Source organism: Microbulbifer mixtoriginis (SeqCode) (assembly GCF_052466765.1).
In genome coordinates, this window is the sequence record NZ_CP174289.1 from 4,461,715 (window position 1) to 4,513,906 (window position 52,192).

Here is a 52,192-nt window from a genome sequence, read left to right on the forward strand (position 1 = left end):
CTTTAATTTTCAAATCGTGAAACCGAAAACGTTCCTTAATAACTCCCGCTTCCAGCGCGGCTCGCTGTTCTCTTAGCCAGGTAGCATTAAAGCCCATGCGGGTGAAAGGTCGCCCGGTGCGGCTGCGAATAATATGAGCTGTTTGGATTTGTGCTTCAACATTGCTCGCAAGTGCACGCTCAACCGCTTCCCTAAGTGCTGGGCTCCAAAGCTTTAACTGAGCTTTGCCGGTTTTGGCCTGTACAATCAGTAGGCCATCTTCTTTCATGTCCGTTCGGGTAAGGGCTAATACGTCCTGCTGTCTGGCTGCACACAAATAGCTAATCTCCATAGCGCACTGGTGTATAATGTGGCCACGCTCACCAAGCCATCCCCAAAAGGCTTCATACTCCCAGTCTTCCAAATAGCGACCGCCAGCTTTTTCCTTGAGTGCTTTAACTACCACTGTAGGATCTTCGATTTTTACAAACCCTCTGGCCTTACCCCATTTCATCACAATGCCTAGAAAGGTTTTCTCTCGGTTTGCTGCGGTAGGGTGTTCTGCCCCACGGGCATCCAAAAACATTTGTACCAGTGGTGAAGTGATAGAGTCTGGTGTCATTTCTCCAAACACTGCCAAGATGCGTTGGCTGTAGCGGTAGTAGTCTTTTTGAGTTTGTGGCTTTATGTGTTTGGTGTATTGAGGTGATGCAAAGTACAGCTCAACAAGGTCTTTAAAGGTAAATTCCTTCTCGACCAGGCCGGCAAGGTAACGCTCGTATGCGGTCCAAACTTCTGCTTTGCTGGCATCCTGCTTAGCTAGGTGCTTGGTTGGGTAGCCCCTTCGATTTACGCGAAAGCCATTCTTGTATCGCTCAACATTTGGCGGCATCCATGCGTTTTCGGGTTTTCTTCTTCTGCCCATCAGCTCGCTGCTCCAAGGTTAAAGCCCACAGGCAGGTTGATACCTGAGGGGCTGGGTTTCGAATTTCCCCGAGTCAGTGTAGCTTGATTGACCATCTCCCAAGTTAGAGCAGGGGAGCCGTCTTTGCGGCGTACATAGGGGATTCGGTTGGCTTCCAGGATTCGCTTTTGTTCTTCTATGTTCTCGGCTCCGGCACCAGTTAGGCGGCCTATTTCTGATTTTGATAGGAGCTTACTCATGGCTGTCCTTACCTTTCATCTCTGCACCAGGGCAAAACCCTGGCCGTTACGTGTGAGTGTGCCTGCCTGTTGCAGGGCATCGAAAACGGGTTTTACGGTTCTGTATCCGCCGGTGATGCTGTTGCTGATGGTGCGCAACACTGGGCGGTTGCCGAATTCACCGGCGCAGATGCGTTGGGCCAGTTGTTGCTGTTCTTTGCTCAGGTGGCTGGTGTGTTCTGGCTGTTGTTCAGCTGTTTCGGGCTGTTGAAACGGTTGTGAAACGCGTTTACCAACCGCTGCAGCGGCGTTAAACGCGAGTAACGCGACCAGTCCCACTATGTCGGTGATGATCGCCAGGGCCAGAAAGCCGATATGCTGAAGCCGCGCGGGATCTGTGTTTAAGGTGTTGGCGAGGCTGTTAAAGGCGCTGTGTGTGTTGGCGGTTTGGCCGATGGTGGATAACTTCTCTATCAGCTGGGTACGCTCAGTCACCAATGTGGATAACTGCGCTGCGGTATTAAGGGCGCGCTGGCGGTAGCCGTTGTTGGCATCGGTGTTGATCAGGCCGTTTAGGGTATTGATTTGCTGTTGCAGGCTGTTGAGCTGCTGTTGTAACGCTCGGTATTCCTGGCTGTTGCGGGCGCTGCGTTGTTGCTGCTCTTCGCTGTGGGTGGCGAGGAATCCAACGGTGGCGACAATGCTGATCACTACTAGCAGGGGCCAGAGGCAGAGCAGGGCATAGCCGCTCTTTTGCCCTTGGCTGCAAAACCACAGGCCTAACGGGGCGAAACTGAATTTGCACAGTTCCAGGGCTACTGCAGTGGCACCGGCAACCAGCTGCCCGCCCAAACCTGCGGGCATGGATACCCATAGCTGCACGGTAAAGGCCAGGCTGGTGCCGCAGAAGGTTAGGGCGGCGATGCCGGTGAGGGATTGCCAGAGCCTCATGCTGCTCTCCCTTTCTCCTGCTTACGATTCGGCAGAATCTCCGCCTGCCAGCCGTGGTCTTTGTAGTGGTTGGGGTTGGCTTGGTTTTGGATGTTGTCCAGCTCTGGGCGCACCAGTTCGGCCAAATCGTTTAGGCGGACTCCGCGCGATTCGAACTCGGTGGAGTCGGTATAAAATTCGCCCTCTGGTGTTTTGCACTCGACAAAAACTGTTGCCAGCCAATGGTGTTGCCAGTTGAGGATTTCGTGCTGCAGCTTGGCTCGGGCTATATCGCCAACGGCGCCGCCTTGGCGCCGATGGCTGATATCGAGAATGGGGTCGCCATCGGTATCCAGGCCAGTACTACTTCGAGCGGTGAGGACCAAGCCAGGCAGCCAGCGGTTAACCAGGCGGGCGTGTTGGGCCTGCTTGCTCATGGGTTTGCGGGGTTTATGCTTGGCCATTCTCTATTCCTCAATATCCTCTACCCACTTAGCCCGCACAGGGCGGGCTTGGGTCAGTATTTAATTTTCAGCAGGCCTGGGGCTGGGCGGTTTCGAATACCCCTGCTCGGCAGGTCTTATCTTTCCGTTCCTTTAGCTTTCTATCCACTACGCTGAAAATCTTTACGGTGTCTGTTTTCTTGTCGAATATCTGTATCCATCTAGTGAAAATATCGTTTTTGGCAATTTGTGTTGCCTCTTCAAAGGCTTCTTTTTCTGTGTGGTATGACTGCTTAAAATCTATTACGCCACCCATCTCAAGGTTGTAGGTGCCGTAAAATAAGGCGTATCGTTTCATTGGATCTTGGTCCTGTATTAGGGCCCAGTACCTGCGGCCCGGTTGGCTATTGTGGGCAGCCCTAAACTACGCGGCGAAATCGCCGATATAAGTTTTCATTTGGGATTGAACCAGCACTGAGCTGAGAGATTGTTGTAGTTCTCGGCCCATGGCTTCCTGTATAGCCTCTAGGCGTTTGATGCGGGCGGTAAGGCGTGGAGCGTCGCCACCAGTGAGGATGGAGAGACGCAGGTCAAAGCTGCGTGATTCAAGGCCGTTGTAAGGGGTGCACTCGAATTTGAACCCTGCCGGTAAACCCTCATCACTGCGGGCTTCGATATTCTCCAAGGCGCTTCGGCTAGATTTAAAGTCGTCAACGGCGTGATCCTCTTTGCGAGAGGATTCGATAGTGAGACGGCGCACGGCGGCAATGGCCTTGCTGGTGTTGATCGCCTCCCCATCGGCGGTATAGCAAACGATGTTTTCGGCGTAATCCTCCATAAATTCCGCCATGGCTTTTTGTGAGCATCTGTCGCCATTGAGTTGTAACAATGCCTTGAATTCAGCGGTTTTAATTAGGCGCAATTTTGCAGAGAAGTCGGCGTGGCCGGGTTCTTGGGTGGTTCCCAAGTTGAAAATGGTTTGGGCGGTCATGCTTTCGGGGTCAACAAAACACTTGGCACTCTCATTACCGAAGTCCATGCAATATTGTTCGAAATCTTCGAGAGATGTGGTTTCCATTTTCCCGCGATAGCGTGTGCGACCCAGCTGATATTTCTCCAGGTTGAGAATCTGGAAATCGTTTGGGGCTGCCATTGCTGGTGTGGAAAGCTTGGCCTGATCAATTACTTTCGCCAATTCAGCGGTGGTCTGTGATTCCTTGATTTCCTTTACTGCGCTTTGATCCATGGTCATTGGTAAATCCTTGTTTCTTTTTTAGGTTTGACTTGGGTTTGAAAGAAATGGGTTTTAAGGCTTAGCCGTTGCTTTTTAGTTTGGCGACGTTGCCGTTGCTCTCTTGGTCAAACAGTGGTGGCTGCTTCTCTGGGTAGAAACTCAGGGCGCCTTTTGTACCAACGTACATTGGGGTAGAGGTGGCGTCGTCTTGAATAATGGAGCCGCGCATGGTCGGCTTTTTGAATTTCAAGGTGTGCTCAATCTGAACCTGATCACTATTTTGTATTTTGGATAATTTTAGATTGATACTTACCTCACCCTTTTTCTCGTGATCGGTTACGGCGCCTGCCACATCGCTGAGGATGTGGGCTAGTTTTTCTATAAATACTCCGCCGTCCAAATCGGCAAATACCTGGGTTACGTTTGTACTCATGGGATGCTCCAAGTTTTTTTAAAATTGGGCTCCATACCGGCAGCCCTAACGGTTACAGCTGACTGATGCGCCTGGGCGCGGTTAAATTTTTTAGCTGGCTTTGGGTATGGGCTTGTCTTCAACAAGGTCGCGAATCCAGACCATACCTTTGGCTGTTACTTTGGTGGTGATGTACTGCACTTTTACCGGGCCACGGTAATATTCATCGGCTATGGCAATTAGCAGTTGCTGCGAAACGGCCTGTTTTGTTGGTGTGTTGCGCATGGGTTCACGGTTATGCAGCAAGCCGTTTTCCCGCATTAATTTCAGCAGGGTGTTTCTACCCAGTTTCACGGTTCTGGCGGCCTGGGTGATGGTGAAGGTTTTTTCCTTTTTCACGCTGCCTCCTGTTTGTTTGGTTTTATTTGTGGGGTTTGAGCTTGTTGAGCTGCGAGTATGCGCAGTTGATTTATTTGGATTTGTTGTAGCTGAACTGTGCGTGCTAGCTCTTCGTAAAGTTCTAAAATCCGGCTAAATTCACTCATGGCTAAACCCCGTTGTTTTTTTGAACTTCCTTTCTCTGCCGATGGCGGGCTCCCAGTATCGACAGGGTTGGCAGCTCCAGCCGCGTAATTGCAATTGCCCGTTAAATACTGGTTCTGCGGGTTTCCCGCATTGGCGGCAAGGCATTTGCGGGAGCGGCTGGGTTTGATTCACGCTGCTTCCTTCCTCTGTATTTCCAAGTGGTTCCATTCGCGGTAGAGGGCATTCAGTTTTTTATCGCCGTCTGCAATTACGCTTTGCGGTGCTCTGCCGTGGTAGCGCAGATTTATCACGTTGAGGGCGTGTTGGTAGTTGTCGCCATCTAGCAGGGAGAGGCTGGCAACGGGGACTGCGAAATCACTGCTGTTCCAGGCGGAAAGCAAAACCTGTGCAGCTATTTCACTTGCGCCGGAGTATCCGTTGGCGACGCGGAGCAGGGTTTCCACGCTCTGGGTTGGGCTGAAAGTATTCATGCGGCATCACCTCCAAATGGGGGCCAGTTATTGTTTTGTGTTGGCCGTGCAAAAGTGGGTTTTGGCTGCACTAAGCGAATGTTCGCTTTGTGGTCGGTGTTGGCGATATCGATGCGGCGTTTCAGCTGGTCGATATGGTTTTTGCTCATGGCCGTTGGATGTACAAACACGGTGGCGGTCATGCGATTCCCTCCCGGTTGTTGCGGATGCGTATGGTTCGAACTGTGGGGCGGCGCTGGAAGCGGGTGCGCAATTGGTCTTGTGCATCGGCACCGATGCCGCTGAGTACGCAGGCGAGCAGGGCGAATTGAATCAATCCGTGCTTTACCGCCTTGGCCACGGCGTCTGTGCTGTTTCGGGCGTGGAGTTTGTAAAAGCACTCCGCTAGCAGGTTGGTGACGTTCGTTACTGAGCACTGCATGGCCTGGGCGGTCTCGCGATTGGAGAGCCCGCGAGCGCGATGGGTAAGCGCTTCGGCTTGGCGAGGGGCCAGTGGTCTGAGGTGTTTGGCGGTGTCCATTTGAGTGCCCTGTCCTTGGTTAGCAATTAAAGTAGCCGAAAGTTAATAGATTGGTCAATAGCCATAAGTTAATTTTCCATAGTTAATACGCTTGGTATGCTCGAAGCGCACTTATCACGGAGGATAAGAATGAAAAAGCTAAGTTGTGTGGTGGTAGGAGTTCTGCTGGTATTTGGCCTTGAGGGCTGTGCTGTAAAGAATGATGCGCCAGTGATAATTAGCGAATATTTCGCTATAGAGCATTTCTCTAGCAAGCGGGAAGTATTGAGTAAGGCAAGGCAGGCCTTGTTGAGAGATGGATTTAAGATTTTATCTACTGATTTAGAGGCGGGTTATATCTCGACCTCCCTTAAAGATTGGAGGCTTTCGCCGGAGCAGGCCCATTGTGGTACGGCTAAAGGGATGGATTACTTGAATGACAATCACACCAAGACGGAGGTGGCTTTTAATGTGGTCGTTGATGATAAAGCCGTGATTGTTCGTTCAAACATCCAGGGAGAGTATATACCGGGAGAATTGGCTCAAAATCTTACTTTGAACTGTGTATCTCGCGGTGTTATAGAAGTTGAGATGGCTAAAAAAATACTGTTGTGATTCTTAGTATTAAAAAGCCCGTATTTGCGGGCTTTTTTTTATTCAGGGGTGTAAGAGCCAATAATAACGCCGCAAAAGGTTATGTCTTTGCCGGTCACATCCATCGGTGAGTAAGTTGGGTTGATCGGACGCAAGTAAATGTGGCCCATGTCTTCAGCATAAGTTTTGAAAGTTGCCTCTCCATTTATCTTGGCTATAACCCGGCATCCATTAGTAAGAGGTTTGTCGGGATCGACAAAAATGATTGTTCCCTCAGGGTAAGAACGCTGGCCTGGGTAAGGGCTAGTCATACTGTCGCCATTCACACGTAGTGCGTAGGCGCGGTCTGAGTGTGCAGCGGGGCAGGGCAGCCATGCTTCGGCTTCGCCGGATTCTAGCAGATCTACCGCTTCACAAAAAGCGCCTGCTTGTACCCAGCTGATCAGGGGGATTCTCCCTTGAATTCTTGGTCCTTGTGTAACATTGCTTCCCTCCGTGTTACCTAGCAGTCCTGGACCTTTACCGGCCCCAGTGAGCAACCAATCCACTGACACCCCGAGAGTTTCTGCAATCCTTGTGGCGGTACTCATGCGCGGTAATTTTTCACCGTTCCGGTAGCTCCAAATAGTCACGGTGCTGACATCAAACAGGCGAGCTAGGGCCTCCTGCGTGTCTTCTACGCCGGCATGTGTGACGGCCTGTTTAAACCGCTTTGCAAAGTCAGGATGTTTCATATCGACATGTTAGCTACAAGTTAATTAATTAGCGGCTATTGATTTCAGGTAGCCGAAAGTTAATACTTTGGCTACTGACAGCAGGGAGAAGCCGAGATGACCCAGGACGTGATCAATTCAGCAATCGATGATGCGGTGAGGGTGGTTGGTTCTCAGGCCAAGCTAGCGCGGGCAATTGGGGTTACGCCGGTCTTTGTGTCTCAGATGCGTCGAGGGCTGAGAGCAGTGCCTCCAAAGCTATGCACAAAAATTGAGTTGGCTACTCAGCGGAAGGTATCTCGCGCCTGTTTGCGCCCTGATGTGTTTGGTTCGTTGGAGGGGCAAATAGATCAGCAAAGCATTCCAGAGGTTCGGGAGGCAAGTTAAGCCCGTGCGGGTTTGTGGGTGAAACCAGAATAACGATCATTTTCAAATCCCCATTTTATTGTCCTGCCATTCTGCGGTGAATGAGGGTTGGGATTAATTCATTGCGGTATATGGGGATTTGTACAGGGTTATCTCAAACAACCACAGGAAGGGCCGGTGAGGGACGCCAACCCGGCCCGCTTTGACGACGGCGGGAAAGACCGCTGACAGCCGGGAAAGACCGGCATTCAATATCTAATCATTGATTTTTGCCAATTCAGGTGGATTCGCTGGAGGGTTAGTTGTGTCTGAAGAAAGGGCTTTTGAGGGGGTTTGGATTTCAGCCAGTTTATGGCTGGATAAATCCTTAACGATGCAAGAAAAGGTGATGTTGGTAGAGATCAAGAGTTTATCTGCTGACCCGGCGAGGGGCTGTTACAAATCTAACAAGGCGTTCGCTGAATTCTTTGGGGTTTCTACATCGAGAATTTCGCAAATCCTCACCTCGCTAGAGGAGAAGGGGTATATCTATCTTCGCCATAAGCGGGAGGGAAAACGGGTTGTTGAGCGGAACATTTTCCTGTCTGAAACGCACTCTAAAAACCAGCCAGACCTATTTAGAAAACCTAAAGGGGGGTATTTAGAAAACCTAAACGACCCCTTTAGGAATCCTAAAGAGGGGTATTTAGGTTTCCTAAAAGAGAGGAATACATTACTGAGTAATACAGTAGAGAATAATACTATTGGAACAAATCCGGATTTTTCGGAAGTTGATCCGATTGAATCTGAATTTGACCAGCTGTGGAAATCCTACCCAAAACGCGCTGGCGGTAATCCAAGGGGTGAGGCCCTGAAGGCGTATCGCAAGCAACGCAAACAGCACCAGCCTGAAGAATTTCAATCAGGGCTAGATCGCTATCGCACCTTCTGCGAGCAAACCGGAAAGATCGGAACTGAATACGTTATGCAGGCCAAGCGGTTCTTTGGCCGTGGAAAGCACTGGCAGGAGGAATTCAGGCCTCCAGTGAGTCACCAACAGGGAGTGGGCAATGAAAACCGTAACTCAGGCGCTGGCAACCGGCTCCAGCAGCAACAGCAGCAGATCAACACGGCCTTCGCTAGAGCCTCGGCACGAGAGGCTGCTGTTGGCGCTGTGGAAACGCATGGCGCAGCTGTACGGCCACAAGTGGACTTCCCAGCGCGCGTTGTATGACTCGGAGCAAGGGGAGCGCAATGGGGTTTACGGTGAGGATTTTATGCTGTGGGCGCGAAAGACGCATGGCTTGTCTGACAAGGATTGGGCGAGGGGGATGGAAAACATCGAGCACCGCAATATCGAAGCTGCACGGCGTGGGGAGTCTAGCTGGCCGCCAAACTATGCAGAATTTCTGGGGCTTTGCCAGCCGTCCCCAGGCAGTGCGGCGCACAACAGGTTTAAACCTCTGGCGCTGCCTGACGATGGCGCTCAGGAGCGGGCCCGACGCTGCGGGGAGAGCGAGCTGGCAAAAATGTGGGGGTTATTCCAGTGAGTTCAGAGGGCGCAGAGGAAGAGGTTTTGGAGGGGGAATATATCCCTTGCGAGGAGTCCACCAGCGGGCCAACTACCTGGACCGAGATGCTGGAAGATTTTAACTGGTAATTACAAATCATCATGGAGCGTGAAGTATGACCGTTGTAACTCTGACAGAAGCCCAAGAGCGAATTATGACTACCGTTGCGAGTAGACCCTTAGCGGTATTTCGCACGGATAACCCGCGCCAAGTGGATCTGGTGTTTGCTCATACGGTGGTGACTCAAAATAAAATCCGAGAGGTGCATGAGGATTACTTGGGGACCTTCCACCGGGATAATTTGCATGTGGCGAGGAAGGTTTTTAGGGAAAATGCCGAAAGTTTACGGGCGGCAGCGTGATAGGGATTGGTTGGTGAGTTAGTTGGTCGAGAAGAGGGTATTCGTAATGTCAGAATTAGGTATTCGTGAACTGCTGTGGGAATGGGCTAGGGCATACCCTGAGAGGGCGGGGGATTCTGTGTCTTGGCCTCGTATGGCGGCATTTCACAAGGGTATGGTTTGTGAGGGGCAAGGGATATCCGCATTAATTGATTGGAATAGGGCGGACAGAATGGATGCGGTGGTGCTGGCCTATTTGAATACAATCACTCGGCGCCGGGACAAGGAGAAGGCGGAATTGGAGGGGCTGGTTTTTTGGTTGAGATATTATTACCGGTGGGAAATGCCTGACGTGTGTAAAAAGCTCGATCAAAGCAAAAGCTGGGTAATAAACATGTGTCGAGTTATTGAAGGGACCGTTGAGGCATTTTATTTGGCGCGTGATGCTGCATAACTGGTTTTTAATTCAGTAGCTGGCTGTTGACAGTGTACACGTGTACACCCTAATATCTGCAACGCTGCCGAGTTTTGTGATTCGGCGAACAGAATACCTTCCTAAACCGGCCCCTTGAGCCGGTTTTTTTGTGCCCGAAATCCGGGAGCTAATACCTCATGTTTGAATTAACGCGATTCGCCTATGGGCCAGATGCCACATTGGGGCGACTGAGAGTGCGCGACTTTGTGTTTTATACGGTAGAGCGCCCGTGGCTGGGGAATCGTCCGTTCGAGAGCTGTATTCCTGAAGGAGTTTATTCCTGTAATCCCTATAACTCACCCAGGTTCCCCAATGTGTGGGAGCTACAGGAAGTCCCTGGTCGTTCAAAAATTTTGATCCATACGGCAAATTATTCTGCGGATGTGCAGGGCTGTATTGGTATTGGTTCTAACCTGGCTCCCGGTGGTTGGTGGGTGATGCAATCCCGTAAGGCAATGCAGCAGCTGCGAGAGCTGTTGCCGCCTGAGTTCGATCTGACAATTACGCACTATGTGCCGGAGTATCCGTGATGGGCATTTGGTCTGGAGTTAAGGGTTTATTTGCTGGCCCAGAGTCTGCGGGCAAAGTGCTGGATGCCACTGTAAATACTGTGGATGCGGTGTGGTTTACCAATGAGGAAAAATCCCGTTGGTATCTCAAATACCTGGAAGCCACGCAGCCGCAGAACCGGGCACGGCGATTAATTGCCTTTCTGGTGACATTGGTTTGGGCGTTGCTGGTTTTATTTATAGCGGCGGCCATGGCTTTCAAGGCCCCTTTTGTAGCAGACCTAAAGGGCCTGCTGGTTGATGTGGTTGTGCAGCCTTACAGCATCATCATCGGCTTCTATTTCGTGAAGTCGTGGGTGAGCGAGGTTAAGCGGTGAACACTGTAGCTCAAGAGGCAGCGAGGGAAGCCATGGTTCAAAAAATCGCCAGTGCAACCACTACGGTTGCTGCGGGTACAGCGGTAGTCGGTGGATATGCAGCACAAGAGTTATTGGCGGTGGGTGGTTTCCTGATTGCTTTGAGTGGGTTCATTGTGAATTGGTATTACAACCATAAGCGCTTGAAGCTGCAGGAAAGGCAGCAGGAGGAAACCTGATGCACGTTAGTGTGAAGCTGGATACTTCAAAGTTTGATCGAGCATCGGCTGAATTAAAAAAGCAGTTACCTTATGCCAGCTCGGTTGCCCTAAATAACGTGGCTTTTCGTATACGGGGAGAAGAGCGCTCAGCTATGGGGCGGGTATTTACAAACCCGGCAAAATTAACGCTGAACTCTGTATTGGTAAAGAAAGCCTCGAAGCGTTCAGGTATTGCCAAAGTTTTTATCCGTGATGAGGCAACCAAGGGGACGCCGCCCAGTAAATACTTAGCGCCAGCCATACTTGGTATTGACCGCAATGTGAAGAGGTTCGAGCGGGCGTTGCGCCATGCGGGCTTACTACCTGCAGGAATGTATGCAATGCATGGTGAAGGGGCGAGGTTGAATAAACACGGCAATATCTCGGGCGGCACTTATAGCAAGATCCTGTCACAAGTGCGGGCCGGCCGTGATCCAACGCAGAACGCAACTAACAGTAAGCGCAGTAAGGCCAAGCGGGGCATCACAAAAGGATACTTTGTAGGGAAGATTGAAGGCACCTTAGGAGTGTGGCAGAGAGTAGGGTACAAGCGTCGCCGATCCGTTAGGCCCATTCTTATCTTCGTGAAAAAGAAACCAGAATACCGCAAGCGTTTTCCTTTCTTTCGTATTGCCGAAGGTATAGCGCGGCGGCACCTTCCAATTGAACTAGATAAAGCAATGGATCGAGCAATTGCAACGGCCAAACAACGTTGAACGGGTCCTCCTGAGAAACCCGGCACACGGGTGATTCGGACCCCGCTTTTTTAACAGATATCTAAAATTTCCTAGGGGGTTATACCTTGGCTGGTGATATCTCTCTTGATGAACAAGCCACTCAATCGGGCTTTGCCCGTCTGGTTGGCGCCTCGCAGCCAGCGATTGCCAAGCACTACAAAGCTCAGCTTTTTACGGAAGGTGCCAGTTTTAGAGTTTGGCTACAGGAATATTGCGAGCGGCTGCGTACAGAAGCGGCAGGCCGCCAGGTTAGCGATGCCCGCAGCCGCCGCGATATGGCCCAAGCCATAGAGTCTGAGGTGAATGCTCAGATGAAAATGCGCGAGCTGTATAAGGACGATCAGTTAATCCTTGATATTGAATCTGTACGCAAGGCGATGGTGGAGTGGTCCACCATTGGCAAGAATGAATTTTTAGGAGCGGTGGAAAGCATCGTTATTGCTATCGAGAGCCAGCATGCCATTACCATCGATCGCGAACCCCTACAGCCAAACATTGACGCTGCCCTCAAAGCTATTGGCAGTTACGAGATTGAATCTGAAGAGGCTGGTGAAGGAGGTGCGCCAGGCCTGGATACCGCAGCCTAAAATCCCGCTGATCGAGTGGTTGCCGGACAATATCAAACTGCCCTCGGAGGATAGCGATAACGCCGGCTATTACCGCAACGACTATGTGCCCTATTTCTGGGGTGTGATGCACGCATTGGATAATCCAGTGTCGTGGATGGTGGTAATGCAAAAGGCCGCGCAGATCGGCTGGACGGTTTTGCTGGCCACTGATATCTGCAAGGTCGCTGTCACCGACCCGGCCCGCATCCTGATGTTGTTTCCCAAGGATGAAAAAGGCCGGCTGTTTATGGATGAAAAGCTGGTGCCGATTATCGAAGGCTCGCCAGCAGTGAATCGGGTGATCGATATCACCACCAGCCGCAAGGGCGGCAGTCGCTCGACGCGGAAGAAATTCCCCGGCGGTGAGGTGCGCACCATTGGCTCCAACTCTATCTCCAATGTGAAATCCACCACAGCCCGCCGGGGCTATGTGGAGGAGCCAGACGATACCAACAAAGACGTCGGCGATCAGAGCGACTCTATTCGCCACTTGCGCGAACGCCTCAAGCGCATGCGCAATAAGAAATTAATTATCGGTGGCACACCTGCGGTAGCGGATCTTTCCCAGGTAGAGCATTACACCAAGCTCGGCACCATGCGCGTGCTGCCGGTGACCTGCCATGACTGCGGAGAATCCCATGTACTGGATTGGGAAAACGTTCGCTGGCTGAAGAAAGAAGAGGGCATACCGCACCCGGTATTCGGTCTGCACCAGCCTGATACTGCTATCTATGGCTGCCCGGAATGTGGCAGCGAATGGGATGACTACCGCCGCCAGACCAATATCCTGCAGACCTGCAAAACCGCGCGGGAAAGTGGTGATGATTTTGCCGGCTGGGTCAAAACCCAATGCGGTGAAGATTTTGGGCCCGATGAAATCGAACCGATAGAAACCTTTATGGAGCTCTCCGAGCTCTATGTGTGTATCCCCGGAACCGGCCTCGCCGATGTGGTGCGGGATTTTCTCGAAGCGGAGCATGAAGCCAAAAGCGGTGATGAATCCGCACGTATCGTATTCCAGAACAACAAACTGGGCCGGCCCTACCAGTATGCCGCTAGCCGCCTCCTGGACCATGAAAAACTACAAGAGGCCGCCGAGGATTACCCGGAATTATCCTGCCCCGCCGGTGGCCTGCTGGTAACGGTGGGCATCGATGTACAGCACGACCGCCTCGCGATATCGATACGCGCTTTCGGACGCAATGAAGAAAGCTGGCAGATGTTCTGGGGTGAGATCGATGGCGATACCGCAGACAAGCGTGACGACTGCTGGGCGGCCCTAGACAAGTTGGTATTCCAGCCTTTCGAGCATGAGCGCTTTGGCGAGATCCGCGCAGCGGCGGTGAGTATCGACTCTGGTGATGGTGGTACCAGCAATGCGGTGTATCACTGGGTACGAACCCGCGATAAAAAACATCGCAGCGTGCTGGTGATGGCCATCAAGGGTGACAGTAAAGACTTGGGCACCAAGGAAATCTTCACGCAACCTAGGCAGGTGGATTACAACAATCCCAAGCGCCGCACCAAGGCAGACCGCCACGGGATTCGGGTTTATATGGTGGGTACCCATAAGGCCAAGGACCTGATCGCCAAGCGTCTGCTCGGCACCAGTGCCTACATGCACAGCTGCAAGCATGTGCGCCAGGACTACTGGGAGCAGGTGACTGCCGAAGTGAAAGCCCCAAGCAAAAAGCACAAGGGTAGGGAAACCTGGCAGCCGCGCCCCGGCAGGCCCAACGAGGGCACCGATACCGAGGTCTACGCCCTGCACGCAGCCCACGCCAAGGGCATGCATAAATACAACGAGAAAAAATGGTCCACCATCGAATCTCAGCTGGGCCAGCGCACCCTGTTTAGCGAACCGGATCAACCGCAGCCAGCCCCGAAAAAACCACACTGGCCAGCACAGCCGGTGGGCTCCCTACTGGATAGTTAAATGTCGAAAACCGCACAAGCCATGGTCGACCTCTATATCGAGGCCGAGATAGACGTGCTCGCCGGTAAAACCACGGTGATTAACGGCCGCCAATTTACGGCAGAGAACCTGCAGGAAATCCGTGCTGGCCGGCAGGAGTGGGAGCGCCGCGCACTGCAAGAACAACTAAAGGCTGCCGGCAAACGCCGCGGACCCGCCTACGCGAACTTTTACTAATGAACAAACTGGATTCTGTTATCGGGTTCTTTGCGCCCGAGGCCGCCCTGCGCCGCGTGCAAGCCCGCCGTGCCCTGGAGATTGCCGCCGCCTATGAAGCCGCGCGACCCAGTCGCCTTCGGAAAAATCCCGGTGATAACCGTAGTGGGGATTTAGTCATTGAAGGCAGTGTGGAAACCCTGCGCGGCCAGGCCCGGCACCTGGAGCAAAACCACGATTTTGCCTTTGGCATTCTCACCACCCTGACCAACAACATCGTTGGCCCACGCGGTATCGATGTGGAGTTCCAGCCCAAAACCTGGGATGGCGATATTCACGAAGGTCTCGCCAGCCAAATGAATGAAGCTCACAAGGAATGGGCGCGGCGCCCGGAATGCACCCGGCAATTCAGCTGGGGCAAATCCCAGCGCTTACTGTGCAATACCTGGCTGCGCGATGGCGAAACCCTGCTGCGGCACCTGCAGGGCACGGTACCCGGGTTAAAGCACCGCACCCTGGTGCCTTACACCATCGAATGCCTGGAACCGGATTTTCTGCCGGTGGATTACAACGATCCCAGCAAGCGCATAGTGCAGGGCATTGAGAAATCTGCCTGGGGGGAAGCCAAGGCGTTCTGGCTGCACGACGAACACCCGGGGGCCTCTCTGAACTGGCGTATGAAGCGCAGGCGCCACACTGCCGAAAATATCGAGCATCTGAAATTTGTGCGTAGGCTGCATCAGACCCGTGGGGTTTCCATCTTTGCCGCAGTGATGAATCGCCTCAACGATATTAAAGACTATGAAGAAAACGAGCGTGTTGCCGCCAAGATTGCCTCGGCCATGGTTGGCTTTATTCAGAAGGGTAGCCCTACTGAGTATGAGCATGATGATGCTTGGGATAGCGAAGGAAAGCGCATTCTCGATATCCGTGCCGGTGCCATCTATGACAATCTCCGCCCCGGGGAATCTGTCGGCACCATCCAAAGTAATCGCCCCAGCGGTCTGCTAACGCCATTTTTAGAAACCATGCACCGCATGGCCGCCGCCGGCACCATGGCCAGCTTTAGCAGCATCAGCAAAAACTACAACGGTACTTATAGTGCGCAGCGCCAGGAACTGGTGGAGCAGTGGACCAATTACGAAACCCTCAGCCTGGAGTTCTGCGAAGAGATCGTGGAACCGGTCACCCGGCGCTGGGTGCAAATGGGGTTACTGTCCGATGCCTTTCAAGTGCCCGCTGATGTGGACCCGGCAACCCTGATGCATGTCGATTTTATTACCCCGGTGATGCCCTGGATTAATCCAGCCCACGAAGCCAGCGCCGATGAAACCCTGCTGGAAAATGTATTGGTCAGCCCACAGCAAACCATTCGCCGCCGTGGCAAAAAGCCGGACGATGTCATTAAGCAAACCGCTGCCTGGCAGAGAAAACTGAAAGAAAACGACATCACCACCCCAAGCAAACGCGCTGCGGTCCCCGTGCAAGAAACTGAATCCGAGAAGGAGTGACTTATGTCTGATCAATCCTGGTACGACATGAAGGCTCAGGCCAATGGCGTAGCTGAAGTTTTTATTTATGACGAGATCGGAGCCTGGGGAATCCCTGCAAGTGTATTTGCTAGGGATCTACGCGCACTGGGCAACATTAGCAAGATTAATCTACGTTTCAATTCGCCCGGTGGTAGCGTGTACGACGGTACTGCTATGTATACCTTACTGAAGGAACATCCAGCCGAAATTGAATGCTGGATTGATGGGCTCTGTGCAAGCATGGCAACCATTCTGTTCCTCACAGCAAAGCCTGAAAAAAGGCACATTGCCGCAAACGGCTACTTCATGATCCATAACCCAGCCCGTAGTGCGTCGGGAGATTATCGGGCTATGGAAAAGGCTCGCGATTTACTGGCCAGAGTACGCGATGTGATGGCCCGTGAATATTCTGATGCAACCGGATTAGATACTGAACAGCTCTTACCATTAATGGATGAGGAGACTTGGTATATCGGCGAGGAAGCGGTAGCTGCAGGATTTGCCAGTGACACCACCGAAGCAATAGAGATGCAGGCCTGCGCCAGCAAATCCTTGGTATCGGCTTTCAAAAACACACCTGAAGCGATCCGCACTCAAAGCGCTGCGGAAGTAACCCACAGCATATTGGTAAATGGTTCAGGGGATTCCTCTGAACTTACCGCTGCTATCACAAAATATATTTCAGCTTCCAATAATTCATCTACTCAGTCTGCGGTTGCAGACAACTCACACCAGACCAAGGAGGCGCAAGCCATGACTACAACTACCTCCACCACGCCAGCTGCAACCGCTGCGACCGAGGTTACCCCAGAAATGAAAGCGCAGATTGCCGCCGATGCCAGAGCACAATTTGCAGTGGATGAGAAAAAACGCAAAGACACTATCAAAGCCGTTTTTAAAGGCTTTGAAGCGCACAGCACGGTAATGCAATCCTGCCTGGATGATATGGACTGCACCGCTGAAAAGGCCAAAGACCAGCTGCTCACAGCGCTCGGCAGTCAAACCCCAACCCCGGTGCAAAGCTATAGCGTGGTAGTGCAGGAAGGTGAGGGCATTAAACGCCTCAAGGCGGATGCTGAAAATGCCATTGCCGTGCGTGCCCTCGGTGAAAAGCGTACAGAGGGAAATGAACTCAGCGGCTACACCATGATGGAGATTGCCCGCATTCTGATGCAGGCCCACGGGCAGAGCTTATCCGGACTGGATCGGATGGGTGTGGTCGCGGCAGCGTTTACCCATAGCTCTGGCGACTTTGCGACTGTCCTTGGCAATATCGCCAATAAATCTATGCTCAAAGGCTATGAAGAAGCACAAGAGATCTTCCCGCGCTTTACCAGCGTCGGCAACCTCAGTGACTTTAAACTGACCACCCGCACGGACCTGGGCAGTTTCCCCTCACTCCGCCGAGTGGCACCGGGGGCAGAATTTAAATATGTGAGTATCGGAGAGCGCGCCGAAACTGCCGCTCTGGCTACTTACGGGGAACTCTTCTCCATTACCCGCCAGGCGATTATCAATGACGACCTGGGGACCTTCACCCGAATCCCACAAAAGATGGGTCTCGCTGCTATTCGCACCGTGGGGGATCTGGTGTTCAGTATCCTGATCAACAATCCCAAAATGGCCGATGGTAAGGCCTTATTCCATACTGACCATGGAAATCTAGCTGCTAAGGCAGGTATCAACACAGCCAGTATCGACGCCGCGCGGGTATTGATGGGCAAACAGAAGGACGGTACCGCTTTCCTAAATATCCGCCCTAAATTCCTGCTGTGTGATATTGCCGACGAGGGTGCCGCAAAGGTTGCGTTGGAGTCAGAGTTTGAAGTGGGTGCTTCCGAGAAATCCAACACTGTACCCAACAGCGTGCGCAATATTGCCAGCGTGATCTCCGATGGTCGCCTCAGCGGGCACAATGGTTGGTACCTCAATGCCGACCCGGTAGCGCATGACACCATCGAAGTGCTCTATCTGGATGGCCAGCAAGCCCCTGTACTGGAGCAGCAAAACGGCTGGAATATCGACGGGGTGGAATTCAAAGTCCGCCTCGACGCAGCTGCGAAAGCCTGGGACGCAAAAGGCATGGTGAAAACGCCCAAGACCTAATACCCAGCTCAAACCGAACCAAACCTTAAAGAATCCGAAAAGGGCCGCACATCGCGGCCTTTTTGCTTTTAGTAATTTACTCAATTGAGAGAAAGAGAATGGCTACTAATTTTGTACAAGATGGGCGCATGCTGGATTACACCAATAGCACCAGCTCAGTAATTACCTCTGGCCAGGTGCTAGCAGTAGGCGCAGTACTGGGTGTGGCGATGGATGATATCGCCGTGGGTGAGTCCGGTGTAATTGCTATTGATGGTGTATTCACCGTGCCCAAGGTCTCCGGCGCGGTGATAGCCCAGGGCGAGTCGCTCACCTGGGATGTATCCGCAGCGGCCTTTGACGATAGTGCTGCAACAGCCGCAACCGGCGATATCACCGGCCCCACTGCTTTTGTCGCAGAGGCTGCTGATGATGGCGTTATCAGCTTAGCGGTGAAGTTTACCGGCGTGCCGGGCACCGTGAAGGTCTAGGTGATTTATGGATCTGGACCAGCGAACCGCAGAGCGCGCGTTTCGCAAGTGGGGCAAGCCCGCTACCTATACAGACGGTAGCGGTGCTGAGCCAATTGATTGCCGTGTGATTAAAGAACAAGAGATCGACGAGTTCGAAGATGATGAGCGTGTGCGGGTGCCGCGTATCGAGTTGAGTCTGCTGGTCAGTGAGGTTGGGTCTTACAGCTCAGCAGCGGTGGTTACGCTTGGCGGTGTGGCGTATTCAGTGCGCAAGCGGCTGACGGATGATGGGGTTGTTTGGCGGGTGTTGGTAGCTGAGTTATGAGGTGCGTTTTGTGGCGACTTTATAATTAGAGGAGAAGCTGAGAGAATGGCAGAGCTGTACTGAAACCGATTCACATTCAATTTTCTTTCTGTCTATCAGAATGTATCGACCGTTTTTTTTAGTTTAGCTAAGGGGAAGGGGCGAGATATAAGGTTGATAGATTTGAAGAGGTTTCTTGGAGCATATCGTTATTTTCTTTTGAGTGTAAGTTATGAAATACGTATTATTTTTTATTCTTCTAATTTTTCATGCTCAGGCATCTGCCGCTTGGATATACAACACTAAAATTGTCGATGTTCGCTGGTATACAGATTATGGCTATATAACCGTTGAGAATGATGATGCATCTCAGTGTCCTGGAGCGCAGCCAACAAAGTACAAAAGGCTAGATGAGTCAAATCATGGGCATGAAAAAATAATTAGTATGGCATTGGCGGCAATGATGGCAAATAAGGAAATAGATTTAAATGTAAATGGTTGTTTTGAGGGTGAGTTCCCTGTAGTTACGGGAATAATTGTAAAGTCGTAATGCTGTAGGTCGCGACAGCTTAATGTATGTAGTTTTGTGCATTTTTTTTGGTAGTGTGAAAGAATATATCTTTCAAGAGTTTATGAGATGAGGCCCTCTGTTTATGCTAAATAAAATCTTATTTGTTGTTTCCGGTTTGGTAGCTCTTTCTACTTTCTCTATGCAATCGCATGCATATTTAGAGTGTGGATATATTGATGTTAAAGGCATCACTGTGCAAGCGAATCGTGATAATGGTAGTGCTTACGCGAACACAATGCGTATTCACGTAAATTACCAAGGAGATTGTGTTGGTGTTAAATATGCATATCTTAAAAATACAGAGTCATCTTACGCAAGTATTCTGTCTACTCTTCTAACTGCGCAGGCTTCAGGAAAGAAAGTAAGTGTAAATGTAAAAGAGTCTAGCGGTATCGCCTCCGATGCTCATGAAATTGAGTGGGTTAGTATTTGGGAGTAATGCTGTTAATTAAATTGTCACCCGTATCGCGCGGCGAACCTAGCAAGTAGACTTTATAGTGGTTGAATGTCTGTTTATTGTTGGTGTTCTAGGAGTGAGATATTTGAATGGCAGATTAAGGCTTAATGGCTTATATGTTGGTTATGGATTTATTTGTTGAGTGCTTATAGTGAGAAAAATACAAAGTCTGTTGTTTCCGTTTGTGCTTATTACCCTGTCTTTATCCGCAGTTAGTCTCCAGGCGGCAAGTTTTAAAGTGGTGAGCCATAATGTATGGTCTGGGTTTACTTCATTTTACGACTTAAATGTAGATGAGAAGCCGGAAAATCCCTTTAAGTTAAGTTGTGCGGATGATTACTATAAGTATAGAGGGAGGTTTGAAGCATATTTAAATTATTTGAGTGAAGAAGTGGTAAAGGATGAAGATTTTATTATTGCTTTTCAGGAAATGGACAACAAAACTAAGAGGGCATGCGGTGATAAATTTTCATTGACTCAGGAGATTGATGAGTATTTTTCACCGGGAGTCGAAAATCGTTTTTTAGGGTTGGTGCCAATGGATGGTGGGAAGGGTTATGATAACTCTCAATCTCACGGTGCAGCTGCAGGGGTTTATAATGGAAATGCAATTGTAACAAGCCCTAATGTTCTTGATACTAAGTATAAGGCGGTTAGAGAAGTGGAAAGAGTGGATGGGAGCAAATTTTTGCGAGGATACATCGCAACTCTATTGGAAATTGAGCCAGGAAAGCAGCTTTGGTTTGTAAATATTCATGCTACTCATCATGACGCCGATAAGAATCTGGCAGTTGACGATGCACGGAAAATGTTGACTGAAATGAAGGCTGTATATGAGGAGGCGCCTAGGCCAATAATATTTGCTGGAGATTTTAATATTAAATTTGGCACGGAATACTATGATCAATTGATAGATTTGTTTGAAAAGCACTTCGAAGGAACGATCGAGGCCACACAACCAATAAACAAGACATACCATTACAAGATAAAAGATTCCGTTGGTGGCGGAAATACTTTGAAGGATAGTCATAAGATAGACTATATTTTTTACTATTCGCCAGGTGGTCAAATCAAACAAAAAGTATTGCCTGCTGGAGCCTTAAATAAGCACCCGATTCCTGTTATGTCTGCAGGGGCGAAAGATGCTTTATGTTTTGATGGGGAATGTTTTCCGGATCATAAGTTAATATATGCTGAGTTTTACTGGCCCTAGCTTTTTATTGGTGGGTATAAATAGAAATACTAGAAGTAAGCTTTCGATCCAATGAGGCTAGAGTATATGGGGTCATATCATGTTGCTGGTTGTGGTTTCTTGTTGTCATAGTTGAATTGATTAGTTTTAGTATTGATAATTGTTGGATAGTTGAATGAGGTTGATATGAAGAAAGTTATATTTACAGTTGTGGCTTGCCTAGTTTCAATTGATGCTTTGTCACTTGGCAATGATAATTATTATAAAGTTGAGCATGTATATTCTTGGAAGAATGGTGAGGTTCATGTTTGGCTCGAAAAAAATGGTGGGGAGCATTTATGTCCAGATCAGACATATCCCACAAGATATTTGATGAGTCGAGAAAAGGCTATTGAGTTTGATCAAAAATTTTCATTGTTAGTTACTGCTAAGACTTCTGGGCAGGGAGTGAAAATGGAGTATACCTGTGATGAAACAAATAGACCCTGGATAGACTCAATCCGCTTTTAGATTTTGAAGAATCTGTTTGTAGTAATACAAATACCAAAACCCGCACCAGCGGGTTTTTTTATGCCCATAACTCCTGGAGCACTACCCAATGACCCAACGCATCACTATCCGCGATGCGGCACTGAACAAGCTGAAAACCCTATCCGGCTACAACTTCCCCTCAGCCGGAACTACCGAGGGCATCGAGCGGGAAAAACTGCCGGCAATCCTTGTGGGCTTTGCCACGGAACAAACAGAACAGGAACTCTCGGGTACTACTCGCCAGCTGGATCTTGTCGTTTCAGTGGTGGTGCACAGCCGGGGGGATATCTATGAACTGTTGGATCAGGCTGCCGAGGATGTAGAGGGCGTCCTGCAGGATCGAACCCTGGGTGGTGCCTGTGAGATTTTTGCGCTCTCGCAAACCGATTTCGCCCTGGATCAGGACCTCCCGCTGGGTGAAGTACGTTTGACCTATACCGCCCAATATTCCACTGAATGACGCACCTCTGCGTCGGACTTGTATTTCTACTAAAGCAACTGGAGAACCCCTATGTCTCAATTGGCTCAGGGCACCAATATCTATTTTATCGACCCGGCAGATGATTCTGTGAAGAAAGTGACCGGACTGAATTCTTTTAACCCCGGCAGCAACCCGGCGGATCAGCTCGACGATACCTCCTTGGAGGATTTGGATAAAAAATTCAAACGGGGCCTGCGTACACCGGGGCAGGCGTCGGTGGGTCTCAAAATTGATCCGAGAAATGCGGTCCACAAACGCCTGCATGAGCTGTCCCAGGATGACACGGTGGACAATATGAAATGGGCGGTGGGTTGGAGTGATGGCAACGAGGCGCCCACGGTGACAACCGGTGAGTGGACCCTACCGACTACGCGCACCTGGTTCACCTTTGAGGGCTATGTGGCCGACTTCCCTTTTGATTTCCAGCAGAACAGTTTGGTCACTGGTGAAATGTCGATCCAGCGCAGCGGCGGTTCCGCTTGGACCGTTAAGTCTTCAACTTAAGAGCTTAATCATGGAATTATCTATCGAATCCCTACAGCAGCAGGGGGCTTTTTCCGGTGCGCCAGTCGAGCGAACGATTACTTGGAAGCAAGGCGAACAGGAATTGTCGGCAACTGTTTATGTACGTCGTCTCTCTTATCACAGCGCGGTCAATGATGTGGCGGCGATGCGTGGAGAGGGGGATATGATCGCCGGGCGGATCGCGGCCTGCATTGTCGATGCCGAGGGCAAGCCGGTATTTACTGCCAAGGATATTACCGGTGAGGCAGATCCGGAGCGCGGCCCGCTCAATGCGGATTTAACAAGGGCGCTGCTTCAAGAAATCGGCGCGGTTAATAATCTGGGAAAGATACCCAGCTCAGTGAACTAGACGAACTCTGGCATGAGCTGGTGCTGAATGGCATCGGCGGCTGTACCATCGCCGAGGCCCAGCAGCGTCTCAGCTATGAAGAGGTCCAGCGCTGGGCGCTCTACCGTAAATAACGCGGCTCCCTGCATCTTGGGATGCGAATCGAAAGATCATCGGCGCTACTCGCCACCCTCTACGCCAATACCCATCGTGGTAAACGCAACCCTGTAAAAATCACCGACTTTATGCCCCATGAGGAAGAGCCAGAGCTATCGCTGCAAGAGGCGATGAAAAGCTGGTCCTAGGGGCCAGTGGATAGCTATGTCTAAAAAAAGCCTGGGTACATTAACGCTGGATTTAATCGCCAAGGTGGGCGGTTTCGAAAAGGGACTGGATAAGGCCGAACGTGGTACAGAAAAGTGGAAGCAGCAGGTCACGAAGAACATCAAGGCCGTTGGCAAGGCGTTTGGAGCAGTTACGGTTGCCGCCGCCGGCGCCCTAGCAGTAATGACCGCGCGCGTGGTGGAACAATCCGGCGAGATTGAAAACCTCTCTGCAGTGGCCAACACCAGCACCGAGGAATTTCAGCGCATGACCTACGCCGCGCAGCGCTACGGCGTTGAGCAAGATAAGGTCGCGGATATTCTCAAGGATACCTCGGATAAAGTTGGGGACTTCCTGCAAAACGGCGGCGGTCCACTGAAAGACTTCTTCGACAATATTGCCCCACAGGTGGGGGTAACGGCCGAGGAATTTCGCCACCTCTCCGGCCGCGATGCGCTGGGGCTCTATGTAAATAGCCTGGAAAAGGCCAATCTCAGTCAGAATGAGATGACCTTTTACATGGAGGCCATCGCCAGTGATGCCACTTTATTGCTGCCGCTACTGCGCAACAATGCCAGCGAGTTAAACCGACTCGGCGATGAGGCCCAGGATGTGGGCGCGGTGCTGTCGGATCTGGATCTGCAGCAGCTCGGGGAAGTGCGTGAAAATCTGGATGAATTAAAAGGTGTGCTCGACGGCTTTGAAAAAGAGGTAGTCACCAGCGCACTGCCAGCCATCAAAGACCTGACCGAACTGATTCAGGATGAGAAAACGCAAGCCGCTTTTTCCGCGCTCACCACGGCGTTGATCAATGTGGGTTCGGCTGTGGCATCTGCGGTGGTTGAACTGGTGGAATTTACCCAGGAGGTGGGTAAATCGGTCGCCCGCATGGTCCACGGCGAGCCGGAAATCTTAAAGCTGGATCGCTCGCTGGAACAGCTGAGTACAACTATCAATAGTGGCGTGATCGGTGATGGCAAACTCCTTACCGGGATTCGCCTGGCCACCGGTGAATATATTCACCAGGGCACTTCAGTTGATGACCTACGCGAAAAGCTGGCAGCCTTGCAAAAGCAGCGGGATGCATTCTTTGGTGCATCGACAAAGACTGACTTTGGCGATCTGTTCGGCGATGATTTCAGAGCGATGATAGCCGATCTGGAAAAAGAATTCACAGCAGTGGCAAAGGTCGTGGACGGTGAACTGTTGCCGCCCGTAGACCACTGGCTGACTTTTAATGAGGTGATCGAAGAACTCGGCACCGAATTTAAAATTGCCAAGGAAGAAGCCGAGGCCCTGCAGCGCAATCAGGAAGCCTATGCCGGCCTGCTGCGGGATCTGCGTACAGACGAAGAAGTGCTGACCGATCAGATGCGCGAGCGCTTGGCCATCGTCGATGCCATGGCCGGCCTCACCGACGAGCAACGCCAGGAAACCCTCGGCCGTATTGCCGACGCCGCTACCGAAGACGGCCCAACCTTGGGCGGCCTCGGCAGTGGCGAGGATATCGAATCCGCGCGCACCGAGCTGGAAGACTGGTATTCCACCAAGCTGCAAATGCTGGAGCAATTCCGCAGCGAGCGCGCCGACCTCAATGCCACCTGGGATGAGGAGGAATTATCCCTGCGGCAGCAGTATGAAGAGCGCCTTACCGAAATCACCCAAGCCAATGAAGATCTGCGTCGACAGCAACAGTTGGATGGCTACAGCACCTTGATGCAAGTGGCCTCGGATTATTACTCGGGCATGGAAGGCGAAGAGGCGGCCTATATGCGCGCGGCCCTTTCCATCGGCGGGGCCCTGCTGGATGAGAAAAAACGCAATGCCCTGCAGAGCGTAATCGCCAATACCCAGGATGCCGCCATGGGTGCTTATAACGCGATGGCCTCTATTCCCTATATCGGCCCGGTATTGGGTGCAGCGGCAGCCGGTGCGGTCTATGTCACCGGCGGCTTGGCTGCGGCAAAAATTACCGGTATGGCCCACGACGGACTCGATGCAGTGCCGGAAGACGGCACCTGGCTGCTGCAAAAGGGTGAGCGGGTAACCACCTCGGAAACCAGCGCAAAGCTGGACCGCACCCTGGCCATGATTCAGGCGGATATGCACAGCGGTGGCGGCGGTGGCGATTACGGCCGCTCGGTTTCCATGACACAGAATATTCGCGTCGATGGTACGGTGAATAACCGCACTGCCACACAGCTCGCCCGCGAGAGTGAACGCAAACAACGGATTAACCGCAGGAGGCTCGGCTCTTAATGTTTAACGAAAGTCGCCTGCTGGAAAAAGTGGCCTACGGCTCCGAATACGGCCACCGCTATAAAACCGAAATTAAAGTATTGCGCAGCGGGGTAGAGCGGCGCAACGCCGAATGGGAGCGCCCGCTGGGCCGTTATTCGGTGCTGTTTAAAAACCTGGATTATGCAGACCATCAAATTGTGGTCGCCGCCCATCATGCCTGCATGGGTGCCCTGATTGGTTTTCGCTTTAAAGACGCCAGCGATTTTGAAGCGGAGCGGGAAGTGATTGGTTTTGGCTCTGGTAATAGCGAGAGCTACCAGCTGGTAAAAAAATATATATTCGGTGCCTTTTCCTATCAGCGCAAAATTCTAAAACCGGTGATCGGCCGGGTAACCATTTTTGCCGATGGCAACCCGGTGGCCGCCAGTATCGACTACACCATGGGCCTTGTGCAGCTCAGTGCCGATAACGGTGCGGAAATTACCTGGAGCGGGGAATTCGATGTACCGGTGCGCTTTGAGGACGATGAGATCGGCTTCAGCATCGATAATCGCCACCAGCGAATGCCGGTACTGAATGGCAACGTGGAACTGCTGGAGATTCGCCTGTGAGATACGTCCCCCCAGCACTGCAAGCCCACTTAGACAGTGGCGTCACCACGCTGTGTCGTTTATTAAAAATTACCCTGGCCGATGGCCGCCAGTTTGGTGCTACGACCCTGGACCGCGATATCGAATTCGAAGGGCTGATGTATTACGCCCAGAACGGTTTCGATTCCAGCATTATCGCCAGCGATACCAGTTTTGATGTGGACAACGCCGAGGGCTATTCCCTGTATAGCACCGACGTGCCCGTTATCACCGTCGAGATGGCGGAACGTGGCGAATTGGACGGGGCGGAGTGGGCCATGGTTCTGGTGAATTACCGCGACCTGTCTATGGGTGCGCTGCTGCTCGATGGCGGTGATGTGGGCGAGGTGCGCACCGCGCGCAATACGGTATTTATGCCGGAATTACTCAGCTATGCCATGCGCCTGCGGCAAAGTATCGGCCATGTGGATTCTGTTACCTGTAGGGCGATTTTTGGCACCCCGGCCAATTCCCAGACCGGTTGCGGTGTAAATGCGGAAGCCCTGTGGCAGTCTGCCACCGTTACCGCGGTTAATACGGATGAGCCCAAAGTCACTTACCAGGTCAGCAATATTGCCAGCCTGCCCGCAGCGGCCAAACGCTGGCGGGTACGCTGGAAAACCGGCAATAACGTCTTCTCGCGCGTGTATCAGGTGGAGGCAGTGAATAGCGTAACAGGGCAGATCACCCAGATAGAACCGTTGCCGTTTGCCGTGGAAAACGGGGATCAACTGGAGATCCGCCCGGACTGCGACAAGACCTTTTCTGTCTGCCGCGGTGTGTACGGCAATCACCTGGATTTTAAGGGTGAAAACCTAATTCCCATCGGCCAGGCCAGCGATACCCCCGGCGCCGGTGTGCCCGGCAGTGCCGGTGGTGGCTCCTCGTTTAATTCCAATATTGCCAGCCAGCAGCACCACTAATGCAACAACAAAGAATCGACACACTGGCCTTTGCCCGTGGCCTGGTGGTTAACCGCGTGCGCTGGCTGCACCGGGGCCGCACTGCTTGGGCGGTGGATTGCGTGGGCATGATCGTGCTCAGCCTGCGCGCCGCCGGTCTGGAAATTGAAGATGAAAAACACTTCGGCCGCGAACCCTGGAAAGACGGCGTGCGCCGCAAAATGCGCGCGCGTCTTGGTGAGCCGATTGCCGAGCAGTTCTGGCAGCCGGGAGATATTGCCGTTTTTAAAAGTCCGCAGCGCAGCGATCCTAGCCATGTGGGTTTTCTAGGGGATTACTCACTTGGAAGCCCTGGTGATTTTAGTTTAATCCATGCTCACGCCGATCAGGATTGTAGAGAGCATGTATTGGATGCGCGCTGACGCCGGCTACTGGTGGAGGTGTACTCGCCATGGGCGCTTTAATATTCGGCACCACTACGATTCAGGGCCGCAAGTTCGACAAGATCCAGCTGCAGACCAGCAAGGCGGTGGTGCCGCGCCAGATTATTTTCGGGCGAGTGAAACCGGTGATCGGCAATATTATTGCCACCACGCCGCCGAAAATTGTTAAGAAAAAACAAAAGCAAAAATCCGGCAAGGGCGGCGGTAAAACTGAAGTCGTTAACGAAGAGGTGTATCGCACTTATGCGATCCGCATATGTGAAGGGCCGATTACCGGTATCTGCAAAGTCTGGCGCAACAACGAATTAGTCTACGACCGCGACAGCACAGACCCCATACAGATCGACAATAACCAGGCGTTTTTACAACTGGCCGAGTTTTTTCTCGGTGGTTTCCAGCAGGTGCCCTCGGCAGTAATGCAGGCTGCCTTTGGTATTAACAATGTGCCCGCCTATCGCGGCACCTGTTATCTGGTGATCGATAACGAAAACCTCACCAGTACCGGCGGTGCCATTCCGCAGTATGCGTTTGAGGTGGAGCGCTCTGAGGGTTTTACCCTCTCTAGCAAGCCTTACCCGCTGGAGTCTGAAGAGGCCCTGCAAATAGAGCCGGCGGTGCGGCGCATCGAGCTGCGCGACTATCTGCATACCGTCAACGTTTCTGAAGCGCTGGCTATAGCGCCCTCAATCAATGCTATTGATTTAAAAACCACGCTCAAAACCTATGTTCCGCCGGATTTCGAAGCGCTGCAAATTGAGCCGGCCGTGCGATCCATAGCGCTTGAAACCGTACTACTAAGTTACACACCGCCCGAGCCCGAAAAGCTGCAAATCGAGCCGGCAATCAATGGAATAACCTTGGAGACTGTTTGATGATTGTTAATTGCACGCTGGGTATGACTGGCGAATACAAGGTGGAAAAATTACGCGGTAGTACCGTGACTTTCGAATCCGACTGGTTTCCCAACATCATCACCGATAACGGGCTCGACTTGTGGGCCACTTCCAGCGCTAAATTTGCGGAGGGCTTTGTCGGCACTGGCAACGCCACACCGCAAAAGTCGGATATCTCACTGGCGAATTATCTGGCTGCGGATACCTCAAATTACGGCGCAACGAAATCGATTGATACCAACGAGTACTGCATGTATCTGCAGAAGGCCTTTGAATTTAATGAGGGGGTGGCTACCGGTAATATTTCTGAGTTGGGGGTCGGTCCCGCGAATAACAATTTTTTTTCTCGCGCATTGGTACGCGATGCCGATGGCAGCCCCACTACCATCAGCGTGCTGGCCGATGAAAAGCTGCGATTCTACTACCGCCTGCGGATTAATCAGCCTCTGAATGACTTCGTTGCACAGGTGGATGGTTACAGCACCACGCTGCGTGCGGCGAATGCTGATGTCGCGGCCTCTTGGTCAGATGGTATGGATGGGCAGCCTCTATTCGGTTCACAACAAAGTCCTCTCTCGAGCGCCACCATGGCCACCGATGGGGTTATTGCCGATGTGAATAATCCCCCCACGGGCAACCGCTTTTACGTTACCAGCGCCACCACCGACAGCTATGTGCCAGGAAGTCATGTGCTATCCGGAACTTTACTTTGGGATACCAGCGAGGGGAACGGTACGCTATCGGCATTCCAGTTTGTAATTTATGGTATGGGGACCTGGCAGTTCTCTATCTCGCCGGCGATCACAAAAGGCTTCACGCAGCGGCTATCGATTGGTGTGCGTATACGCTGGGCCCGCGAGGGTGAGCTCTAATGGCACTGCCTGAAAACACCTTATCGAGCCAGCCGGTAGCCAGTCCCTTTATTGGCGGCGCCGCCCTACCGGTGCGAAATATTACCGATTACCAGCGCGGTGGTATTGCCCTACAAGATTCCAGCAAAGGTTTAAATTTCCAAACCTGGCGCGCGCGGGTATTGGAGGATGGCAAAGCCATCGTATTGGATGCCCAGCAGGTGTGGGCCAGCACAGTGATCACTGGCAACAATATCACCGAAGTGAGCCTGGCGTTTGACCAGAATATGCGCCCGGTGATTGCTTACGTAGAGGCCGGCACGGCCAAGCTCTACTGGTATGACTCCAGCCAGGGCGCCCAGGCAACAACAACCTTCGCAGGCTTTGTTACCCCACGGGTTTCCCTGGACGATAAACGCAGCACCCAGACCGGCAATAGTGATGTGATTTTCGCCTACCTGAAAGGCGGCAACCTGTATTACCGCCAGCAGCGCGACCGCTACGGCGTTGAGTATCTGCTGGCCAGCAATGTGAACAGCCCCGGCCTGGTGAAAATCGGCATGAGCCGCAATTTCTGCTTGCAGTTTTTGCTTAAAAGCCCTGAATAGCCCCCTGAATAAAACCTTCGAATAAACCCCTATGCCTTATCCCCTCTATGCCGTGGTTGCAGAGATCTGCGAGCGTGCCGGCCTGCCGTACGGCAAATTTGATACCACCCTGCTGGAGGGGTATGTCTTGGGTATGCAGATTAGCAACGAGGCCCCCGCGTTCGAACACATTCAGGAGCTGGCCAAGGCGTTTTTCTTTGATCCGGTCAATCGCGGCGATTCCCTGGTTTTTACCCCGCGCGGCGCAGAGCCGGTAATGACCATCGACGAAAACGATTTGATCGGCGATAGCGACGACGAGAAAACCCGCCGCTCTCCGGAGGAGATTGTGCGGGTGCTGAACCTGAACTATTACGACGCGGACGGCGGTATTGATACCTGTAAGCAAACCAGTGACCGCAGTATCGATACCCGCGGCGAGGGCGAAAAAAATATCGAAACCCCGCTGGTACTGGAGACCGACCAAGCCGCACAGATCGCGGTGATTATGCACAAGGTGATGATCGAAGAGCAGCGCGGCGAGTTTGAAATCACCCTGCCGGATAGCTATCTAAAACTCACCCCCGGCGATGTAGTGCTTTTCCGTGGGGACCGCTGCCATATTGATGAAGTCTCCCTGGATATCGGCGAGCAGAAAATCAAACTGATCCACGACCGCAAGAGCGCTTATCAATCCCAAGCCTTCGGCGTAGCCCCCATAGCCCCACCGGCCCCGGTGCCACTAGTGCCGGGCTCTACCACTATCGAATTTATCGACGCGCCGATTCTTGCCAGCGGTGATGATTTACAGCTGGGCTACTACATCGCCATTGCCGGCAGCAACAGCGCCTGGGCAGGCGCCACAGTAGCGCTATCCCTTGATGGGGGGGGCAGAACTTTATCGAATCCGATAATACCGATATCGAAGCGGTGATGGGCGAGCTCACCACTAGCCTCGGCAGCCACAAGAGGGAAATCCCCGATACCCAAAACCGCGTGCAGCTGCGTCTGTATTACAGCAACGACGCCCTGGAAAACCGTACCCTCGCAGATTTACTCAACCGGCAGAATAGAGCGCTGATCAGCAATGAAATTATTAGCTTTAGTGAGGTCGAAGAGATCAGCCCCGGCGTGTGAGAGTTGGGTTATTTCCTGCGCGGGCGTCTTGGCACCACGCCCACAAACCACTCGGCGGGCACCCGTTTTGTATTACTGGAACGCAACACGCTGAGTTTTTATTCACACCGAGCGCTACAACCTCGACCAGACGCTGACCTTCCGTGCCACCAGTATCGGCAGCGGCAAAGAGACAACTACCAGCGGCACCTTTGCTGGTGCCAGCCATAGTGAATCGGCACCGGCCAATCTCAACGCGCACCGTGCAAATGGCCAGCTGGTAATTAACTGGCTCGGAGTAGGGCGCCTGGGCGGCCGCGCTGCCTACGACCAGTCGCAATACTTCAGTGGTTACCGGGTAACGGTGAATGACCAAAGCACAGACACCACAGCAACCACTTTAACCATTGCAGACCCTGGCACCGCGACAATTAAAGTCAGCCAGCTCAACAGCATCACCGGCCCAGGTCCGGCCGCACAGATCAGCGTATAAGCAGGAAAAAACACTATGAGCACTACACCGAATAACGGTATTCCCTACGCGCAAGAAGGCACCCTAGACCCAGCCGCCAGCCTCAATCAGGCCCTGAACACAGCAGACGCACTGCTACAGCTGGAAGTGCTGGCCATACAGAATGATCCGCCGGGCTCTGCCAGCGATGGCGACCGCTACTTAGTTTCCACAGGCACCAATGAGTGGTCCGGCAAAGACGGCCAGCTCGCCCGCTATGTGGCAGACCCTGGCTACTGGCAATTCTTCCCAGCAAAAGTGGCCCTAAATAAAGCGGATGGATTGCTGTATGTGAAAGGCAACAGCGGCTGGCAAGTCGCCAATCGCCCAGCAACATTGCCGGTGATTAGTGGGGATGCTGGCAGCGATTTGATTGGAGTGGTTACGCAGATGTTGGGGGTTTTGAATGGGGTGTTTTGGGATAATCAGGTGAGTTAGGCAGTATTTGAGTGAATGCAGAAAAAAAGAGGGGGTTTGTGAAGGCTAGTGGTGAAATGCCAACCCCTTTATATAAAGGGGTTGGCAAAAAGGTATTAATTCAATTTATAAACTACTTGCAAGTAGTGTGTTTGCGTTTGCCAGCATAGGCAGGTTTAACCTCGCATAGCTGTCCATTATATGGAAGCCTAATTTTATTAGAGCTAGGCAACAGTGGAACATAAATAGTGCATCTGGTGTTTGTGTTCCAGATGTAACCGTCTTGAACCTTTCCGCCCCACATATCGATTTCTTTTGTTGTGCACTGTTTAGGGGTGACAACAGTACCTGAGTGCCAAATAGGTGTCATATCTGGCTTGTAGATTACAAGGTTACCGTCGTTTTGTAATACAAGTTTTGAGTTTTTGTTGTTGAAGCTTGCTCTTTTGAAGGTAGACCAAATAGGGCCATTGTTAGAGCTATAGACTACAAAGTTGCCATCTGAAGCTTGCATTACTGCTTTTATACCAGTGTTGCCAGTTTTACTTCCTCTCCAGTTATCACTTCCATGAACCATGGAGGACCATACAAATGATGATTCTTGACGTAATTGTAAGCTTCCGTTACTTGCTAAGAGAAGTTCATGCTTTCCATTACTAGATACTAATTTATCACCTGGATAAAGATACTCGCCGCCGTAAAGAGTGTCTTTTGCGTGGGCTTGTCCGCACAGAGCAAAAAAGGTGGAGAGAATAAATGCAGAAATTCTTTTCATTGAGTTACATCCATTAACAGCTTTTTGATTTGCCAAGTTACTTTAAGATCATTTTGGCGCACGAGAATCTACGCGATAGAATTTTTTTAGTAAAGCCCTAAGCACATTTATTTTTCGTAAATGTGCTTTAGCTGAAATTTGAGCATGGCGATTTTTTCTGCCGTAGTTATCATGCCAAGTGGATGTCACTATGGGAGTTGTGGGTTCAGCAGGAGCCACTTATTTATCTCTCTCTGACTCCAGTGGCCTTCAATAATGAAAAGGCTTGTACCGTGGTGTCGGGATTTTGGATGGACCCCTATACCGGCCAGTTTTCCAAAAATGCCTCCGATCTGGATGTTGAGCATATTGTCCCACTTTCATGGGCCCACAAGCAGGGTGGTGCCAACTGGACCCGGGAACAGCGCCGCGCCCTCGCCGACGGGTAGGGTGCTGGCAGTGAGCGACCGACTCATAATCCTGGATGCGGAGCACAGGTACGCGCTTCCTCGCCCTGTGCAAACCAGGCGGCACCCTGTCAGGGCTCTATACCGCAATGCCAACCAACAGTGCCAACATCGTAACGATAGATTCCAATCTGGATTTCACGCCCACACTATATGGAAGTATGGAACCGCCGCTGTATATGTTTGGTCAGGCCGAGCGCTGGAGCCACCCGGCACTGATTACCGATATTAAACCCAGCGGCACCGAGCGGGTAAGTATGACCGCGGTTAATTACGATGAGCGGGTTTATGCAGATGATGATAATAGTCCGGGGTGATTGCAGAGGAGGCACATAGCCTAGCCGGCATAGTTCTATTGCAGCTATGGCTATTCCGAGTGGGTGATACTGGCTTCGGTTTTCAGTAGTGGAGAGAGCGTGTCGCCGGTGCGAAGGCTCGAATTATAGAGCCATGGCTTACATCTGCAGAAAGATCCCCCCTAACTTATTGATTTAATTATGGGTAAAATGTGCTCAAGAGCGGGAAGTTGAACCGGACGACTTAAGCCAATGGCTCACTATCTCAGGTTGCTATTTAGGCAGTAGTTTATAACCTGCTGTAGATAAAGGCTTTTTTTGGGGTTTGAAGGCTTCATCTCAGAAATAGTAGCCAAATGGATAGTGAGCCACTGGCTCTTTAATAAACTGTTAACCCATATGAGCAAAATGGAAGATATAGAAGTTTATGTGAAGGGAAATGAAACAACGCAAGTGGTTTCATTCCTTAATGAAGAGATTGGTGCATTGTCCTACGATTGCGAAATCGATGAGGGACATACTTTATTCACGTGTAATAAGATTGCGGTTCTGATTAATACTGGCATTCAAGATGGTTATATATCAGTTAGTATCAAGGGTGCAGAAAAATGGAGTTCTGACGTTGAATTTGCTAGAAGGCTAGTGGAGGTTCTTGGGGTTACTGTTCGCTGTGACCCTGGTGTCGAGTTTCCTGAAATTTCGCCTTACTCAGATATTTTCGTTGAAATAAATGAGCAAGGGGAGAGTTTTCTTGAGTGGGGTTAACAAGGCAAAGCACGCGACAAGCGCGTGTTTGCGACGTTCAGGCTGTAGAAAAACTCTTAAAAGGTAGCTTTTTTGTTAAAATGGAGGTCTTGATGTCGAGATTATCCATATGCCCAACTTCAAACGTTACGATTACAACCAAGATGCAATGGTCGTCATCAATTTCGAAGAACAATTACAACCTGAAACCTTTGAGTTTACACTTCATCATCTGATTGATGATCATATCGACCTCTCTGCCTTCCATAAAAAATATCAAAATGATAGCGGCGGGCGAACCGCTTATGATCCAGCTATCCTCCTGAAAATCATATTGTTTGCTTACTCAAAAGGCATTACCTCAAGTCGTGAAATTCAATGGCAATGTGAGAACAATATCCTCTTCAAAGCACTGTCATGCGATACCGTTCCGCATTTTACTAGTATTGCAAGTTTCGTAAGCAGTTATCCTGATGCGATTGAGTCGGTGTTTGAGCAAGTGTTACTGGTCTGCGATCAGCAGGGACTGCTTGGAAACGAACTTTTCGCAATAGATGGATGCAAGATGCCATCCAATGCCAGCAAAGAACATTCGGGGACTTTTAGAGAGCTAGCACAGAAGCAGGAAAAAATTCGCAAGAAGATCAAATATTTCCTCAAAGAGCACAAGAGGCTGGATGGCAGGAAGCCTAAAGAAAAAGAGCGAAAGCAAGCGGTAGCTAAAGCGGCGGATACGCTGCAGAAACACTTTGATAAAATTGATCAGTTCTTAAAGAATCATTCCCCCAGGATGGGGCAAGGTAAAAAACCTAAAGAAGTGAAAAGTAATATCACGGACAATGAATCAGCTAAGATGACTACCAGCAAGGGAACCATCCAGGGCTATAACGGTGTTGCCGCAGTTGATAGGAAGCATCAGATAGTTGTTGAGGCCCAGGCCTTTGGAGAGGGCCAGGAGCATCATACATTGAAACCTATTCTTGATGGCATCAGTTGCCATTATCAGAATATAGGAATAGATGAAGACATCTTGGCCAAACAGGTCATCATTACTGCTGATACTGGATTCTCCAACGACGCTAACTACAACTACCTGCGAGAGAACGGCATCAATGCCTACATACCTGATAATAAATTCCGTTCACGTGATAAAGCTTTTACAACGCAAAAAACCAAGTATGGCAAGCGCAATCAAAAAGGTAGGGCTAATGTCCAGAAGACTACCCCAGCTAGTGAATTTACATTCAACAAGAAAAAGAAAACCTGTATCTGTCCTGCAGGAAAAGCCATGCTCTTGTTAAAAGAAGAGCATGTCAGTGAAGGTAAGAAGAAACTACTGTTCGAAGGGCGCCTCACCGACTGCAGGGCATGCAGCCTTAAAAGTCAGTGTATGCGAAACCCAGACTCTGCTGACTCTCGAAAAGGACACGGAAGGCAAGTATCCCTTACGTGGACAAACGGACGGACAGCCACCGACTGGATGAAGAAGAGGGTTGATAGTATCGAGGGCAAGACCATTTATGGACATCGAATGTCTGCTGTCGAACCGGTATTTGGAAACATTGGTACCAATAAACGATTGAATCGCTTCTCGCTACGAGGAAAAAGTAAGGTTCAAGGACAATGGCAGATGTTCTGCTTGGTACATAACATTGAAAAGTTGATGAGATATGGCAGTATCCACTGATTGAGTATAAATTAAGGGCATCAAGATGCCTAAATTTAATACAATGAATGAAATTTGGTGGTATAGATAAAATTTGGCCGAAATTTCAATTGGAGGAATCTGGGAAATGGCAGATTTTTCTAAAACTGTTTTTCTACAGTCTCGTTAGAAGTACGAAGGAGAATTCGTGGGGCATCATATAGAAGCAATTGTAGCCAAAGGCGATATCGATGCAGAGCTACTAAAGAAATTCGAGTTGCCATGTGTCAACCATGAGGGGTTCTCGATCGTAGGTCTAAATGCAGGGCATTCAGATCATTGGGCAGAAAAACTGTTAATATTAAATGAAAGTAATGGGAAAATTGTTTTAAACTGCCCTGTTACCCATTATTTTGCCAAAGAGCTGGGCTTAAAGAAGTATGCAATTATTTTTACCGACTACTTTGGTGGTATCGGTAAGCAATACGCTGCGGTGTATTCTGCTAGTAAAGTTGTAATGGAAGAAACTGAAGGTGGTATTAACCAAGCATTAAGAGTTATTGGTGTATTCAAGAAAAGAGATCTAGACGAGTTTGATACGATCTGTCTTGGTCGCTACAGGTCATTTGATGAGCACTTTGCACAATACTTCTAACAAATTTGTCAAACATCGCTACACACCTTCGGTGTTCCGCTGGACTCGCTCCTGCGTCGCTCGCCGTTTACAAAAGCGTTAGCTGCCTATGGAGAGTTTAATGCAAATAGAAAGTTGGTTAGCATTCTGTTCGATTGCCTTGTTGGCAACAGCAACTCCAGGACCAGCAACTTTGTTGGTATCAACAAACAGTTTGATGTATGGTTTCAAAAAATCATTGATTACGGTTTTGGGTAATATTTCTGGGCTACTTCTTATGTCCAGCTTTTCTGTTTTAGGCTTGAGTGCAATTGTTCTCAATTCGGCTATTGCTTTTACTGTATTAAAAATCGCAGGTGCAATTTACCTTATCTACATGGGTATAAATCTATGGAGGAAAGGCATAACGCCAATGGAATTAAAGCAAGCAAAAAAAGGTAAGAAGCATACTGTCAGTCTATATTTTCAGGGTATTTTGGTTTCCGTTACAAATCCTAAGGCGATTGTTTTTACAACAGCATTATTCCCACAGTTCATAGTAGTTTCAGAGTCATTGCTTCCACAGTTCACTGTGCTGGTTTTGAGCTTTATGTGTTCATCGTTTGTCTGCCTATCTACATATTCATATCTGGCACAGAGAGCAAAGAACAAAACAGCCAAAATATTTTCAGGTTCTATTGCAGGTAAAGTATTTGGCTCAACATTCATCGGTGCCGGTTGTATATTGGTATCAGCATCAAGGTAATCGGCAGCTAACAAGTGACTATGGTCCTTTGTCAAGTATTTAAGCCATTTTCTCATCCCAGTAAGTGTTGTTTTTTACCATCGTATTTAGAATGGTAAGTTGCTTCCTCATACATGCGATAAGGGCTACTTTCTTTGGTTTACCAGCAGCGACCAGGCGCTCATACATTGGCTTTAATTTAGGGTGGCATTGTATTGCCGACATCATAGAAACAAACAAAACCGTGCGTACACGATGTCGCCCACCTCGAATATAGCGCTTACCCTGGAAGCTGCCGCTATCACGATTCATCGGGGCGATACCCACAAGTGCCGCAATCTCTTTGCGGTTCAACTTGCCCAGCTCAGGAAGTTCGCTCATTAGCGTGTAAGCCAGTACATTGCCAACTCCTTTAGCACTTAATAAGAGATCGCGTTTTTGTCGCCACTCGGCAACACTGTTAACAAGTTTATCAAGTTGCTTATCGACCCCTTCTAGCTCTTTCTTGATGGCTTTTAAGATAGCCTGAATGGGCTTGTGAACAGATTTGGGCATTCTCTTGAGGCGATTCTTTTGCATTGTGCTCATTTCTAAGCACTGGTTCCTGACCGTCAGTAAATCACTAATATTTCTAAGTTTTTCTGGTTTGATTGATGACAATCTTGGCTTCATTGCTTCACCAAAATGTGCGATATCAATTGCATCTAGCTTATCTGTTTTGGCGAGTCGCCCCGCTGACTTTGCAAAGTTTCTTACTTGTAAAGGATTGCAAACAACTATCGGCAGTCCCGCTTTATAAGCAGCACAGACGAATTCTAATTCTAGTCTTCCTGTGGACTCGATTAATACTCTTTGCGGTTTAAGCGGTTGTAGTTGTTTAATGGCGTCTTTAATACCCTCTTTGTTATTGGTAACACTAAAGAACTGGCCATTAGGTCTCACATATATATCGAGTTGTTTACTGCTGGTATCGATACCGACATTGATCTCTTGAGGTTCCATAAGATAAGCTATCTCCGCCTTGCTATTCGGGCTCGAGGCCCACATGACTATTCGAGTTATGCCTAGTGAGTGTCTGTCACGTTCATACTTGTTAACGGTCTTTATGAACCGGCGCAGCAACGAACTGTGACAAACAAGGCCTTCGGTGGCCGCCGAAGGTGGGTCTCAATTTACCCGTTAGCGAAAAGGATTTTCAACATCAGAATTGGACAAGAACAACCATACAAGTGGTTGCAAGTGGCGTCTACGGCGCACTTTTGCCAAGCGTTAGAAAACAATTGAAATAAAATATGAAAATTGCTATATCGGGTTCACACTGCACAGGAAAGACAACTATTTTAGACGATCTTGGTAGTTCGCTTGACAACTTTGAAATTATAGAGGAGCCATACATTCTGCTTGAAGAAAAGGGACATGAATTCAGCGACTCACCAAGTGAAGATGATTTTATAGCTCAGCTAGACTATTCCATTGAATTGATAACAACTAGTCAGAACAATAGGTTGTTTGAACGTTGTCCATTAGATTTCGTCGCTTATATAAATGCTATAAATAACAACTCGGTATCACTGGAAGAATACCGTGAACAAATTCTAGAGGTGATGGAGCTAATCGACATTGTCATTTTTGTCCCAGTGGAAAACCCTGATAGAATTAGATGTCCTGATTCGGAAAGCCCAGAGCTGAGAAAGGAAGTCGATATTCAGCTTCAAGATCTAATATATGAATTTGAAGGTTCTAATGAGTTTCAGGTTGTTGAAGTTAGGGGGAATCCTAAAGAAAGAATCAAGCAAATTACGTCGTTTTTAGACTCAATCTGAATTTTTTTAACAAGTGACTATGGTCCTTTGTCAAGTATTTAAGCCATTTTTTCATCCCAGTAAGTGTTGCTTTTTACCATCGTATTTAGGATAGTAAGTTGCTTCCTCATACATGCGATAAGGGCCACTTTCTTTGGTTTACCGGCAGCGACCAGGCGCTCATACATTGGCTTTAATTTAGGGTGACATTGTATTGCTGACATCATAGAAACAAACAAAACCGTGCGTACACGATGTCGCCCACCTCGAATATAGCGTTTACCCTGGAAGCTGCCGCTATCACGATTCATCGGGGCGATACCCACAAGTGCCGCAATCTCTTTGCGGTTCAACTTGCCCAGCTCAGGAAGTTCGCTCATTAGCGTGTAAGCCAGTACATTGCCGACTCCTTTAGCGCTTAATAAGAGATCGCGTTTTTGTCGCCACTCGGCAACACTGTTAACAAGTTTATCAAGTTGCTTATCGACCCCTTCTAGCTCTTTCTTGATGGCTTTTAAGATAGCCTGAATGGGCTTGTGAACAGATTTGGGCATTCTCTTGAGACGATTCTTTTACATTGTACTCATCTCTAAGCACTGGTTCCTGACCGTCAGTAAATCACTAATATTTCTTAGTTTTTCTGGTTTGATTGATGACAATCTTGGCTTCATAGCTTCACCAAAATGTGCGATATCAATTGCATCCAGCTTATCTGTTTTGGCAAGCCGCCCCGCTGACTTTGCAAAGTTTCTTACTTGCGCAGGATTGCAAACAACTATCGGCAGTCTCGCTTTATGAGCAGCACAAATGAATTCTAATTCTAGTCTTCCTGTGGACTCGATTAATACTCTTTGAGGTTTAAGCGGTTGTAGTTGTTTGATAGCGTCTTTAATACCTTCTTTGTTATTGGTAACACTAAAGAATTGGCCAGTAGGTCTCACATAAATATCGAGTTGTTTACTGCTGGTATCGATACCGACATTGATCTCTTGAGGTTCCATAAGATAAGCTATCTCCGCCTTGCTATTCGGGCTCGAGGCCCACATGACTATTCGAGTTATGCCTAGTGAGTGTCTGTCACGTTCATACTTGTTATCGGTCTTTATGAACCAGCGCAGCAGCGAACTGTGACAAACAAGGCCTTCGGTGGCCGCCGAAGGTGGGTCTCAATTTACCCGTTAGCGAAAAGGATTTTCAACATCAGAATCGGACAAGAACAACCATACAAGTCGCTCCAGCTGACCTAAATCCGCCGCCGCTGCGCGTCTCAGGATTCGGTCAGCTGCACTCAGCGTTATCGCCGACTTTTCCATAGCTGGTAACTACATCTGTTCAAGTATTTCGGCTCTTAACAAAGTGTTGTGCCGGACAGGCCGGTGGGCACGGCGCTATGTGCCGTTGCATAATTCCAGCTGATTTTTAAAGTAAGTAGTTTTTATGAATCATACAGAGTTAGACCTAATTGTTGCTGAGCTTATGTATCCAGTTTTGGTCGATTTGGCCCCAAGTGGGAACACAATTGGATATAAAGAGATTGCAGAACTAATAAAAGATAGAAACCCGAATGTTACTGAGATTAGAAATATCACCCAGCGCCATATCGGTAGAAAGCTTGGAACAATTTGGGAGTTTACGAAGTCACAAGGATGCCCGCATATTGGCTCATTGGTAGTATCTAAAGGTGGCGAATGTGGAAGTGGTATTACGAGCATAGTAAAAGATCTACCTGGAGAACGAAAAAAGGTAAGAGAGTTTGATTGGACTAAAGTGTCACTTGGCTTTGAGTCCTACATGTCAAAAATGAAAATTCAAAAAAAGGAGCGTGATGCTAAAAAAATAAAACGATCCAGGGGTGAGGCAAAAGATTGTTTTTACTCATACTGGAAAGAGGTTAAGGATAAAGCGCCTGTATCCATTGAAGAAGCCAAAAAAATAAAGGAAAAGATACTGGAGTTGGTTCAGGGTGGGATGAGTCCTGAGGAGGCATTTTCTCAAGAGCTCATCAGGATTTTTCAGGGTAAGAAAAATGAAACTCCATCTGTTGGTTTTGTATATCTCGGAGAATATATTGATTCGGAAACAAGAGAGCCGTTATTTAATCAGTTTAAGGTCGGATATTCATCGAATCTCGAAAAACGTGCAAATACCTTAAGTGGTGGCGTGTCAGGTCCTCTTGAATTCGATATTAATTTTTACTGGGAATTTGATTCTTGTGAAGCTTTTGCGGTAGAACAGGCCTTGCATGGTAGGTTTTCTTGTTATAGAAAAAAGGGTGAGTTTTTTGATAGTTTAGATCGCATTTTACCTGAGCTGATTGATGATGAAATAACCAGTAAATTCGGTGGCCTGCTTAAATCAACGAATTTTGGTGAAAATACATAATGCGCTTTTTACTGCCTATCCTCCTTTCTGCTGCCTTGGCCGGCTGCTTTGAAGTTGAAGCCAAAGAAGAGCGCGGCTATGACCGCCATGAGTGGCTACCGAAGTGGTCCGACTCTGATGGCGATTGCCAGAGCACTCGTCATGAGCTTCTGGTGCAATACTCCCTGGCCTCGGTCAGCTTCACCAATGAGAAAGGTTGCACGGTAGACACTGGCCTCTGGTTAGACCCCTACACCGACAACTTCTATACCCTGGCTTCAGACCTGGATGTTGAACACATCGTGCCGCTGTCCTGGGTGCACGAGCACGGCGGTGCTAATTAGACTGTAGAGCTGAAGCGCCAGTTTGCGGAAGACCCTGAGAATCTATGGTTGGTCGATGACGGCCGGAACCAAAGCAAGGGTGACAAAGGCCCGGACGAGTGGATGCCACCCTATGAGCCCGTCCAGGCCATCTATGTACAGCGGTTTATGACGATAGTGGAGAAGTATGGGCTGAAGTTCTCAGAACAGGAATCAGCCCAGATTTTGGCACTGCTGGACGAATAAACCGCACCCTCCCAGCTTCTACCAACCTTACAGGGTGCCACCCCGGCACCCGCCATCCTCCTGTATATCCTGACTCCCTAAGCCCACCAGTGTGGGCGCCGTCTTCTTTTTGTTATCGATACTGTGTATGCATACAGTAGTTTGATAGATTGCCTTTGTGGCGCTAAAAGCTCCACTAGAAAATTAAGTGTCCATGAGAGCCCCCTCAACCCAGGGTGCTCATGACGCATAAGAACTTCTGGCCATGGGAATATAAAGGCCTAACCAACAGAAAGAAGGAGTTGAAAATGGCGTTTTTAGAAACCAAAGACGAAATACAAGCTTACCTGAACACTATTGATATAACTGCAGATGCAGTTGACCCGAGGTTTAGGCATATCCTCAAGGTGCAAATAAACACCCTGGACGCAGCAACCAATAACTTAATCGATGACTTAAATGCGCTCACCGAAAAGCAAGAACGGCTTAGAGAATTATTAAAGTAGTCAGGCAGGGCCAAGAGGTGGCGCAGTGGCCGATATCAACGTTGGTAAATACCTCGAAGGATATCGCTATGTGCCGTTTGATTTGTTGGTTACTAAACATTCTTCAGAATCGCCCGCGTCGTGATGTTCGGCTGTCATTGCGGTTTAGTTATTCAGGAGGTCAGTTGCTGTTGCAGTCGGGGCCAAGCAAAAATAATCAGGATCGCAGCCCTGAATGAAGGTAACAGGAGAGTTGAGTAGGTTGGCTATAACAAGATAGCCAACCTTCAAAGCGCTTAGTGCGAGCAGTTTTCTGGGCAACAGTCAATTCCAGCTTCAGGGCCGGCTTGGATATCAGTCTCTAATTGCATGGGTATGTCCTTATATTTGTTGGGCAATATAAAACCGATCGACCGGAAGCACATTACGAGTTTCATTGTCGCTGACCGGTCAATTCGTATGTGGAATCTAACGTTACCTAAAATGAAAAGATCGAACAATATTTAAATCTGGTTTGGTATGTATTTTTTTGATAGCTGCTTGTACCAATTAGGTACTCCAAAATTTTTGTGGATCAAGGGTAGGGGGCTGCATCCCGTCTGATCCCACCTGCCTTTTGCTCTTTTTTATTCTTTCTGCAGGTCTTCCTGTGTTCTGTGGCGTCAGCTGCGGCTTCCCCTTACCAGCAGATGACCACAAAGAAGAAGCTCTCAGCCTGGATGAGCATTTAATAACTAATGGTCCGGCGACATTCATGGCTCGTGCCAATGGCGACTCTATGCAAGGGGTGGGAATCTTCGACCGGGACATTCTCATCATTGACCGCTCCCTGACGCCAGTGAATGGTGATGTGGTAGTTGTGGCTCTGGATGGGCAACTGACCTGTAAAATCTTGGGTAGAGGAAGAGGGCGGTTACTGGCAGCCAACGAAAAATATCCGCCAATCCCTATCTGGGAAGGTCAGGAGCTGATTGTGGAGGGGGTGGTTAAGGCGTCTATTCGGTACCATCGTATGGATGACAAAAAGCACTGATTGCATGTCCAGCTTGCATAAGGGGTAACTATCGATGTTTAATACCCGCATCGCGGGGTAATATACTGGATTTTTATACAGTGGTTGCCCCTGAAAATGGTGTAAGCGGTTGATTTTGAAAGGGCGGGCCAAACCTTGTGGCTCCTGAGGTCGCGGGTTCGATCCCCGTCGGCCACCCCAGATTCTTCCTTGTTTTTCAAGGACTTAAAGCCCCGCCTAGTGCGGGTTTTTTTAGTTTTGGGCCTTTGAGGGGTAATTCGAAGGGGTAATTTTTACCACAATCGATTTTTTCAGCCCCTCCGATTGGACATTCATCCAGTGTCCTTTGGCGTGTCTTCCTTTCCTTTAACCCTCGCCTTATTAAGAGAAACAACTTTATCGGCGGTGTGGTTGTAGCGCTCCATCATGCTGCGAGTCTTGTGCCCGCTGAATTCCTGCTTGTCGCCCTCGAAGTCTGAGATGCCTTTAATCTTTAAATCATGAAACCGGAAGCGGGCGGGTAGTGCGCCGGCCTCATTGGCAGCTCTTTGCTCTCTGCTCCAGGTGCTGTTGAATCCGTCTCGGGTGTAGCGCTGCCCAGTTCGGCCACGAATCAGATACATGCTTTGTGACCTGGAAGTGGAGTTGCTTTTAAGTGCCAGCTCAACGGCATCGTGTAATCGGTCCGTCCAGAGCTTCAGCTGCTTCTTGCCGGTCTTTTGCTGGTGAATCAACAAGCCTTCGTCGGTGATATCTTGTCGCTTCAATGCGAGGACATCTTGTTGGCGTGCGGCGCAAAGATAGGCAATCTCCATTGCGGCCGCGTGGGCACTGTGCCCCTTGGATTCAAGCCAGGTGTAAAAGGCTAAATATTCTGAATCTTCGACATAGCGCACACCCTGTTTTTCCTTGAGAGGTTTCATCGCCTTAGTTGGGTCGCCGATCGATACGAATCCACGGGCCTTTCCCCAGCGATAAAGATGGGCGGCCAGCATCCATTAAATCGCAGGGTGTGGTCAGGCACATAGCCACGGTATTGGCGATAGTGGATCCCACACGCATTCTGTTGACGTGCGCCTGCCATATTATGCGCTTGCTTGAATAATAAAAACTTCTGAAATCACGAGTGAGGATATTACTAACTTACTGGCTGAGTTGAGTGGCGATGAGGATACCTAATGGCTTTCTATCCTATCCGACAACTGGGTGAGCGTGGCATTAATGTTGATACTCCTCTATATGAGCTACCCGTCAACGAATTCTCGGCCGGCAAAAACGTCCGATTTGCCAATGGCGCGGCACGGTGCCATCACCGAAAATACTAGAAGCTTTGGCAGAAGCTCCCGTATTGGGTGCCGGCTGGATTTCCGATGGTGTACCGCAACTGGCCTATGCCTCGCAAACAGAGCTGTACATTCGCGAGAATGAAATCTTTGTTAACCACACCAACAGCGCAGATTTTTCTAACGGATATTCTCCGTCAGAAAACTGGCAATCGCTGGTGTGGGGCGAAAGCGTGATATTCAATAATGGTGTAGATGTGCCGCAGATTCTTGAGCCGGCGGATACGGAATTTAAAGCGTTGCCTAACTGGCCAGGCAACCTACGAGCCAAATTGCTGAGCGGTTACAAAAACTTCATGGTGGCCCTGGGTATTACCGAGGACGGGGTTAACTATCCAAACACAGTGCGCTGGTCTACTGAGGTTGTGCCAGGACAAGTACCCTGGACTTGGGATGTGGTGGACCTGTCCGGCCTTGCTGGTGCTAACCCGGTGGACTCTGGGGCAAGTGAGCTAGTTGATTGTCCGCCTCTGGGTGGGGCCAATATTATCTACTCTCAGGAAGCCACCTATCTGATGCAGTTTGTCGGCGGGCAATATGTATTCGCCTTCGACAAACTACTCGACCAAGGCATTCTTTGCCGGGATGCTGTTGCCGCGTTCGACAAGTTTCACTTTGTAATTGGTTCTACTGAAATTTTTGTACACGACAGTTCCAGTACTCGACCGGTAGCGCATCGGAGAGCGAATAAAACTTTTTACAATGAGGTCGGTGACCGCACCAAGGTGCGTTGCGTAGCCAATCATAAAACCAAAGAAGTATGGACCTATTACACTACAGGCACGGGTAATGCTAACCGGGCCATGGTTTACAACTGGTTGGATAACACTTTCACGTTTGTAGATGTGCCGGATGTGGCCTGCGCTGTGTTCGCACCAAAGCAGGGTGAAATTGTGACCTGGGAGGAGCTGACACAGAGCTGGGCGGACCTCACCCAGAGCTAGGGTGAATTTGCCGATACCGCTTTCTACCCGGTGATATATTACTTCAGCAGCGACGGAGCTGCCCACACCCTGCAGGAAGCCGACTTCTTCAGCACAGCGAGCACAGCTCAATCGGTTTACCTGGAGCGCACCGGCATCGACCTGGACCAGCTGCTGAAAGCGCCTACAAAGCAGTGGAAATTGATTCGGCAAATTGTTCCGCAAATCCATGGTACAGGCAAAGTTCGCACCACCGTAGGTGGAGCCTCAACGGCTATGGGTGATGTGCACTGGCGCCAGCCGCGGGAGTTCGACGTGGCCGAAGGGCTCAAGGTGGATGTACGGCTTAAGGCTCGCTATCTCGCCATTAAAATCCAATCTGTAGATGCCGGCTTCTGGCGGCTGACCGGCTGGGACCTGGACCTGATTCCGGTGGATGGCCGATGAGTTACATACCGGGACCGGCGCAGCCGAGAAACCTTGAGGAGCTGTGGCGGTATTTACAGGCGGAGCAAGATACAGCGCTCCTTTACCGACCTGGAGGCGCTGGCACCGCTCTATCGCGAGCCGCCGCGACGCCCGCAGCCGGGCCTGCTGGTGACTGCCGACGGCACGGACTGGGACCCTGGACAGGGGAAGGGTTTGTATATCTGGGAGGGCACCTCCTGGGTGCAGGTGCAAGCGCTGTGAGGTTAGAGAGAATCAAACCTGTTGCCCAAGAGTGTTGAGAACACGAAGGTCAATAAGGGAGCCTGGCGTATGGAGTGCACCCAGCGCATGCTAAATCCGCGTGTGGTGATTGGGGAATAAGTAGCTTCTCAGAGACTGCCTGGGTATCGCCTTAAATAGGTGGGGATTAATTATAGCCGCACCATTAGAGCATTGGCGCAAATTTACCTCTTGAGAGGAGGCCGCTGCCAAATTGGTCTAGCCTGAAATCGTGACATATATTTGGGGTTATTAGACTCTTGCTAGGACTTGGCCCCATAAGATTGAGCTGGAATCCTTTATATTCATGAGGTGCTTATGGTGAGGGCAAGAGGTGGCGAGGATATTTCGCCTAAAAAGTTTGGTAAAGCTGGTCAGTCTATCGCCCAATCAGAACATAAATCTGAGGAACAGGAATTAATTGATTTCACTAAAATCAAGGTGGCTAAGGACCTTACCGGGGAATACGTGCTAACTGTAATGGGGAAAAACGACCCTGATATAGCGCCTTCACTTGATCTAAGACAATATCCAACGAATCCGATTTATTATGAGATTTTAGTATTAGGAAAACGCTTGAATGGTCCTCCCCCTAAAAAAATGAATAGATTTCCACTTAAATTAAACCTTAAAAACTATATGGGAGAAAAAGGTATAGAAGTTATTGGTGCGACCAAGTCTGTTAAGTGGGACTTGCCAGAGAGGTAGAAGGGCTTTTGCCATCGAATCGCCTAGCCGTTCATAGCTCTATTGCGGCTATGGCGATTCCGAGTGGATGAACGGGGATTCTTGGTTGGAAATGTTAGGCGGGTTCCGCTTTAACTATATTTTTCGAAGGATCGATGATTTTCATTGGAGGTAACTCCACAGAAACTAGAATTGACGAATAACTCTCTCCGATTGATACCTTAGCCTGTTTGAGCAGCTCTTCATATTGTTTAATACTTATTTTTTTCATCTGTAATTTTAGTCTGTGATGAAATGCATTGACTAGAATTAAAGATGTGTCAATTAATTGGCTATGTATTTTTCCATCGAAATAGATGATGTTGCTCCAAATAAAAGTTGATAAATCGACTGCTAGATCGTGATTCTTAGAAGTTTTGTCTTCTAAGTCTATGACTATTTCATATAAATGACGGCAGGCCTCTGCATGAATTTCAAGCCGCTTATCTGCTGCAGCAAGTCTTAGAGAGTTATGATTTTTAAATTTTTCTAAGAGTAGCGAGTTTTGATTTTTTATTTCTTCAAGCTCTTTCGTGTGCTCTTGCTTCAGCTTCTCTAATTCTCTTGTGTGTGTATATTTAAACTCTTCCAGCTTTTGCGAATGCTCAAGGCCAACTCGCTCCTGAATCGTTTTGATTTCCTTTGTGTCCTCCTTAGTTGCCAGGTTCTTACCTTTTTGAGTGAGGTAAGGAGTTAAAAACCTATAAACAAATAGACCTAAGATAAAAATGACTAAAGAAAAGAGGATTCCTTGCAAAGTTGACACGTACATAGATATTCCCGATTTTACGCTGAGACTTACAGGATTTTATCTGAGCTTCTAATTTGGTTGTTGAGCTTTCAATGGATTTAAAAGACATGAACTACGGATACAACCCCTACATGCCCGATTGGGAAACTCAGTACAACCCGGCACCCTCTCTAATTCAACAAACACAAGCTCAGCAGCAATCCAGCATTAACCCAATGCAGGCCATGAGCTGGTACAACAAATTCGCAGGCGGTAGCGCATCTGGTGCAGGTAGCACGGCAGGCGGTACCGCCAGCACTGGCGCGGGCAGTGGTGCCGCAGGGGGCTCCAGCTGGATAGCTTCGGCTGGTCCATGGGCTGCCCTGGCCATACTCATTGCGGCAAATGAACACGAAGCTCATGATGGCGGCTATCGCGATGAGGATGACAAGAGCTACGCCCTGGACTTACTCGGCGGCAAGGTGTTCGAGCAGGACGCCACCTACCGCTGGAAAGACGACCTCAATGATGCAGTGCCGGGTTCCGGCAGCATGGTCGAGTCAATGGCAAATATCGGTTCTCTGGATTTCTCTAACGCTGGCAAAGCGTTTGAAGATGGATTGAAAGAAGACCCATTAATTAAAGGCATTCTCAGCCTCTTTTAACAGGTGAAACATGGGATTTTTAGGCGGTCTTATGGGTGGTGGCGGCGAATCCAAAAGCCAGAGTTTTCTGGATGAGGACCAGAAAGGCTACCTGAATGATATCTGGGGGGAAGGGCAGCGGCTCTATAACTCTGGTCAATCACCAGTCGCCGACTTGACCCCGGAAATGCAGCAATACATCCAGGCTGCAATGGGGTTTGGCAACACCGCCAATGGTTATGCCAACCAAGTATCTGGTGCGGCCAACGGCTTCGGGAATACCGCCAATGTGATGCAAGATTATTTGACTCAAGTAATGAGCGGGGACGGCTACCAGGCCCCAATGCAAAACGGTGTTGATATGAACACCGTGAACTCCCTGGTTAACAACGATGTTTTAAATTCGCAAATTACAGCCAGCACTCGCGACATATACCGCAACCTCAGCGAAAACCAGTTGCCGGGCATCGCCTCTGGGGCGGTTTCTACGGGCAATGCTGGCTCGATGCGACGAGGGGTTGCCGAAGGTGTTGCCATGCGCGGCGCAGACGATAGGGCCTCAGATGTGGCCGCAGGTATACGCTCCAATGCCTATAACCAAGCCGTGCAGGTTGCGGCCGGCCAATCTAGCGCAAATCAGGGCGCCCAGCTGGCAACCAATAATCTCAACACATCCCTGGCCAGTAATAACTTTGGAACCGCTGGCAATCTCTTCAATACCGGATTCGGCAATTCCTACAACATGGGCGCGGGCGGTGTGAGCGTGATGGGGCAGGGCGGAAACGCGATGCAGAACTATATGCAACAGGTAGCCATGGCGCCCTGGCAAAAACTGCAGCTTTACCAGGGCTCGATAGGCTCTCCAATTGTGCTCAATGAATCCACCCAGGCGGGAGGCAGCAACGGAGCCGGGGGAATCCTGGCCGGTATCGGCGGAATCATGCAGGGCATGGGGTAAGGCCCACAACTGAAACTCAACAGGATAGAGAAATGCCAATACTCAGCATCGGCGAGCCTATCGGGGCGCTCGACCAGAATTTCATAGAACCCCAACAATCCCCCACCTTCGACTCCTCAAACCCTTTTGCCCGCACCATCGACCGTTACGAACAGCAGCTAATAGAAAACCAGAGTGAAGTTGAAAAACTGAAGGGCAATAAATGGGCCCGGATTGGGCGCATGCTAACCGCTACAGGTGTGGGCCTTAACGGTGGTGACCCGTCGCAGGCTTATCGCGGTTACAACAATCAACTAACAGCGCTGCAAAATCATGGCGCCAAGCTCAATTCTGGGATTGATGAAATGAATCTAAAGCGGGCAATGTTGGAGCAGCAAGGTGCGGGCTCGGCAGACACAGTAGGTTCTCCGCTAACACTCGCTAATGGTAATTATGGGATTGCGGTTAAGAATCCTGACGGCTCTACCGAGGTGCGTGACCTCGGTGTTCGGTTTGACCCCAAAGTACATAAGGTCGGTGACCAGCTTTTGACAACCACTGGCGGCAACACTCCAGTAGAGCTCTTATCGGATGAGCAGCTTCAGAAGATTTATGACCAGCGCATAAAGAACAAGAAAGGCGAGATCGATTTAAAAAATAATTCTGAGGCCGAAAAGACGGCCGCGCTTAACGCCAAAACTTACAAGGCGTATCAGGCTGGAATGGAAGGCTTATCTAAAGGGATGGAGGGAACTACCACTAATCCGTTTACAGGTTCATTCCCGGCGTTGACCTCTGGGGTGCAGACGGCTGATGGGGCAGTGTCTGCCATGGCCCCAATCCTTAAATCCCTTTTTCGTGAGGCCGGCGAGGGTGTCTTTACTGATAAAGATCAAGAACTGCTGTTAAAGATGATTCCAACCCGGAAGGACCACCCAGAAGCCCGCAAGGCAAAACTCGAAATGGTTGACCGAATTGTTCGGGCGAAACTTGGTATCGACTTCGAAGATATTGAGCGCGATGGCCCCGAGGCAGCAGCTGACGCCGCCAACACAAATAAAGACCCATTGGGGATTCGATAAATGGCTTTAACTATCGCAGAAATCCGTAAGCAATATCCCGAATATTCAGATATGAGCGATGAAGCTTTGGCGCGCAGCCTGCACCAGTCATATTACAGTGATATGGAGTTCGGGGAGTTCGCCGGCAAGATTGGCTACACACTGCCGGACCCTGCGGGCATTAACCAGCCAGGGTCTTTTGAGCGGTTTGTGGACAATTCCGTTGGAGAATTTGAAGTGTTGGGCGCGGTGGGGTCATCCGTTCTGGCCGAGCCTATTTCCGGGCTTGCGGGCATTGCTCAATCGTTAAACCCCTGGGCCGAGTCGGGAGCTGGTGCCCGAGCAGTGGAGGCGACTCGTGACTTCCTCACCTATGAGCCGCGCACCGATGAAGGCAGGGACAAGCTAAACACTCTTTCTGACTTTATCGAGCCTGTCGGCCGGGCTATGGAATATGCCGAAAAGAGCCTGGGTGATGCGACCTATAACGCTACTGGAAGTCCGGCGCTGGCTGCCGGTGCCGCCTCTGTACCAACGGCAATTTTGGAGCTGCTGGGCGTTGGCCTCGGTAAAGGCGCTGCCCGAGCAAAAAGGGCCACTCCAGAGAATGTAAAAACGGAACTGACGCAACTTGGTGTGGACTTGTCTCAGATGTTGGAGGAGGCAGTTTTAACGGTAGTTGACGGACTGAATGAGGGGGCTGACTTCTCCGGTGATGCTCTGGTGGGAGTCCTTGAAAATGTCGATATGCCAGAGGACTGGGTACCAAAAACCCGCGCCGAGCAGTAGGGGATTGAAACTAGCAACTTTGACCTATGGCGCAAACAGAATGAGGCTGCGGCCGGCGTTTACGGTAGCGATGCAGAGCAGGCAGTTAATCGTTTCACTGATTTCCGCGAGCGCCAGCTGGGCAAGGTGGTGCAGAATCAGATGGATGACCTGGGGCCGACTGAAGGGGCTAGCTCACTCGCAAGTAATACGGGGATGCTCTATGACGGCATTTTGTCAAAGGTAGAGAATGCCAAGCAGGCTAAAACCGACGCTTACACCAGAGTGGACGATATTGCCAAAGAACGTGGCCCTATGATGGCCGAGGGCTCGGTTATGCAAGAGGGGCTGGGAGCGGCCTATCGCGGATTTGATGGCGATATCAAACTTGCCAGCAAGACCGAGAAGCCCAACGCATATGGGTTGTATGAGGAGCTTCATGCAGCGCTGCGAGGTGAAAAGTCTTCCGGTTTACCGGGCGCCCTTAAAGAAGCTCGCCGCCTTAATCGCGAGTACATGCAGATAGTCAAAGGCACTCACAAGGATGGTAAGCCCACAGCTCGCACTGGCATTATCAATGATGTTGTGAACGGGCGAAGCACTCCAGAGGAAGTGGTCAACAAGATAATCGGTGGCACCGGCAAGAAGCAGGGAGCGGCCATCGTTGAGGACTTCAAGCGGCTATTCGGTGAAGACTCTCCGGAATTCGGAGCCCTGCGGCAGTCCGCTTTTATGAATATTTTCGGCCCCGCTTTTAAGGTGGCCGAGGATGGCAGCCTGCAGCTATCCAGGGGCAGCTATATCAATCGACTCTCCGACCAGCTCAAGAACAATGAGAGCAATCTGCGGGCCTTGTTCGATGAGTCCGAAGTGAACCGCTGGAATAAATTTGCGAGTGAGCTGCGGAAACTTCAGGAAGATGTGCGCAAGAAAAATTTCTCCGGCTCTGCATACCATCTGGCCGGGTCGATGAGCGCGCTGGTAGACAAGGTTGGCATTATCGCTCAGTGGCTGCCTTTTATGCGCGAGGGGGCTGAAAGTGTGAGTAAGAGCCGCCGTTGGCGCGACCTGAGGAAAAACGGTCTGGCCGAAGGTGACTTTGCCGTTTCCAGTGACACCGCTACTTTACTTGGCGCTTTGCTAGGTGGTGCCCCAGCGCACTCTGGTGCATCACCAGCGTTGTTGTTGAGCG

Annotated in this window: 74 protein-coding genes and 1 pseudogene (2 of these 75 running past the window's edge); 55 read left to right on the forward strand and 20 right to left on the reverse strand. The window is 50.0% G+C overall.

Annotated elements, in window-relative coordinates; translation table 11 throughout:
- From ACJJIV_RS19310 to ACJJIV_RS19365, 12 genes are all read right to left on the reverse strand, one after another.
- Positions 1 to 904 carry the 5' portion of a tyrosine-type recombinase/integrase gene (locus tag ACJJIV_RS19310; protein ID WP_444890011.1) on the reverse strand. Its footprint begins 131 nt before the window's first position, so the window shows 904 of its 1,035 coding nt (coding positions 1-904); the start codon lies at positions 902 to 904; its stop codon lies beyond the left edge, outside the window.
- Positions 904 to 1,143: a DUF4224 domain-containing protein gene (locus ACJJIV_RS19315; RefSeq protein WP_444890012.1), complete on the reverse strand. Its 240-nt coding sequence runs from the start codon at positions 1,141 to 1,143 to the stop codon at positions 904 to 906. The genes ACJJIV_RS19310 and ACJJIV_RS19315 overlap by 1 nt, the downstream gene beginning before the upstream one ends.
- 15 nt (positions 1,144 to 1,158) lie before the next feature.
- Entirely contained in the window at positions 1,159 to 2,073 is a 915-nt protein-coding gene (locus ACJJIV_RS19320) for a hypothetical protein (RefSeq protein WP_444890013.1), read from the reverse strand.
- A complete protein-coding gene (locus tag ACJJIV_RS19325) occupies positions 2,070 to 2,516 on the reverse strand; it encodes a hypothetical protein (RefSeq protein WP_444890014.1) in 447 nt (148 codons plus the stop codon). Before ACJJIV_RS19325 ends, ACJJIV_RS19320 begins: the two co-directional genes overlap by 4 nt.
- A gap of 67 nt (positions 2,517 to 2,583) precedes the next feature.
- On the reverse strand, positions 2,584 to 2,853 hold the full coding sequence (locus ACJJIV_RS19330; protein ID WP_444890015.1) for a hypothetical protein: 270 nt from the start codon (positions 2,851 to 2,853) through the stop codon (positions 2,584 to 2,586).
- 66 nt (positions 2,854 to 2,919) lie between these two features.
- The gene (locus ACJJIV_RS19335; RefSeq protein WP_444890016.1) at positions 2,920 to 3,747 is read right to left on the reverse strand and encodes a DUF2303 family protein; all 828 of its coding nucleotides are present in this window, start codon (positions 3,745 to 3,747) and stop codon (positions 2,920 to 2,922) included.
- Between the two features lie 61 nt (positions 3,748 to 3,808).
- Positions 3,809 to 4,162 carry a YfdP family phage-associated protein gene (locus ACJJIV_RS19340; RefSeq protein WP_444890017.1) on the reverse strand — a complete coding sequence of 118 codons (354 nt, stop codon included), beginning with the start codon at positions 4,160 to 4,162 and terminating at the stop codon, positions 3,809 to 3,811.
- A gap of 90 nt (positions 4,163 to 4,252) precedes the next feature.
- Entirely contained in the window at positions 4,253 to 4,540 is a 288-nt protein-coding gene (locus tag ACJJIV_RS19345; protein WP_444890018.1) for a phage antirepressor KilAC domain-containing protein, read from the reverse strand.
- Positions 4,537 to 4,686 carry a hypothetical protein gene (locus tag ACJJIV_RS19350; protein ID WP_444890019.1) on the reverse strand — a complete coding sequence of 50 codons (150 nt, stop codon included), beginning with the start codon at positions 4,684 to 4,686 and terminating at the stop codon, positions 4,537 to 4,539. Before ACJJIV_RS19350 ends, ACJJIV_RS19345 begins: the two co-directional genes overlap by 4 nt.
- Positions 4,687 to 4,854: 168 nt before the next feature.
- Entirely contained in the window at positions 4,855 to 5,157 is a 303-nt protein-coding gene (locus tag ACJJIV_RS19355; protein ID WP_444890020.1) for a DUF7673 family protein, read from the reverse strand.
- Positions 5,154 to 5,339, reverse strand: a complete 186-nt coding sequence (locus ACJJIV_RS19360; protein WP_152451300.1) for a hypothetical protein — start codon at positions 5,337 to 5,339, stop codon at positions 5,154 to 5,156. The genes ACJJIV_RS19355 and ACJJIV_RS19360 overlap by 4 nt, the downstream gene beginning before the upstream one ends.
- Positions 5,336 to 5,677 (reverse strand): response regulator transcription factor, encoded by a 342-nt coding sequence (locus ACJJIV_RS19365; protein WP_444890021.1) that lies wholly within the window; start codon positions 5,675 to 5,677, stop codon positions 5,336 to 5,338. Before ACJJIV_RS19365 ends, ACJJIV_RS19360 begins: the two co-directional genes overlap by 4 nt.
- 129 nt (positions 5,678 to 5,806) lie before the next feature.
- Between ACJJIV_RS19365 and ACJJIV_RS19370 the strand changes: the two genes are divergently transcribed.
- Positions 5,807 to 6,271, forward strand: coding sequence for a hypothetical protein (locus ACJJIV_RS19370; protein WP_444890022.1), 465 nt, complete (start codon positions 5,807 to 5,809; stop codon positions 6,269 to 6,271).
- Between the two features lie 38 nt (positions 6,272 to 6,309).
- Here ACJJIV_RS19370 and ACJJIV_RS19375 read toward each other — a convergent pair whose 3' ends face one another.
- Positions 6,310 to 6,984 carry a LexA family protein gene (locus ACJJIV_RS19375; RefSeq protein WP_444890023.1) on the reverse strand — a complete coding sequence of 225 codons (675 nt, stop codon included), beginning with the start codon at positions 6,982 to 6,984 and terminating at the stop codon, positions 6,310 to 6,312.
- Between the two features lie 96 nt (positions 6,985 to 7,080).
- Between ACJJIV_RS19375 and ACJJIV_RS19380 the strand changes: the two genes are divergently transcribed.
- From ACJJIV_RS19380 to ACJJIV_RS19540, 33 genes are all read left to right on the forward strand, one after another.
- Positions 7,081 to 7,350 (forward strand): transcriptional regulator, encoded by a 270-nt coding sequence (locus tag ACJJIV_RS19380; RefSeq protein ID WP_444890024.1) that lies wholly within the window; start codon positions 7,081 to 7,083, stop codon positions 7,348 to 7,350.
- A 283-nt stretch (positions 7,351 to 7,633) separates the two neighbouring features.
- Positions 7,634 to 8,542, forward strand: a complete 909-nt coding sequence (locus ACJJIV_RS19385; protein ID WP_444890025.1) for a helix-turn-helix domain-containing protein — start codon at positions 7,634 to 7,636, stop codon at positions 8,540 to 8,542.
- Positions 8,493 to 8,858 (forward strand): hypothetical protein, encoded by a 366-nt coding sequence (locus ACJJIV_RS19390; protein WP_444890026.1) that lies wholly within the window; start codon positions 8,493 to 8,495, stop codon positions 8,856 to 8,858. Before ACJJIV_RS19385 ends, ACJJIV_RS19390 begins: the two co-directional genes overlap by 50 nt.
- A 136-nt stretch (positions 8,859 to 8,994) precedes the next feature.
- Positions 8,995 to 9,240, forward strand: coding sequence for a hypothetical protein (locus ACJJIV_RS19395; protein ID WP_252084497.1), 246 nt, complete (start codon positions 8,995 to 8,997; stop codon positions 9,238 to 9,240).
- A 46-nt stretch (positions 9,241 to 9,286) separates the two neighbouring features.
- Positions 9,287 to 9,673, forward strand: a complete 387-nt coding sequence (locus ACJJIV_RS19400; RefSeq protein ID WP_444890027.1) for a hypothetical protein — start codon at positions 9,287 to 9,289, stop codon at positions 9,671 to 9,673.
- Positions 9,674 to 9,831: 158 nt separating this feature from the next.
- Positions 9,832 to 10,224, forward strand: a complete 393-nt coding sequence (locus ACJJIV_RS19405; protein ID WP_444890028.1) for a DUF5675 family protein — start codon at positions 9,832 to 9,834, stop codon at positions 10,222 to 10,224.
- Positions 10,224 to 10,580, forward strand: a complete 357-nt coding sequence (locus ACJJIV_RS19410) for a hypothetical protein (protein ID WP_252084500.1) — start codon at positions 10,224 to 10,226, stop codon at positions 10,578 to 10,580. The genes ACJJIV_RS19405 and ACJJIV_RS19410 overlap by 1 nt, the downstream gene beginning before the upstream one ends.
- Entirely contained in the window at positions 10,577 to 10,798 is a 222-nt protein-coding gene (locus ACJJIV_RS19415) for a holin (RefSeq protein ID WP_444890029.1), read from the forward strand. The genes ACJJIV_RS19410 and ACJJIV_RS19415 overlap by 4 nt, the downstream gene beginning before the upstream one ends.
- Positions 10,798 to 11,535, forward strand: coding sequence for a hypothetical protein (locus ACJJIV_RS19420; protein ID WP_444890030.1), 738 nt, complete (start codon positions 10,798 to 10,800; stop codon positions 11,533 to 11,535). Before ACJJIV_RS19415 ends, ACJJIV_RS19420 begins: the two co-directional genes overlap by 1 nt.
- 86 nt (positions 11,536 to 11,621) lie before the next feature.
- Positions 11,622 to 12,143 carry a hypothetical protein gene (locus ACJJIV_RS19425; RefSeq protein ID WP_444890031.1) on the forward strand — a complete coding sequence of 174 codons (522 nt, stop codon included), beginning with the start codon at positions 11,622 to 11,624 and terminating at the stop codon, positions 12,141 to 12,143.
- Entirely contained in the window at positions 12,106 to 14,100 is a 1,995-nt protein-coding gene (locus tag ACJJIV_RS19430) for a terminase gpA endonuclease subunit (protein ID WP_444890032.1), read from the forward strand. Before ACJJIV_RS19425 ends, ACJJIV_RS19430 begins: the two co-directional genes overlap by 38 nt.
- Positions 14,101 to 14,316: a DUF6148 family protein gene (locus tag ACJJIV_RS19435; RefSeq protein WP_444890033.1), complete on the forward strand. Its 216-nt coding sequence runs from the start codon at positions 14,101 to 14,103 to the stop codon at positions 14,314 to 14,316. It begins immediately after the preceding gene.
- Positions 14,316 to 15,806, forward strand: coding sequence for a phage portal protein (locus ACJJIV_RS19440; RefSeq protein ID WP_444890034.1), 1,491 nt, complete (start codon positions 14,316 to 14,318; stop codon positions 15,804 to 15,806). Before ACJJIV_RS19435 ends, ACJJIV_RS19440 begins: the two co-directional genes overlap by 1 nt.
- 3 nt (positions 15,807 to 15,809) lie before the next feature.
- A complete protein-coding gene (locus tag ACJJIV_RS19445) occupies positions 15,810 to 17,933 on the forward strand; it encodes a ClpP-like prohead protease/major capsid protein fusion protein (protein WP_444890035.1) in 2,124 nt (707 codons plus the stop codon).
- Positions 17,934 to 18,031: 98 nt separating this feature from the next.
- Complete coding sequence (locus ACJJIV_RS19450; protein ID WP_444890036.1) at positions 18,032 to 18,403, forward strand: capsid cement protein; 372 nt, start codon at positions 18,032 to 18,034, stop codon at positions 18,401 to 18,403.
- 7 nt (positions 18,404 to 18,410) lie between these two features.
- Positions 18,411 to 18,710 (forward strand): head-tail joining protein, encoded by a 300-nt coding sequence (locus tag ACJJIV_RS19455; protein WP_444890037.1) that lies wholly within the window; start codon positions 18,411 to 18,413, stop codon positions 18,708 to 18,710.
- A 211-nt stretch (positions 18,711 to 18,921) separates the two neighbouring features.
- The gene (locus ACJJIV_RS19460; RefSeq protein ID WP_444890038.1) at positions 18,922 to 19,239 is read left to right on the forward strand and encodes a hypothetical protein; all 318 of its coding nucleotides are present in this window, start codon (positions 18,922 to 18,924) and stop codon (positions 19,237 to 19,239) included.
- A 103-nt stretch (positions 19,240 to 19,342) separates the two neighbouring features.
- Positions 19,343 to 19,699, forward strand: coding sequence for a hypothetical protein (locus tag ACJJIV_RS19465; protein WP_444890039.1), 357 nt, complete (start codon positions 19,343 to 19,345; stop codon positions 19,697 to 19,699).
- 169 nt (positions 19,700 to 19,868) lie between these two features.
- Complete coding sequence (locus ACJJIV_RS19470; RefSeq protein ID WP_444890040.1) at positions 19,869 to 20,930, forward strand: endonuclease/exonuclease/phosphatase family protein; 1,062 nt, start codon at positions 19,869 to 19,871, stop codon at positions 20,928 to 20,930.
- Between the two features lie 165 nt (positions 20,931 to 21,095).
- On the forward strand, positions 21,096 to 21,419 hold the full coding sequence (locus ACJJIV_RS19475; RefSeq protein ID WP_444890041.1) for a hypothetical protein: 324 nt from the start codon (positions 21,096 to 21,098) through the stop codon (positions 21,417 to 21,419).
- 88 nt (positions 21,420 to 21,507) lie between these two features.
- Positions 21,508 to 21,900 (forward strand): hypothetical protein, encoded by a 393-nt coding sequence (locus tag ACJJIV_RS19480; RefSeq protein ID WP_444890042.1) that lies wholly within the window; start codon positions 21,508 to 21,510, stop codon positions 21,898 to 21,900.
- Between the two features lie 51 nt (positions 21,901 to 21,951).
- Positions 21,952 to 22,425 carry a phage tail tube protein gene (locus ACJJIV_RS19485; RefSeq protein WP_444890043.1) on the forward strand — a complete coding sequence of 158 codons (474 nt, stop codon included), beginning with the start codon at positions 21,952 to 21,954 and terminating at the stop codon, positions 22,423 to 22,425.
- A gap of 10 nt (positions 22,426 to 22,435) precedes the next feature.
- The gene (locus ACJJIV_RS19490) at positions 22,436 to 22,795 is read left to right on the forward strand and encodes a phage tail assembly chaperone family protein, TAC (RefSeq protein WP_444890044.1); all 360 of its coding nucleotides are present in this window, start codon (positions 22,436 to 22,438) and stop codon (positions 22,793 to 22,795) included.
- A 134-nt stretch (positions 22,796 to 22,929) separates the two neighbouring features.
- Positions 22,930 to 23,079 carry a phage tail assembly protein T gene (locus ACJJIV_RS19495; protein WP_444890045.1) on the forward strand — a complete coding sequence of 50 codons (150 nt, stop codon included), beginning with the start codon at positions 22,930 to 22,932 and terminating at the stop codon, positions 23,077 to 23,079.
- Between the two features lie 16 nt (positions 23,080 to 23,095).
- Positions 23,096 to 25,357, forward strand: a complete 2,262-nt coding sequence (locus ACJJIV_RS19500; RefSeq protein WP_444890046.1) for a coiled-coil domain-containing protein — start codon at positions 23,096 to 23,098, stop codon at positions 25,355 to 25,357.
- Complete coding sequence (locus tag ACJJIV_RS19505) at positions 25,357 to 25,950, forward strand: DUF2460 domain-containing protein (RefSeq protein WP_444890047.1); 594 nt, start codon at positions 25,357 to 25,359, stop codon at positions 25,948 to 25,950. Before ACJJIV_RS19500 ends, ACJJIV_RS19505 begins: the two co-directional genes overlap by 1 nt.
- Positions 25,947 to 26,891, forward strand: a complete 945-nt coding sequence (locus tag ACJJIV_RS19510) for a phage/gene transfer agent baseplate hub protein (RefSeq protein ID WP_444890048.1) — start codon at positions 25,947 to 25,949, stop codon at positions 26,889 to 26,891. The genes ACJJIV_RS19505 and ACJJIV_RS19510 overlap by 4 nt, the downstream gene beginning before the upstream one ends.
- Positions 26,891 to 27,292: a hypothetical protein gene (locus ACJJIV_RS19515; protein WP_444890049.1), complete on the forward strand. Its 402-nt coding sequence runs from the start codon at positions 26,891 to 26,893 to the stop codon at positions 27,290 to 27,292. Before ACJJIV_RS19510 ends, ACJJIV_RS19515 begins: the two co-directional genes overlap by 1 nt.
- Positions 27,293 to 27,321: 29 nt before the next feature.
- Positions 27,322 to 28,185 (forward strand): hypothetical protein, encoded by an 864-nt coding sequence (locus ACJJIV_RS19520; RefSeq protein ID WP_444890050.1) that lies wholly within the window; start codon positions 27,322 to 27,324, stop codon positions 28,183 to 28,185.
- The gene (locus tag ACJJIV_RS19525) at positions 28,185 to 29,078 is read left to right on the forward strand and encodes a hypothetical protein (RefSeq protein WP_444890051.1); all 894 of its coding nucleotides are present in this window, start codon (positions 28,185 to 28,187) and stop codon (positions 29,076 to 29,078) included. The genes ACJJIV_RS19520 and ACJJIV_RS19525 overlap by 1 nt, the downstream gene beginning before the upstream one ends.
- A complete protein-coding gene (locus tag ACJJIV_RS19530; RefSeq protein WP_444890052.1) occupies positions 29,078 to 29,665 on the forward strand; it encodes a hypothetical protein in 588 nt (195 codons plus the stop codon). Before ACJJIV_RS19525 ends, ACJJIV_RS19530 begins: the two co-directional genes overlap by 1 nt.
- 31 nt (positions 29,666 to 29,696) lie before the next feature.
- Positions 29,697 to 30,578 (forward strand): phage tail protein, encoded by an 882-nt coding sequence (locus ACJJIV_RS19535; protein WP_444890053.1) that lies wholly within the window; start codon positions 29,697 to 29,699, stop codon positions 30,576 to 30,578.
- Positions 30,578 to 30,781: a GTA baseplate fiber-binding domain-containing protein gene (locus ACJJIV_RS19540; protein ID WP_444890054.1), complete on the forward strand. Its 204-nt coding sequence runs from the start codon at positions 30,578 to 30,580 to the stop codon at positions 30,779 to 30,781. Before ACJJIV_RS19535 ends, ACJJIV_RS19540 begins: the two co-directional genes overlap by 1 nt.
- Here the strand turns inward: ACJJIV_RS19540 and ACJJIV_RS19545 are convergent.
- On the reverse strand, positions 30,765 to 31,136 hold the full coding sequence (locus ACJJIV_RS19545; RefSeq protein ID WP_444890055.1) for a hypothetical protein: 372 nt from the start codon (positions 31,134 to 31,136) through the stop codon (positions 30,765 to 30,767). The two genes, ACJJIV_RS19540 and ACJJIV_RS19545, sit on opposite strands and share 17 nt — an antisense overlap.
- Before the next feature lie 132 nt (positions 31,137 to 31,268).
- Here ACJJIV_RS19545 and ACJJIV_RS19550 point away from each other — a divergent pair, with 132 nt between their 5' ends.
- Entirely contained in the window at positions 31,269 to 31,709 is a 441-nt protein-coding gene (locus tag ACJJIV_RS19550; RefSeq protein WP_444890056.1) for a DUF2793 domain-containing protein, read from the forward strand.
- 112 nt (positions 31,710 to 31,821) lie between these two features.
- Here the strand turns inward: ACJJIV_RS19550 and ACJJIV_RS19555 are convergent, their stop codons facing one another.
- Entirely contained in the window at positions 31,822 to 32,463 is a 642-nt protein-coding gene (locus ACJJIV_RS19555) for a hypothetical protein (protein ID WP_444890057.1), read from the reverse strand.
- A 182-nt stretch (positions 32,464 to 32,645) separates the two neighbouring features.
- Here ACJJIV_RS19555 and ACJJIV_RS19560 point away from each other — a divergent pair, with 182 nt between their 5' ends.
- The 6 genes from ACJJIV_RS19560 (at position 32,646) to ACJJIV_RS19585 (ending at position 36,973) form a co-directional block, all read left to right on the forward strand.
- Positions 32,646 to 32,891: a GmrSD restriction endonuclease domain-containing protein gene (locus ACJJIV_RS19560; RefSeq protein ID WP_444890058.1), complete on the forward strand. Its 246-nt coding sequence runs from the start codon at positions 32,646 to 32,648 to the stop codon at positions 32,889 to 32,891.
- 35 nt (positions 32,892 to 32,926) lie between these two features.
- Positions 32,927 to 33,226: a hypothetical protein gene (locus ACJJIV_RS19565; RefSeq protein WP_444890059.1), complete on the forward strand. Its 300-nt coding sequence runs from the start codon at positions 32,927 to 32,929 to the stop codon at positions 33,224 to 33,226.
- Positions 33,227 to 33,613: 387 nt separating this feature from the next.
- Positions 33,614 to 33,970, forward strand: a complete 357-nt coding sequence (locus tag ACJJIV_RS19570) for a hypothetical protein (RefSeq protein WP_444890060.1) — start codon at positions 33,614 to 33,616, stop codon at positions 33,968 to 33,970.
- A gap of 109 nt (positions 33,971 to 34,079) precedes the next feature.
- Positions 34,080 to 35,636, forward strand: a complete 1,557-nt coding sequence (locus ACJJIV_RS19575) for a transposase (protein ID WP_444889496.1) — start codon at positions 34,080 to 34,082, stop codon at positions 35,634 to 35,636.
- 166 nt (positions 35,637 to 35,802) lie between these two features.
- Positions 35,803 to 36,249 carry a hypothetical protein gene (locus tag ACJJIV_RS19580; protein WP_444890061.1) on the forward strand — a complete coding sequence of 149 codons (447 nt, stop codon included), beginning with the start codon at positions 35,803 to 35,805 and terminating at the stop codon, positions 36,247 to 36,249.
- A 100-nt stretch (positions 36,250 to 36,349) separates the two neighbouring features.
- Positions 36,350 to 36,973, forward strand: a complete 624-nt coding sequence (locus ACJJIV_RS19585; RefSeq protein WP_444890062.1) for a LysE family translocator — start codon at positions 36,350 to 36,352, stop codon at positions 36,971 to 36,973.
- 39 nt (positions 36,974 to 37,012) lie between these two features.
- On the opposite strand, the gene ACJJIV_RS19590 is transcribed toward ACJJIV_RS19585, so the two are convergent.
- Positions 37,013 to 37,954 carry an IS110 family RNA-guided transposase gene (locus ACJJIV_RS19590; protein WP_252082793.1) on the reverse strand — a complete coding sequence of 314 codons (942 nt, stop codon included), beginning with the start codon at positions 37,952 to 37,954 and terminating at the stop codon, positions 37,013 to 37,015.
- A 290-nt stretch (positions 37,955 to 38,244) separates the two neighbouring features.
- On the opposite strand from ACJJIV_RS19590, the gene ACJJIV_RS19595 reads away from it, so the two are divergent.
- Positions 38,245 to 38,775, forward strand: coding sequence for an AAA family ATPase (locus ACJJIV_RS19595; protein ID WP_444890063.1), 531 nt, complete (start codon positions 38,245 to 38,247; stop codon positions 38,773 to 38,775).
- 38 nt (positions 38,776 to 38,813) lie between these two features.
- Here the strand turns inward: ACJJIV_RS19595 and ACJJIV_RS19600 are convergent.
- A pseudogene (locus tag ACJJIV_RS19600) lies at positions 38,814 to 39,755 on the reverse strand (IS110 family RNA-guided transposase).
- Positions 39,756 to 40,191: 436 nt separating this feature from the next.
- On the opposite strand from ACJJIV_RS19600, the gene ACJJIV_RS19605 reads away from it, so the two are divergent.
- The 5 genes from ACJJIV_RS19605 to ACJJIV_RS19625 all read left to right on the forward strand — a co-directional run bounded on the left by ACJJIV_RS19605 (position 40,192) and on the right by ACJJIV_RS19625 (position 43,181).
- A complete protein-coding gene (locus ACJJIV_RS19605) occupies positions 40,192 to 41,136 on the forward strand; it encodes a GIY-YIG nuclease family protein (protein ID WP_444890064.1) in 945 nt (314 codons plus the stop codon).
- On the forward strand, positions 41,136 to 41,459 hold the full coding sequence (locus tag ACJJIV_RS19610; RefSeq protein WP_444890065.1) for a hypothetical protein: 324 nt from the start codon (positions 41,136 to 41,138) through the stop codon (positions 41,457 to 41,459). The genes ACJJIV_RS19605 and ACJJIV_RS19610 overlap by 1 nt, the downstream gene beginning before the upstream one ends.
- Before the next feature lie 102 nt (positions 41,460 to 41,561).
- A complete protein-coding gene (locus ACJJIV_RS19615) occupies positions 41,562 to 41,684 on the forward strand; it encodes a hypothetical protein (RefSeq protein ID WP_444890066.1) in 123 nt (40 codons plus the stop codon).
- Between the two features lie 287 nt (positions 41,685 to 41,971).
- A complete protein-coding gene (locus tag ACJJIV_RS19620) occupies positions 41,972 to 42,169 on the forward strand; it encodes a hypothetical protein (RefSeq protein ID WP_444890067.1) in 198 nt (65 codons plus the stop codon).
- Between the two features lie 628 nt (positions 42,170 to 42,797).
- A complete protein-coding gene (locus ACJJIV_RS19625) occupies positions 42,798 to 43,181 on the forward strand; it encodes a LexA family protein (RefSeq protein ID WP_444890068.1) in 384 nt (127 codons plus the stop codon).
- A 311-nt stretch (positions 43,182 to 43,492) separates the two neighbouring features.
- On the opposite strand, the gene ACJJIV_RS19630 is transcribed toward ACJJIV_RS19625, so the two are convergent.
- Both ACJJIV_RS19630 and ACJJIV_RS19635 read right to left on the reverse strand, forming a co-directional pair.
- Positions 43,493 to 44,083, reverse strand: a complete 591-nt coding sequence (locus ACJJIV_RS19630) for a tyrosine-type recombinase/integrase (protein ID WP_444890069.1) — start codon at positions 44,081 to 44,083, stop codon at positions 43,493 to 43,495.
- A gap of 4 nt (positions 44,084 to 44,087) precedes the next feature.
- The gene (locus ACJJIV_RS19635) at positions 44,088 to 44,222 is read right to left on the reverse strand and encodes a hypothetical protein (RefSeq protein WP_444890070.1); all 135 of its coding nucleotides are present in this window, start codon (positions 44,220 to 44,222) and stop codon (positions 44,088 to 44,090) included.
- 241 nt (positions 44,223 to 44,463) lie between these two features.
- Here ACJJIV_RS19635 and ACJJIV_RS19640 point away from each other — a divergent pair, with 241 nt between their 5' ends.
- The 3 genes from ACJJIV_RS19640 to ACJJIV_RS19650 all read left to right on the forward strand — a co-directional run bounded on the left by ACJJIV_RS19640 (position 44,464) and on the right by ACJJIV_RS19650 (position 46,842).
- Positions 44,464 to 45,447 carry a hypothetical protein gene (locus tag ACJJIV_RS19640; RefSeq protein ID WP_444890071.1) on the forward strand — a complete coding sequence of 328 codons (984 nt, stop codon included), beginning with the start codon at positions 44,464 to 44,466 and terminating at the stop codon, positions 45,445 to 45,447.
- 30 nt (positions 45,448 to 45,477) lie between these two features.
- Positions 45,478 to 45,873: a hypothetical protein gene (locus ACJJIV_RS19645; RefSeq protein ID WP_444890072.1), complete on the forward strand. Its 396-nt coding sequence runs from the start codon at positions 45,478 to 45,480 to the stop codon at positions 45,871 to 45,873.
- Positions 45,874 to 46,452: 579 nt separating this feature from the next.
- Positions 46,453 to 46,842, forward strand: a complete 390-nt coding sequence (locus ACJJIV_RS19650) for a hypothetical protein (protein ID WP_444890073.1) — start codon at positions 46,453 to 46,455, stop codon at positions 46,840 to 46,842.
- Positions 46,843 to 46,936: 94 nt separating this feature from the next.
- Here the strand turns inward: ACJJIV_RS19650 and ACJJIV_RS19655 are convergent, their stop codons facing one another.
- Complete coding sequence (locus ACJJIV_RS19655; RefSeq protein ID WP_444890074.1) at positions 46,937 to 47,626, reverse strand: hypothetical protein; 690 nt, start codon at positions 47,624 to 47,626, stop codon at positions 46,937 to 46,939.
- A gap of 77 nt (positions 47,627 to 47,703) precedes the next feature.
- On the opposite strand from ACJJIV_RS19655, the gene ACJJIV_RS19660 reads away from it, so the two are divergent.
- The 5 genes from ACJJIV_RS19660 to ACJJIV_RS19680 all read left to right on the forward strand — a co-directional run.
- Positions 47,704 to 48,255, forward strand: coding sequence for a hypothetical protein (locus ACJJIV_RS19660; RefSeq protein WP_444890075.1), 552 nt, complete (start codon positions 47,704 to 47,706; stop codon positions 48,253 to 48,255).
- A 10-nt stretch (positions 48,256 to 48,265) separates the two neighbouring features.
- Positions 48,266 to 49,192: a hypothetical protein gene (locus ACJJIV_RS19665; protein WP_444890076.1), complete on the forward strand. Its 927-nt coding sequence runs from the start codon at positions 48,266 to 48,268 to the stop codon at positions 49,190 to 49,192.
- 32 nt (positions 49,193 to 49,224) lie between these two features.
- Positions 49,225 to 50,253, forward strand: coding sequence for a hypothetical protein (locus ACJJIV_RS19670; protein WP_444890077.1), 1,029 nt, complete (start codon positions 49,225 to 49,227; stop codon positions 50,251 to 50,253).
- A complete protein-coding gene (locus ACJJIV_RS19675) occupies positions 50,254 to 51,021 on the forward strand; it encodes a hypothetical protein (RefSeq protein ID WP_444890078.1) in 768 nt (255 codons plus the stop codon).
- Between the two features lie 129 nt (positions 51,022 to 51,150).
- Positions 51,151 to 52,192, forward strand: partial view of a hypothetical protein gene (locus ACJJIV_RS19680; protein ID WP_444890079.1) — the 5' portion only. 44 nt of this gene lie beyond the right edge of the window; the window shows 1,042 of its 1,086 coding nt (coding positions 1-1,042); the start codon lies at positions 51,151 to 51,153; its stop codon lies beyond the right edge, outside the window.

What these genes read in the sequence shown, in the direction of transcription:
- ACJJIV_RS19670 (WP_444890077.1), top strand. Translation starts at nt 49,225, where the DNA reads ATGCCAATACTCAGCATCGGCGAGCCTATCGGGGCGCTCGACCAGAAT.
- ACJJIV_RS19335 (WP_444890016.1), bottom strand. Translation starts at nt 3,747, where the DNA reads ATGACCATGGATCAAAGCGCAGTAAAGGAAATCAAGGAATCACAGACC.
- ACJJIV_RS19465 (WP_444890039.1), top strand. Translation starts at nt 19,343, where the DNA reads ATGCTAAATAAAATCTTATTTGTTGTTTCCGGTTTGGTAGCTCTTTCT.
- ACJJIV_RS19455 (WP_444890037.1), top strand. Translation starts at nt 18,411, where the DNA reads ATGGATCTGGACCAGCGAACCGCAGAGCGCGCGTTTCGCAAGTGGGGC.
- ACJJIV_RS19555 (WP_444890057.1), bottom strand. Translation starts at nt 32,463, where the DNA reads ATGAAAAGAATTTCTGCATTTATTCTCTCCACCTTTTTTGCTCTGTGC.
- ACJJIV_RS19660 (WP_444890075.1), top strand. Translation starts at nt 47,704, where the DNA reads ATGGATTTAAAAGACATGAACTACGGATACAACCCCTACATGCCCGAT.
- ACJJIV_RS19355 (WP_444890020.1), bottom strand. Translation starts at nt 5,157, where the DNA reads ATGAATACTTTCAGCCCAACCCAGAGCGTGGAAACCCTGCTCCGCGTC.
- ACJJIV_RS19410 (WP_252084500.1), top strand. Translation starts at nt 10,224, where the DNA reads ATGGGCATTTGGTCTGGAGTTAAGGGTTTATTTGCTGGCCCAGAGTCT.
- ACJJIV_RS19445 (WP_444890035.1), top strand. Translation starts at nt 15,810, where the DNA reads ATGTCTGATCAATCCTGGTACGACATGAAGGCTCAGGCCAATGGCGTA.
- ACJJIV_RS19570 (WP_444890060.1), top strand. Translation starts at nt 33,614, where the DNA reads ATGGAAGATATAGAAGTTTATGTGAAGGGAAATGAAACAACGCAAGTG.
- ACJJIV_RS19630 (WP_444890069.1), bottom strand. Translation starts at nt 44,083, where the DNA reads ATGAAACCTCTCAAGGAAAAACAGGGTGTGCGCTATGTCGAAGATTCA.
- ACJJIV_RS19390 (WP_444890026.1), top strand. Translation starts at nt 8,493, where the DNA reads ATGGCGCAGCTGTACGGCCACAAGTGGACTTCCCAGCGCGCGTTGTAT.
- ACJJIV_RS19590 (WP_252082793.1), bottom strand. Translation starts at nt 37,954, where the DNA reads ATGGAACCTCAAGAGATCAATGTCGGTATCGATACCAGCAGTAAACAA.
- ACJJIV_RS19585 (WP_444890062.1), top strand. Translation starts at nt 36,350, where the DNA reads ATGCAAATAGAAAGTTGGTTAGCATTCTGTTCGATTGCCTTGTTGGCA.
- ACJJIV_RS19460 (WP_444890038.1), top strand. Translation starts at nt 18,922, where the DNA reads ATGAAATACGTATTATTTTTTATTCTTCTAATTTTTCATGCTCAGGCA.
- ACJJIV_RS19325 (WP_444890014.1), bottom strand. Translation starts at nt 2,516, where the DNA reads ATGGCCAAGCATAAACCCCGCAAACCCATGAGCAAGCAGGCCCAACAC.
- ACJJIV_RS19370 (WP_444890022.1), top strand. Translation starts at nt 5,807, where the DNA reads ATGAAAAAGCTAAGTTGTGTGGTGGTAGGAGTTCTGCTGGTATTTGGC.
- ACJJIV_RS19420 (WP_444890030.1), top strand. Translation starts at nt 10,798, where the DNA reads ATGCACGTTAGTGTGAAGCTGGATACTTCAAAGTTTGATCGAGCATCG.
- ACJJIV_RS19435 (WP_444890033.1), top strand. Translation starts at nt 14,101, where the DNA reads ATGTCGAAAACCGCACAAGCCATGGTCGACCTCTATATCGAGGCCGAG.
- ACJJIV_RS19330 (WP_444890015.1), bottom strand. Translation starts at nt 2,853, where the DNA reads ATGAAACGATACGCCTTATTTTACGGCACCTACAACCTTGAGATGGGT.
- ACJJIV_RS19490 (WP_444890044.1), top strand. Translation starts at nt 22,436, where the DNA reads ATGGAATTATCTATCGAATCCCTACAGCAGCAGGGGGCTTTTTCCGGT.
- ACJJIV_RS19605 (WP_444890064.1), top strand. Translation starts at nt 40,192, where the DNA reads ATGAATCATACAGAGTTAGACCTAATTGTTGCTGAGCTTATGTATCCA.
- ACJJIV_RS19450 (WP_444890036.1), top strand. Translation starts at nt 18,032, where the DNA reads ATGGCTACTAATTTTGTACAAGATGGGCGCATGCTGGATTACACCAAT.
- ACJJIV_RS19350 (WP_444890019.1), bottom strand. Translation starts at nt 4,686, where the DNA reads ATGAGTGAATTTAGCCGGATTTTAGAACTTTACGAAGAGCTAGCACGC.
- ACJJIV_RS19650 (WP_444890073.1), top strand. Translation starts at nt 46,453, where the DNA reads ATGGTGAGGGCAAGAGGTGGCGAGGATATTTCGCCTAAAAAGTTTGGT.
- ACJJIV_RS19635 (WP_444890070.1), bottom strand. Translation starts at nt 44,222, where the DNA reads ATGCGTGTGGGATCCACTATCGCCAATACCGTGGCTATGTGCCTGACC.
- ACJJIV_RS19515 (WP_444890049.1), top strand. Translation starts at nt 26,891, where the DNA reads ATGCAACAACAAAGAATCGACACACTGGCCTTTGCCCGTGGCCTGGTG.
- ACJJIV_RS19620 (WP_444890067.1), top strand. Translation starts at nt 41,972, where the DNA reads ATGGCGTTTTTAGAAACCAAAGACGAAATACAAGCTTACCTGAACACT.
- ACJJIV_RS19340 (WP_444890017.1), bottom strand. Translation starts at nt 4,162, where the DNA reads ATGAGTACAAACGTAACCCAGGTATTTGCCGATTTGGACGGCGGAGTA.
- ACJJIV_RS19500 (WP_444890046.1), top strand. Translation starts at nt 23,096, where the DNA reads ATGTCTAAAAAAAGCCTGGGTACATTAACGCTGGATTTAATCGCCAAG.
- ACJJIV_RS19380 (WP_444890024.1), top strand. Translation starts at nt 7,081, where the DNA reads ATGACCCAGGACGTGATCAATTCAGCAATCGATGATGCGGTGAGGGTG.
- ACJJIV_RS19405 (WP_444890028.1), top strand. Translation starts at nt 9,832, where the DNA reads ATGTTTGAATTAACGCGATTCGCCTATGGGCCAGATGCCACATTGGGG.
- ACJJIV_RS19475 (WP_444890041.1), top strand. Translation starts at nt 21,096, where the DNA reads ATGAAGAAAGTTATATTTACAGTTGTGGCTTGCCTAGTTTCAATTGAT.
- ACJJIV_RS19665 (WP_444890076.1), top strand. Translation starts at nt 48,266, where the DNA reads ATGGGATTTTTAGGCGGTCTTATGGGTGGTGGCGGCGAATCCAAAAGC.
- ACJJIV_RS19365 (WP_444890021.1), bottom strand. Translation starts at nt 5,677, where the DNA reads ATGGACACCGCCAAACACCTCAGACCACTGGCCCCTCGCCAAGCCGAA.
- ACJJIV_RS19440 (WP_444890034.1), top strand. Translation starts at nt 14,316, where the DNA reads ATGAACAAACTGGATTCTGTTATCGGGTTCTTTGCGCCCGAGGCCGCC.
- ACJJIV_RS19610 (WP_444890065.1), top strand. Translation starts at nt 41,136, where the DNA reads ATGCGCTTTTTACTGCCTATCCTCCTTTCTGCTGCCTTGGCCGGCTGC.
- ACJJIV_RS19595 (WP_444890063.1), top strand. Translation starts at nt 38,245, where the DNA reads ATGAAAATTGCTATATCGGGTTCACACTGCACAGGAAAGACAACTATT.
- ACJJIV_RS19395 (WP_252084497.1), top strand. Translation starts at nt 8,995, where the DNA reads ATGACCGTTGTAACTCTGACAGAAGCCCAAGAGCGAATTATGACTACC.
- ACJJIV_RS19530 (WP_444890052.1), top strand. Translation starts at nt 29,078, where the DNA reads ATGGCACTGCCTGAAAACACCTTATCGAGCCAGCCGGTAGCCAGTCCC.
- ACJJIV_RS19565 (WP_444890059.1), top strand. Translation starts at nt 32,927, where the DNA reads ATGCGGAGCACAGGTACGCGCTTCCTCGCCCTGTGCAAACCAGGCGGC.
- ACJJIV_RS19525 (WP_444890051.1), top strand. Translation starts at nt 28,185, where the DNA reads ATGATTGTTAATTGCACGCTGGGTATGACTGGCGAATACAAGGTGGAA.
- ACJJIV_RS19675 (WP_444890078.1), top strand. Translation starts at nt 50,254, where the DNA reads ATGGCTTTAACTATCGCAGAAATCCGTAAGCAATATCCCGAATATTCA.
- ACJJIV_RS19375 (WP_444890023.1), bottom strand. Translation starts at nt 6,984, where the DNA reads ATGAAACATCCTGACTTTGCAAAGCGGTTTAAACAGGCCGTCACACAT.
- ACJJIV_RS19315 (WP_444890012.1), bottom strand. Translation starts at nt 1,143, where the DNA reads ATGAGTAAGCTCCTATCAAAATCAGAAATAGGCCGCCTAACTGGTGCC.
- ACJJIV_RS19550 (WP_444890056.1), top strand. Translation starts at nt 31,269, where the DNA reads ATGAGCACTACACCGAATAACGGTATTCCCTACGCGCAAGAAGGCACC.
- ACJJIV_RS19615 (WP_444890066.1), top strand. Translation starts at nt 41,562, where the DNA reads ATGCCACCCTATGAGCCCGTCCAGGCCATCTATGTACAGCGGTTTATG.
- ACJJIV_RS19505 (WP_444890047.1), top strand. Translation starts at nt 25,357, where the DNA reads ATGTTTAACGAAAGTCGCCTGCTGGAAAAAGTGGCCTACGGCTCCGAA.
- ACJJIV_RS19575 (WP_444889496.1), top strand. Translation starts at nt 34,080, where the DNA reads ATGCCCAACTTCAAACGTTACGATTACAACCAAGATGCAATGGTCGTC.
- ACJJIV_RS19520 (WP_444890050.1), top strand. Translation starts at nt 27,322, where the DNA reads ATGGGCGCTTTAATATTCGGCACCACTACGATTCAGGGCCGCAAGTTC.
- ACJJIV_RS19495 (WP_444890045.1), top strand. Translation starts at nt 22,930, where the DNA reads ATGCGAATCGAAAGATCATCGGCGCTACTCGCCACCCTCTACGCCAAT.
- ACJJIV_RS19400 (WP_444890027.1), top strand. Translation starts at nt 9,287, where the DNA reads ATGTCAGAATTAGGTATTCGTGAACTGCTGTGGGAATGGGCTAGGGCA.
- ACJJIV_RS19360 (WP_152451300.1), bottom strand. Translation starts at nt 5,339, where the DNA reads ATGACCGCCACCGTGTTTGTACATCCAACGGCCATGAGCAAAAACCAT.
- ACJJIV_RS19560 (WP_444890058.1), top strand. Translation starts at nt 32,646, where the DNA reads ATGTCACTATGGGAGTTGTGGGTTCAGCAGGAGCCACTTATTTATCTC.
- ACJJIV_RS19535 (WP_444890053.1), top strand. Translation starts at nt 29,697, where the DNA reads ATGCCTTATCCCCTCTATGCCGTGGTTGCAGAGATCTGCGAGCGTGCC.
- ACJJIV_RS19540 (WP_444890054.1), top strand. Translation starts at nt 30,578, where the DNA reads ATGGGCGAGCTCACCACTAGCCTCGGCAGCCACAAGAGGGAAATCCCC.
- ACJJIV_RS19320 (WP_444890013.1), bottom strand. Translation starts at nt 2,073, where the DNA reads ATGAGGCTCTGGCAATCCCTCACCGGCATCGCCGCCCTAACCTTCTGC.
- ACJJIV_RS19485 (WP_444890043.1), top strand. Translation starts at nt 21,952, where the DNA reads ATGTCTCAATTGGCTCAGGGCACCAATATCTATTTTATCGACCCGGCA.
- ACJJIV_RS19480 (WP_444890042.1), top strand. Translation starts at nt 21,508, where the DNA reads ATGACCCAACGCATCACTATCCGCGATGCGGCACTGAACAAGCTGAAA.